The organism is Sphingobacteriales bacterium, assembly GCA_016699615.1.
In the GTDB taxonomy this organism is placed as follows: domain Bacteria; phylum Bacteroidota; class Bacteroidia; order Chitinophagales; family JADIYW01; genus JADJSS01.
The window spans coordinates 2,116,029-2,173,699 of sequence record CP064984.1; the positions used below are offsets into that span (position 1 = coordinate 2,116,029).

The following is a 57,671-nucleotide window of genomic DNA, read 5'->3' on the forward strand; positions in this document are numbered from 1 at the left end:
ACAAGTATTGTATTTGAGAAAGAAATGAATATTTCAAAATTTCATTAATACTACTTTAGGTTATTTTATTAGCTAATTACAGAAAATCAAAATAATATAATATCTGTTTTGATTTAGTTGTTCATAAGTACCTGATTACTATATTGGATTATTTATTATATTTCATTAGTGTCCGATAAAAATACGGAATAATTTTTTTGATATTGATTATCAATATAAATGTGTGATAAAATTACAATAAAACAAAAGCAGGTTATCCTGAAAATAATTGTATTTGATTTTGTGTAGCAACGATGTAGTGTTTTTGTGGATTTTTGAGGAATGATTTTAGGTTGATGTAGTTAAATAAATGTGTTCTGATTAGTGAACAAAGATTTGCAAATGCCCATTTTCGTTTTTCTACTTTTCTTTGAATAACGGTGATAAGTAAATTGTAAATAAGCGTACACCAAATCTGTATAATAATTGCATTTTCATTATCACCTAAAAAATAATTAAGTGGAAAATTTTGTTTGAGTTGTTTGTGCAATAACTCAATTTGCCATCGTTGCTTGTATATTGTAGCAATTTGTTCTGGTTTTAAATCGTAGATATTGGTAATAAATTCGTAGCATTTGTTATGCTGTTCGCTCCAATAGGCAATTCTACGAAGTGGCAATTGCCTTGTTATTGTGCCATTTTCTCTAATACCCAATTCTATTTGCTCATCTTTCAAAATAGCATCATCTTTGCAGTTATCCAAACTAAATTCTTCTTTAGAACTAAACTTTGCATTGTCTTTAATACGGGTTACAAATGGTATTTGTGTTTGATTAAATCTCTCAAAGAGTAGATAATCAACATAACCTCTGTCAAAGCAATAGATGGTGTTGGAGTCAAAAGAAATATGCTGGATAAAGTTACTATCATGAACAGTAGCATCTGTAAATTTTACTAAAGTAGGCAAATTATAATCTGCTCTAATTTGCAGATGCACTTTAATACCACCTTTATTTTTGCCATTTATCGGTTTACGCCCAACACATTTTAAGATGTCTTTAAACAAGAAAATAGTAGTAGAATCGATAATGGACAGCTCTTTACCATAACTTTCTCTAAATCGGCTGTCCGATAAAGTTGATTTATAAAAAGCCAACAAGTCATAATAGATTTGTTCAAACACAACAGCATTTCTACGTTTGTTAGCATCACCAAGCGTACTCTTTTTAGGTGGTTGTTTGAGTTTAATATGTTTGAGTTTGCCTTCTAAACCTAATAAATTAGTACAAACCTCACGAAGCGAAGTACTGTTGGAGCCAACACAAAACAACATCGTTACTAAATGTTCTAGTGTTGTAAATCGTTTGATATATCTATCACTGTTATGCTTGTTAACAGCTGTATCAATAATAGAATTAGGAATTAAAGAAATCAGCTGTCCGAGAACCGAATTACCAAAATTATGCGTACTTTTATTCATATAGTAAGTTGTGCAAAAACAAACTATATATTTTGAGCCATAATCCCAAAATTATGGCTCTCTTTTTTTATCTTTATCGGACACTAATGATTATTTATGCAAATTAAAAAAGGTATCATACAAAGATGATACCTTTTGATTATAATATTTAATGAGTTTTTTAAGCTATAGCAGCCTCGTATCTTGCAGAAACTTCTACCCAATTGATTACATTAAAAAAAGCATTTATGTAATCTGGTCTTCTGTTTTGATAATTTAAGTAATAAGCATGCTCCCAAACATCTATTCCTAAAACTGGTGTTCCAGGACATTCAGCAATATCCATAGTTGGATTGTCTTGGTTTGGTGTAGAACAAACACATAATGATTTGTCTGCTTTTACACATAACCATGCCCAACCAGAACCAAATCTTGTAGTTGCTGCTTTTGCAAACTCATCTTTAAATGCTTCAAAAGAGCTGAATGTACTTTGTATAGCCTCAGCTAGTTTTCCACTTGGTTCGCCACCACCATTTGGCGACATGATTGTCCAAAATAAACTGTGGTTAAAATGTCCACCACCATTATTTCTAATAGCTGGAGATAATTTTGAAATGTTACGCATTAATTCATCTAAAGTTTTTCCATCATTTTCTGTGCCTTGCACAGCAGTATTTAAATTATTTACATACGCTGCATGGTGTTTTCCATGATGAATTTCCATGGTTTTAGTGTCAATGTGTGGCTCTAATGCATTTGTAGCATAAGGCAATTGTGGGAGTTCGAAAGCCATATTTTTATTTTTTTTTTGATTAATAATGATATATTCTTTTGCTAAAATAGCAAAATGAAATAAATAATGCAATTCATTAACCTATTTTATGAATGGATATGATATAAAATAGACTTTTGTATTATATAGTTGCTTTTTAATTTAGATAGAATAATTAAGATTAACAAATCATACATCATCTTGATATTAATAATGTTATATACAAGTAGTAACAAATCTTTAATTAACAAAAAATTAACCTTATTATTGGGTCATAAATTAATGGGTGTGCATTTTTTATATATATTTGTAGAATAAAAATTATTGATTATGAATAGATTTTACATGTTTCTTACTCTTTTTATTGTATTTAATCTTAACACTGCTACAGCTCAGAACGAGTTTTTTATAAATGAGGCTGATGTGTTTATTAATGATAAACTAAGTACAATAATACCAACACTGAGAGTTAATGGCGAAATTATTAATAATGATGGAGCATTTAATAACTCGGCAGGCTTAATTGAACTAACTGGAAATTGGACAAATACCGTTCCGACAAAACAGTATACTTAAACAGGAATTAAAAGATTTTTGAGTACAGATGGACATCTTATTTCAGGAACATGGAATGGGACAACATCTAACCAAAACCAATTTTATGATTTAGAAATTTTAAAAACTGTAGCAACTGGTCAATATGTGTCTATTGCAAATAATGTAAATGTAAACGCCTTAGGTAGTTTATCTTTTACAAGCAATTTCGGAATTATTAGAACTGATGCAAGTAGCCATGCGGATGATGGTAGTGCTTATGCAAACGAATTGTATTTACAGAATCCTACAAACGCAAAGTTTAGTGGTTATAGTACAGGCAATGGTGCCATCACAAAATATATAGAAGGCAAATTAAGAAGACAAATTAACAATACCGGTGCACATTTTTTTCCAATAGGCGTAGCACCAGCATCTTTAGATGGCATGGAAGCATTTGATTTGAATTTTACTGCAAATCCAAATAATAATTTTTTAGGATTAATAAAACCAGCCACCACTGCACCATTGCACAGAAATATAGTTTGCGATGTTGGTCAAGACCCAACTAGTGCAGTAGCAAATCCATTTACAGATTGTATTGGCGGACCAGATGGAATTTTGGATTTATATATATTGGAATCATCTAACGATTTGTCGCACGAGTGGGTAGTAACTCCAACAGGAAGCACCACAGGATATGCCTATGGAATTACAATGTACCCTGGCAGTGTATTAGATCCAGATACATATTATACTATTCCAAATGCATGTAGCACACCATATCAAACGCAGAGACTAAGAATATTAGCTAAAAATGGAAAGCCAGGTGGCGATGTTTCATCAGGACCATTTTCACCATTTCCATTTGCACATTTAACATGTTATGGCTATTGTGCTTTTGATAATGCAGATTTGAATATTAGCTTAAATAACCAAACATCATTTTCTTCATTTAGAATACATGGAACAATAAACCAAAATAGCACTGCACTTCCTGTAGAATTATTGAGTTTTACAGCCAAAGCAATCAAAAACCAATACATACAATTAGATTGGATAACAGCATCTGAGACTAATAATTATGGATTTGAAATATATAGAAGTACTGATGCAGTAAATTTTAATAAAATTGGATTTGTTGCAGGCAATGGAAATAGTAGCATAGATATAGCCTACCAATTTGATGATAAAGATGTAGTTGTAGATATTGTATATTATTATAAATTAAAACAAATAGATTTTGACCAAAAATACCAATTTTCTAGAATAGAGAAAGCACAATTAAAAGGGAATAATTTATTTTCAATATCTGAAATATATCCAAATCCAAGTAATTCAGATGCCTATATAGACATTTATTCACCTACAGAAAGTGAAATTAAATTAGATATCTACAATCCATTAGGACAAAATATGAAAATATATAAACAAGCATTAAAAGAAGGAGTAAATAAAATTAAGATAGAATCTAACGACTTAGCCACAGGTAGTTATATTGTAAGACTAAATCACAACACAGAAAACTTTACTAAAAAACTAATCAAAAAATAATAAATAAATTAATCACTAAGTTAAATTAAACACAACAATATGAAAAAAAATTACATTATATTATGCTTATTACTATGTATTGTACAAGGCATAAGAGCACAAGGCAACGTAGGTATAGGTACCAACACACCAGATGCTTCAGCTAAGTTAGATATTAGCTCAACAAACATGGGTTTGCTAATTCCAAGAGTAAGTTTGACGAATACTGGAACATGGGGTCTAGCAGCTGGTACTGGCACAGTAGGTATGATAGTTTATAATACCAATGCTGCGATAGCTGGCACAGGAGCAGGAGGTGCTGGCTTTTATATTTGGAATGGATCTTGGGGAAAAGTAGTAACAGGAACAATTGCCACACTTACAGATGGTAAAGTTTGGATTGGTAACGCTTCCAATGTACCAACAGAACAAACTATGAGTGGTGATGCTACAATAAGCAATACAGGTGTGTTAGATTTGAATAATTTAGCTGTAGAAACAGCAGAAATAAACGATGCTGCTGTAACTACTATAAAAATTGCTGATGCTAATGTAATCACTGCAAAAATTGCAGATAATGCTGTAACAGGTGCCAAGATAGACATCAGTGGAAATACAAACGGCTCATTGATGTATTATAATGGCACAGATTGGGTAAATGTAGCACCAGGAACAAGCGGACAAATATTAAGAACTAATGGTGCAGCCGCACCTACTTGGGTAACACCTGGTAGTTTAACAACCAACACCTTAACTAATACAACCAACACCATAACTAGTACAGTAAATGGTGTAGCAGCCACAGCACCAGCAGTAAATACAGTATCAAATACATCAAGTACTAATACTTTATCCACAATTGTAAATGGAGTAGCAGGTACAGGTGTAAATATAATAAATAGCAACGCACTTTCTGCATCAAGTGGCAATCTTACTTCAACTGTAAATGGAGTAGCAAGTAATGATTTAAACTTAAATACTGCTATTGTAAAGAATGATATTACTACTGGGACAACAGGAATAACAGTTACAAATGGTGCTGGACAAGTAGTAGGTGGTTCTAATGTTGCAATAAATGTTGCCACAAATAGTTCATCCTCACCAGGTTTAGTAACATCTGGTTCAGGTCAAAATAAAAAAGTTTGGGGTACAGATGCTTTAGGAAATCCAGCATGGATAAACGCTACTTTAAATACAAAAGCACAAAATGGCGTAAATATTGCAACCACTGCACCCAATGCTACTGCAACTGATCCTTATATAGAATTAGGTGGAGACTTGGTAAGAAATACTACAATTACTCAAGATGGATCAGAATTTTTAACTTTTACTAATGCTGGAACTGCAAATACAACTATAAATTTAACTTCCACTGGAGATTTTAACGTGCAAGATAATGGAAGTGATAAATTGTCTGTTTTAGATAATGGAGATGTAATTATTAACGACGCTAATGGTGCTTCAATTTTTAGAGTAGAAGGAGATAACGATGCAAATTTAATTAAAACTGTTAATGGTGCAAGTGCAGCGGCTGATGTAGTGGGCATTGGTGTAACAGGTACTCCAATAAATAAACTAGATATTGAAGGAAAATTAAGAGTAGGTGGTGGTGTAATACAGAACGGAACAACAGCAGTTAGTACTACAACAGACTTAGGTTTATATTCATTAACTAGTGGTAACTGGATACGAATAGTCTCAAATGCCGCACCAATTAAATTTTTTACAGACCAAGGCGGTACTACAGGTTCTGGTACAAATGCTACTATGGCTGTAGATAATGCCAATGGCGGTGGTGTAATGATTGCTGCAGAAACAGGCGGAACAGGTAATGCAGGCTCACCAAATAGTAGAGCTGCATTAGAAATTTCTTCTACCACTAAAGGTATGTTAACACCACGTTTAACTACTACACAACGTGATGCCATGGGTACTACACTTACAGAAGGTTTATTAATATATAATACAACGAATGATTGCTTTGAATTTTGGGATACAAAATCAACACCTGCAGGTGGTAATGGCTTTTGGAATAGTTTGTGTCAATGGTGTAAAAATGTAGTGGTTATTAGTGGCAACCAAACTGGTTATAATTTAAATTCAGCATTAGGTGGTGCAAGAGCAGAAAACTATTGCCTATATATAAATAGTGGAGTTACATTACAAGCCTCTGGAAATGGTGGTGGATCTAGTGCAGCAGGTAACCCTGGTTTTGATGCTTCTACTATGCCAAGTGGTTCGTATGTTTATTTATACAACTATGGAACCATATTAGCAGGTGGTGGTAACGGTGGACGAGGTGGTCAGGAGTCTGATGGAATATGTAAAGGTGATGATAATGGTGGCGGTGGTGGAACTGGAGGCCATGCAATTGTAGCAGGCAGTAATGCACCTGTTGTAGTCTTTAATTATGGTTTAATCCGTGCTGGCGGTGGCGGCGGCGGTGGCGGCGGTAGAGGTTGCTGTTCATCTTCTGGAGGTGGCGGAGGAGGAGCTGGAACACCTGTAGGTAGTGGTGGAGCTAATAATAATTCTAATTGTGTATCTGGTTTCGTTTGTAGTTGTGGTAGAACGTCGACTAGCACAGCTGGTACTGCAGGCGGTGCAACAACTGGAGGTCCTGGTGGTGGTGGTTCTAATTCAGGATCAACAGGTTGCCCTGGTACTTGTAATGGTTCTGGATCTACTACTGGTGGTACAGGTGGTACACCTGGTGTTGCTGGTGGTACACCTGGTGGTACAAACCCTGGTGCTGGAGGTGGTGCTGGCTTAGCTATGAAAACAAATGGTAGTGGTTCTTCTATTACTACAATGACTGGTGGTACAACAACAGGTAGTACTGCGCCATAATCTTATATGTTTTAAACAAATTTACAACACCTTACACTTATATGATAAGGTGTTGTTTTTTTTTACAATCTTAAATTCATCAGTGCTTGAAAAATACATTTAAAATATTAATTCTTTCTTTAATGATTATTAGTATTGATAGCTTGGCACAAGTAATTCCAGTTGGTAATATATCAAGTAGCAATACTACAACCTTTCAGCAACTTACACAAATGGAAATTGAAAATATATTATCACCTTCTGAAGGGTTTATAGCTTTTAATAAAACGACTAATTGTGTCAATTATTATTTAAATAATCAATGGAATGAATTGTGCGGTTCTTGTATTCCTAAACCACCGGTAGCACCCGATATAGATAGTATAGTAATTGATGACTTAGATATTATTATTTATTTTAAAAAAAATGAGACAAGCAATATTAACCAAGAGTTAAATGCTCTATTATTGCCTGATAGTATACTAACGTATACAACAACCAATCAGATAATTTTTAAGAATGTGGTTGCTGGAAATCATTTTGTAAAATATTATAATAAAAATAAATGTGGAAATGGAATTAGTAGAACATCTCCAAATATAGAAATACAACCCAAAGATGTTTGTGGTAATTTTGAACTGGAATTTAATCAGCAACAGATTCCTATTAATACATTCATAAATAAATGCTGGTTTACTTCAGATATCACAAGTGTACCAAACGTAAATACTAAAGATATTTTTATTTCAAAAGAAGGAAATTATTACTATAATGCTAAAATACTCATTAACAAAAATGTTTGCCCTGTTGGATGGCATATTCCTAGTTTAAAAGATGCAGAAGAATTAAGTAAATATTTATTAGACAATGAAGCAAGAATAGCAAAATTTAGTCCGTCATTAAATGGTTCCTATTCACCTAAAGAAAAGCTAGTAAATTATGGAACTGGTTCTGCTTATTGGATTAAAGATGGAAATACTGAAAAAGTATTTGTTGTAAATAAATTAGGCACAATGATTGTTGATGTTACCAAACAAAATGTATATACAACCATACGATGTGTAAAAGACTAAAAATATTAATAGTATTATTTATAAATATACTAAATATTAATTTATTTGCTCAAAATAATGGGCTTTTATTTTTTACTCAAAAATGTGCTTCGTGCCACAATCCTAATGGATCTGCTCCTTTTAATTTATTAACCTATGAAGATATTGCATCTAAGCGTGCTATGATACAATATGTAATAAATGAAAATATAATGCCTCAATGGCGTCCAGATACTAGCTTTTCTAAATTTAAAAATTGCAGAGCACTTAATAAAAATGAAAAACTGGAAATATTAAATTGGGTCAAAACTCTTAAAAAAGGAGACGGATTACCAAAAATAAACACAAATGAATTGTTATCAGCAAATAAAGATATTATACAATTAGAATATCCTATAAAAATAAAATTGCCATCAAATCCAAAAGATACTACAATAGTTTTTGAATATCCCTATTCCATTGAAGATTCTATTGGAATCTCTCAAATCATATTTTATTGTTCAGATATGAAATTATTACATCATGTTAATTTTTTTATTTCAGATTCATTAAAATTAAGAACAATGAACTTAGAAGAAGCAATGTTGCTGAAAGAAAATTACATGAAATTCTTTGATATTGCATTTGGCTATGCTCCAGGCAACAAACAACAACCATTTGATAATGGTTTTGGTTATATGCTTCCAAAAGCGGGATTGATAAAAGGAGACTTACACCTATCGCCTAATTTTAAAGAAAGAGAAATTGTTTTTGGCGTTAAATTGGTTAAATCTAAAATACCAATTATACATAAATTATTTTTACACAGTCCAGCAAAATTAGATAATGCTGAACCATTAGTATTAGAACCCAATAAAGAAAAATATTTTAAACAATATTATACAACAACTGCAGATGTTTATGTAAAATATTGCCATCCTCATATGCATGTTTTTGGTAAATGCTTTTTAAGCTATGCCATCACTCCTTCTAATGATACCATAAACTTAGTGAAGATAGATAAGTGGAATTTCTATCAACAAGAATTTTATGAATTTGAACAAGCAGTATATATTCCTAAATACAGTAAAATATATTATGAAGCATGGTATGATAATACTGCTAAAAATCCCTACAATCCTTTTTCACCTCCTATATTTATAACTGAAGGCAACTCAACTAACCAAGAAATGTTATTAAATTATTTAATATGCTTTAATAAATGAAACATCTTATACCTATATTTTTTTTACTTTAATATTATCATATAATTCAATTGGGAAAATTAAAATTGAAAAACTTCCTAAAAGTTTATACAATTTGGAAACAAAGAAAGAAAGTAGGTTAAAGAAATGGAACCATAATAAAAATGGTGCTATTTTAGTTTTTTTTTCGACAACCTGCCCTATATGTTTAAATCATATAATAGAGTTAGATTCAATTTACAATATTTGTAAGAGAAAAAATATTGGGATGTATCTTATCTTGCCACACTCTCTTTATCTTCGTTCAAATGAGATAAAAATTTTTAAAGATAGTTTAAATATAAATATACCTATTGTAATAGACAAAAAAAATAAGATTACAGAATATAATAAAGCTACTGTAATGCCTCAGGCAATGCTATTAGATTCTAATCGTGTATTAAAGTATAAGGGACAAATAACAAATAAGTTTGTAACATTAGGAGTTAGAAAAAATCACACAATAACTAATTATCTTAACAATGCATTAGATAGTTATTTGAAAAAGCAACCTATTGATATTGAATATACAGAACCAATGGGTTGTGTTATTGAAAAATATAAATAATTTCATTATCATGTTTGCAAGAATATTATTTATACTTACTTTAATTGTTTTACCTTATTTTAGTTTCAGTATTTGCAAAAAAAATACCATTAAAAAATCAATGAATTATTTCCTTTCTTTAATAAAGAATGACACTCTAAATGGTAATTATTTTGCATATCCTAACAGAATAATATATACCTTAATAAAACAAAAAACATAAGCATACTAAGTATTTCAAAAAAGATACTTTTAATTTGTTTGATAATTATAAACCAATTTTTGACGACGACATTTCAATATTTCCAATGTATAATCGTTTAGTTGAAAATGAGTTTAAATACAATAAAGACACAATACTTAAGTATTTAGACACACATTATGATATTGATATGGCAATGATGTGGTCAATTTACGCAGATATAGGTATCTTTGATTATAAAGTAAATGATGTTAATAAAGTATTAAAATCTTATACTTATGATAGTACACAAATAAGAGGTATTACACATTGCGCCTTAGTAATTAATTGGGCTACTCAACTAAATATGCAACATAAATTTGTGGATTTAAAAAAGATAGAAGATATATATGTAAAATATACATTAGAATATTTAAACAACAATTTTGTATGGACTGATACTGGTATGGAAGCGATTTTGACTCTTATCTTATTAAACAAGCATGAGTTAATTATAAAGAAATGGATAAAAGAAATTATTATACATCAAAAGAAAGATGGAGGGTGGTTTTATGACGAACATGCTTCAGAAACGCATCAACATCCTAGTTTATTAGCAATATGGATTTTAACTTACCAATTAAATTCTGGTTTGAATAAATTAGAGACACTATCCCATTAAGTGTGTAAGTTGAAGAAATTAGATTTTAATTCTGTGTTCAAATATAATCATAAATTGGTTTAAAATAATACCCCAGTTTTGTATTGGCATAGACCATTTTTTTGTAGCTTCTCTTAAAGCTAAAAAAACTGATTTTAATACGGCATCGTCATTGGGGAAAGACATCTTATTTTTAGTGTATTTTCTTATTTTCCCGTTCAGATTTTCTATCAAATTGGTGGTATAAATAATTTTTCTAATTTCTAATGGAAATTCAAAAAACACGGTTAATTCTTCCCAATTTTCTCTCCACGATTTGATGGCATAAAGGTATTTTGACTCCCATTTTTTTGCAAAATCGTTTAATGCTTGTTCGGCTGCCTGTTTGTTTGGAGCAGTATAGATGTGTTTCATATCTGCTGTAAATTCTTTTCTATCTTTCCAAACCACATATTTGAAAGCATTACGAATTTGATGTACCACACAAATTTGTGTTTGAGATTGAGGAAAAATAGAGCGAATAGTCTGTGTAAATCCGTTTAAATTATCTGTGGCTGTAATCAAAATATCTTCTACACCACGAGCTTTAAAGTCCGTTAAAACACTCATCCAAAAACTACTACTTTCGTTCTTTCCAAGCCACATTCCGAGTACTTCTTTTTTGCCTTCCATGTTCAAACCTACTGCAAGATAAATGGTTTTGCTGATTACCTTAGCGTTTTCTCTAACTTTAAAAACAATACCATCCATCCAAACAATGAGATATAAATTATCTAGTGGTCTATTTTGCCATGCTGTTACCTCATCTGCTACTGCACTAGTGATGCGTGAAATAGTTGAAGAAGAAACGTCAAAATCATACATCTCTCTAATTTGTTGTTCAATATCACTTACGCTCATACCTTTGGCATAAAAAGAGATTATGATATTTTCCAAACCTTCAATGATATTGTGCCGCTTAGGCACTAAAATAGGCTCGAAACTACCAGCTCTGTCTCTTGGCACATTTATCTCATCTTCTCCATAAGATGTTTTTATGGTCTTTTTCCCATGACCATTCCTATAGTTACCAGTTATAGTTTTTTGATGCTTTTCATTTTCTAAATGTGCATCAAGTTCGGCTTCGAGCATATGTTCTACTGCTCGTTTGTGCATTTGTTTGAAAAATGTAGATAGGTCTTCTCCATTTTTGAAAGATTTATAAAAATCTTTGTCGTTTAATAATTTTTCTTTGTCGATCATAACTATGTAAATTTAGAGGTTTGAAAAAGTTATTTCCAATTTTTTTTTCTGAGCTCTGGCGGCTCTAAAAAATTTAGAATAACTTTTCAACTTACATAGTTTGTGGGATACTACCAAATTAGACTTTTCATTTGACAATTTGTCTTCTGGTACTTATATTATAAATTATATTGATGCAGCTGGTAAGAAACATTATCATAAATTTGTAAAAGAATAAGTTTGCTTAAACCAAACGATGATAAAAAAAGGCTGAACATTTGTTCAGCCTTTTTTTATGCCATTTATTGATGGATAAATTTTTTATGAAAAATCGATGTTATTAAAAATTTGTGCAACTGCTGGGCAAATTTTATAATTTTCTTTGCTTAGGTTTAAGATGTTTTTTTGGTTTTTCGATGCGTATGTGGATAGTCTTTGCAAGCAAATGGTCTTATTTCATAAATTTTGCATGTGTTATCGTTTGCTAAAAATACACATGGTGATGTTTTAAAAACGGTATCTTGGTCGTCGTCTAATTTGGTGTATTGTTGTAGAAATGATTTTTTATCTAATTTTAAGTGTTTGCTTATTCTGTGAATATCTTCTTGGTTGAGTAGTGCTGGCGTAGTTTTGCAGCAATTGGCACAATCTAAGCAATTGATTTCGGAGAATGCTATTTGGTGTTGTGTATTAATGAGTTCATCTACATCGTAGTTGGGTAGTTTTTTTAGTTGTTGTATGGTTTTTTCTAGGTTCATGTTTTGTGTGTGTGATTTGCGTGCCAGATAGAAGCGAAAATACTTTTTTTAGTTTGGCTTTTGCGTAGGAAAAAAGATTGAAGCGTATAGCTGGAATACACGCCCAAATAATATTAGTGCAATTTGGTTTTGTAGTTTTCTTTTTCTAGAATTTCTTTTATTTTTTGTTTAAAATCTCCTTGTATCATAATTTCATTGTCTTTTGCGGTGCCACCCACGCCACATTTTGTTTTTAGCATTTTTGTAAGCGTTTGTAAGTCCTCATCGGTGCCAATAAAGTTGGATATTAGTGTTACGGTTTTGCCTTTTCTTTGTTTATTATCTGTTTTTATATATAATATTTGTTTATTATTTTCAAGCGTTTGTTGCTCGGTTTCTTCGTTGTAATTGTAATTAAAGTTTTGGTCTGTGGAGTACACGGTGCCTAATCTTTCTTTCCAGTTTTGTTGTTTGCTCATTTTTTATAATTTAAAATTTGGGGCTACTAAAAAATTTAGTGCACCTTTTTGGCACGTAACCTCAATATGATTGGTTTTGCCTTTGTAGTCGCCATCCATTTGTATACTTTCTATCGAACTTGCTTTTATCTTTAGATGTTTTTTTACTTTATATGATTCTAAAAAATCTTGTTGTGCAATATCGCCATTAAAACATTCATAAATATAAAAAGGAACTTTGCTTCTGTTGATGTCTTTTACGATAGTAATTTCAAATTCACCATCATTTATCACACTATCATGATTAAATTCTACATTAAAGCCCAATTGTCCAGTAGATGTAATTAATACTGTAAATGCCTCAATTTCTATGGTTTGTTCGTGATCTATTTCAATAGCATATGTTGCTAGTTTATAGGTAAATGCTGTTGACATAACACCAGTTACATATGCGCCCATGCCACGAAATGGAATTCTATTAAATTGTTCCACTACTTTTGCATCGTAGCCAATTCCTGCAGTCATAAAAAAAGGTTGTCCATTCAATATACAAGCATCTATTTTAAATGGTATACCATAATTAAGTAATTGAATAGATTTTGCTACATCAATAGGAACACCCATTTTTCTTGCATTGGCATTTCCAGATCCAGTAGGTATGCTTGCCATTATTGTTTTTTTACCCAATAGCATTTGGCCGACTTCATTTTGCGTGCCATCGCCACCAACCACTGCAATAATATCTATATCTTCAATTAGTGATTGTTGTGTGATTTTTATGGCATGACCAGCGAATTTTGTGTAGAAAATGTCATAATCAAATTTATTAAGATCTAAATTTTTTTTTACTAATGCATCACTAAATCTTGCACCAAAAGTGCCACCAGATTTTGGATTGACAATAAACCTTATCTTGCGTTTTGCTTTCATTGGTACAAATATAGTAAGTAAGCATCAAATAGATAAAATTAAAACATTATAAAAAAATACTATATGATTGTTTTTTACAAAATATGCAATATGAAATTGTAAATCAGATAAATTTATTTATTTTTTGATTAAAATTTATTAATACACACTTTTTTAGAATAAATTATTATTGTTGTAATATTGTCACAATTAAAAATAATAGTTATGGCAATGAGAAAAAAATATTTATTACCGTTTATCCTTTTAATGATAGTAGTGGTAGCAGGAGCATTTAATCCTGGGCAATCGATGATAGGCAGTTCTGCTGGAAATATTGATACAGGCGATACAGCATGGATGCTAATGTCTTGCGCATTGGTAATGATAATGACACCAGCATTAGGTTTTTTCTATGGTGGCTTGGCAAATAGTAAAAATATCATTTCAACAGTATTTCAAAGTTTTATTTCATTGGGTGTTATTAGTATTATTTGGGTGGTATTTGGTTTTAGCTTATGCTTTGGTGAAGATGTAGGTGGATTAGGAATAATTGGCAATCCATGGACTTTTCGTATGTTTAAAGATGTTGGATTGAGTCCAAACGAAACATTTTCAGCTTCTATTCCATTTATTGTGTATGCTATATTTCAACTAAAATTTGCTGTTATTGCACCAGCATTAATAACAGGTTCATTTGCACAACGCGTAAGATTTTCAGCATATTTAATTTTTATAGTATTGTTCTTTATATTTATTTACGCACCACTTTGTCATATGACGTGGCATCCTGATGGCATATTATTCAAATATGGCGTATTGGATTTTGCTGGTGGAACAGTAGTGCATATGAGCGCTGGTTTGGCAGCATTGGCAGGTGCAATGTTCATGGGACAAAGAACAGAAAGTGAGCGTACACATGAGTATTCTAATATTCCATATGTAATTATTGGTGCAGGATTGCTTTGGTTTGGATGGTTTGGATTTAATGCTGGTTCAGGATTAGGATGTAATGCAAAATCAGCAAATGCATTAGCTACAACTAATACTGCTGCTGCAGCTGCAATGTTGGCATGGTTATTTTTAGATGCATTACGTGGAAATAAAATTTCTTCTATTGGCGCATGTATTGGTGCAGTTGTAGGATTAGTTGCAATTACACCAGCTTGTGGTTTTGTAAATACAGGCGAAAGTATTGCAATTGGTGCTATTTCTGCAATAGTAAGTAATTTTGCAGTACATTATAAAAACAAATCTACATTGGATGATACTTTAGATGTATTTCCATGTCATGGAGTAGGTGGAATAATGGGTATGATATTTACTGCAATATTCGCAGCTGACTATGGAACAGGACTTGCTGTTGATGATTGGGGTTTGGTGTATGGAAAATATAAAACATTTACTGTGCACATGATAGCACTAGTTGCGGTTGCTGCATTTGCATTTATTGGCTCTTATATATTATACTATATAACTAATAAAATAGAACCAATGCGTGTAAGTAAAGAAGAAGAAGAGTTAGGATTAGATATCACTCAACATGGTGAAAGCTATCTAACATTAAAAATAGACTTGTAATATATAATAAAATTAAAGAACTTGGGGTAAATTCAAAAAGGCTATAACTTACGTTATAGCCTTTTGGGTTTTTATGAATATACAAGATATTGATTATGGTTGTCCATCATCTGTATCTATGATGATAATTCTTGCAGCTGTTGTACTTGTTGAGTTTTCGTCAACTCTTGTTGTTGTTGTATTATTTCCATTGATTAATCCCAATAAAAGTAATATTAAGTATAGTATGTATTCCATTTTTTCTATTTTTATTGATGTAAAGTTATGTATATCATATCAATATGTGTGTATCAAAAAATGACATAAAATAACATGATTATTGTGTGAATTTTTGTGCTAACTGTTTGTAATTACTTGTTTTTCATTGCATTTTAATAAATTTATTATTAAATTTGTTACATGCAAGAGTTGAAAGACCTAATCTTTATAGTTAATAAACGTAGATTATCTAAAATAGAAAATTTAGATAAAACTCTAATTAGTAGTAAAGATACATTGTTTTCTAAATTTTATCAAGGGCTTTATGATGGTAAATATGAAAATGATGATGTAGCAGCAAATGATTTGTATGGATGTGATAAAACTGATTATAGATATAGGCAACTAAAACATAGATTTAGAAAACGTTTATTAAATACATTATATTTTCTAAACATCAACTCTGATGAGAAACTTTCTGAATATGATAAAGAATATTATGAGTGTTTAAGTAGAATGCATATTTGTAATATAGTACAAAAATATGGCGGCTTACGCTCCACTACGGCAAGTTTAATAAAAGACATGTATCAGGTAGCTGAAAAAAATACATTTTTGGATGCTTTGGTTGAGTATTCTTATAAGTTGTCTATTCATTATTCATTAATTGGAAACGAGAAAAAATTTAATGAAGAAATTCAAAGATATTATAAGTACAATGATCAATTAAATATTATAAGGAGAAGTACAATTGTATATTATGAAGTGGCATTACTTTTAAATAGGAATACATATATCAAAAAAGAACACGAAAAGATTATCTTGGCAAAAATAGATACTTTAAATGAGTTATATATTTCGTACAAATCATTGACCACATATTTTAATTTAACTTGGCTAAAACTTATATATTTTGATTATACAGGTAGCAATAAAGAATTATTGGAGACAAGTAAAACATATTTGCAAAATTACAAAGACCATATTCCAACTGGAAAGGTATCTACTTATGTTTTAGGTGTACAAATATATCAAACAAAGGCACTGTTGTTGAATAGACAATATAACGAAGCTAGAAAATATGCAAGAGAAATTAGAGATACTATTACTGGCGCAAATTGGTTTTTAATTTGTGAGTATAAATTTAAAGCATTGTTGAACAATCAAAAAATAGCAGAAGCCAAACAAGTTATTACTACAGTAAAAAAACATCCACAATATAGAGCAACAAATATTTTGACTAAAGAAAGATGGATGATTTACGAAGCCTATGTCGAATTGTATGAAGCATATATAAACAAGTACGCACCGAAATATAGAATTGCAAAATTAAACAATGAGTTAAAAGAAACCATAAAAGATAAAGCAGGATTTAATTTGTCATTGAGAGTATTGGAATGCATAGATTTGTTGTATAAAAATAAATGGGCAAAATTTATTGCTCAAACAGAAGCATTAAATACATACTATAAAAGACACTTAAATGCAAAGCCTTTTCTTAGAGCAAAATTATTTTTAAAACTTGTTTTTAGTATTGAAAAATATAATTTCGACTATAAAAGGTTGGAAAAGTGTGAAGAATATATTGAGTTGAAAACAAATTACCACAAACACGTTTTGCATGAAAGTGAAATTGTAAATTACGATACCTTGTGGAAGATTATTCTATATTTCATCAAACAACAACAGCAATCAGAAATTTAAATTAAGAAACTAAGTTTATGTTTTAAACAAACTAATTTCATAGGAGCATAGCCAATAAATTCTCCATCCATATCAATTGTCAGCTCATCATTATTTATTGGCGATTCTATATTTATTTCTTTGGTAGAAATATATTTTACTTTTTCATGTATTATCTTTTTGCCTTTTTTTACATCACCCAAATTCTTAAAATAATCTGTCAAGCTAATATCGCCGATAATTACAATAGAAAATTCACCATCAGTAATATTGGCATCTGGTGCAATGCACAAACCATTGCCAAAATATTTGCCATTTGCCACTACATAATTTATAATTTTCCCTTCCCAATTGTGTTCACTATTATATGCTCTTACATGTACTGGCTTGTATGTTGCAACAGTACTTGTAATAGACCAAAAATAGCTAATATCAGCACCTAACCATTTTGGTACTTTCTCTTTGCGCTGCACAGTATTGCCACCCATGCCTACGTCAGTTATATTGATAAAAAACCGAATGCTATTATTTCTATTTCTGTCTTTAAAAAACACTTGTCCAACATCAACTAATGTAGTATGTTCTTTTTCAATGATATTTTTTAATTGTTGTAAATTAATTTCTTTGTATAATGTTTTTATAAAATCATTGCCACTTCCAGCTGGATATACTGCAATTTTTATTTTTGCAATAGCTTCCCAATTGTAATTATTGTCTATTTTATGATAATCTATTAATGCATTAATTCCTTCATTCAAAGAACCATCACCACCAACAAATACAAGCGTGTCAATATTTTTTGCTAATGATTCTTTGGTCAAAATATCAATATGTCCAGCATAGTTAGATACCAAAGTTTGTATCTCAAAACGGTTAAACGTAGAATTAATTTCTTTAATTACAGTATCAATTTTTCTTATATTTCCATTTATAATAAATGCAATATTCATTTCTACAGATTTTGATAAATATAAATATAGTTATTATTCATGAAGTTTTATGTTTTTTGATTTATTGATGTATATTTATCAAAAAAAAGCATGATTACAATATTCCATGGTACAAGAAGAAAAATAGCAATTCAAAAAAATTGCAGATATATATAATAAAATATTAGGCGAAAAAAATGTACAACATTTTTATTTCACGCTTGAAAATGTAGAGCAGGATGTTTTTAATGCAACATTTTACACACAGCCTAAAAATGCACAATTAGTAGAAATTGAAAATGGAATTTTAGCACCAACAGATAAATATATTTTCGTAATTCCAGAATACCATGGTAGTTTTCCAGGTATGTTTAAAGGTTTTATAGATGCCTGTGATGTAAAAAAATGCTTCCATAATAAAAAAGCATGCTTGGTAGGTGTGTCTGATGGTCGTGCAGGAAATTTGCGTGGAATGGAACATCTAACCAATATTTTCAATCATCTTAGAATGAATGTCATGCATTTGAAATTGCCATTATCACAAATATCAAGTCACTTAGATGCAGAAGGAAATCTTGCACCAAATGATGAATATCTAAAAATGATTAATGATCAAATAGAAATGTTCTTGGAATTTTAAATTACCAAGTGCTTTTTAATAATTTTCCGAAATCTTTTTTCTTACCTAAGTCTTCGTGGAAACCAACTACGCCATTGTTGCTGTAAGCTTCATTACCATTGATGAATACGTGTTTTACAACTTTTCCACTTCGTTTTACTAATCTATAAGTGCCTTCAAACATTGGATGATAGTCTTCAATAGGTTCTGAGTTTACATCACTTTGAAGTTTGCTTGGATCAATGATAACTAAATCTGCGCGTTTGCCAACAGAAATATCGCCAGCATCAATACCAAAGAAATTAGCTGGTTCTTTGGTTAGTCTATATATTGCCTTTTCAATGCTCATCATTTCTGGATGTTTCTGTGCCGTTTTTAGCATTTGTAAACTACCATCATGAAATGCCATATTTACATTGTGCGCACCACTGTCATTAAAGCCAGGCATACAATGTTTGCTATTTAATAAATCTAATCTTACTTCTTCTCTGTGGTTTGATGTTTCGCATTTCCAACGTAGGTGCGTATCGTATTTTGCCAATAAATCCATAAAATGAATAACTGGATCTACGCCTGCTTCTTTTGCTATTTGGTCAAAGTTTTTTCCAATTAATGATTTATCTGGTGCATTTACCACCCACATTTCTTTTAGTGCTTTTGGAAATACAGATGTTGCTTTATGGTTCCATTCTTTTACAAATACTTTTCTAAAATTCTCATCTTTAAACATAGCTTTTCTTTCTTCTTCAGTGCCACTAATAGCTTGTATCATAGATGGAAATTCTTCGAATAAAGGAGTTACAGGACCATCGCCATAATTTAAAAATGGTTCTGCAAGTGTTTGGAATTTCATATTGGCACGCAATACATCATTGCCTAATGTGCCAAAAAGTTTTAATAGTTTATATATATTTTCGTTAGATTTTAAATCTAATGCAGCAACAATAGATGTTTTTAAGCTGTCTTTAAATAATCCACCGTGTGATAATCTAAGTATTGTGAAAATAGATTTTTTGTCTACAGCATTCGGTGTTATTTGTAATACTCTGTTGTGTTTTCTAAGTACATGTGCCAATTTTCTATATTCAGATTTTGCTGCACGTTGTGATGGTACAGAAATACCCAAATATTTTTTATCATAAATGCCTGCCCAACGATGGAATGGCAACATATCTATTGACACGCCTAAATATCCTGCTTGCATTGCTTCGTTTACTACGCCTTCCATTTTGCTCAGTTCTTGTGCTGAAGCATTTGGTTGCATAAATGCTCTATCCAATCCCATTGCATCAATTCTGATATTAGAATGACCAATAAAACTTGCAACATTTGGACCCAATGTAAGTGTGTCTAAATGTTCGTAATATTCTCTAACATTTGTCCATTTTATATTTCCAATTATCCAGTGTGATAATACTTTTGCAGGAATATTTTCTACTCTACAAAATAGATCTACTATTTCTTTGTCTTTGCCCAACGCAGCAGAAAGCGAGCAATTGCCTATTACTACAGTGGTTACGCCATGTTGCACTGATTCGTCTAATGCAGGCAATACTTCTATTTCTGCATCGTAGTGTGCGTGAATATCAATAAAACCTGGGCAAACCCAATGATCTGTTGCGTCTATTTCTTTTGCACCTTCTATAGCTTCTGCCGTATCTACTACTGCATCTACTTTATTGTTTTTTATGATAATATCTTTTTTTACACCTTTTGCGCCTGTGCCATCAAAGTATATTCCGTTGCGTATGATTGTAGTTTGCATAAACAAAATTTATACTATAAAAATACAAAAAAAATGAAAATTAACAGAATATATAAAATTATTTGCTAATGTAAATTGTATCTGCTAAGGTTTTGCTTTTAATATTTTTCTCTTTGTTGATTAAAAATAATGTATTGCTTGCTGTATTAGCATCAATATTGGTATTCTTGTTCTTTGTTGAATCGATTTTACTTTCAAAAGTATATTTTGTAGTGTAAGTAGCATCATTAAAAAGCTGATTTATGTCTAAATATGCTTTGCTCTCACCTAAATTTTCATCAATATTTTGCATAATATTATTGTGCTCATATCTAATAATTTGTCCATCTTGTTCTGCAAAATAAGTTGTGCTATCTGTTTTGAATATTATTTGTAATGCTTGATTTAGTACATTGATGTTGTCAAAATTAAACTGTAACCCAAATTGATAATCTTCATTATTGACGATGTATTCAAAATTTCTAATGCCAGAGATATTATTTACGTTTTTTATTTCGTTTATAGTATTAGCCATTTCATTGTTGGCTTTTTGTTGCAATATGCTTGCATTCTTAAATTGGAAATAAAATTTAAAAGTGCCAGAATTGTTCTTATTGAAATTAACTTCTTCCATGATATCAAAACATGATGTGAATAGTAAAAAACTAATAGCAATAACAAAATAGGTAGATATTCTTCTCATAAAATATTCTTTTAGTATAAAAGTAAAAAAATAATCAACCTAAAATAACTAAAAAAACTTAAACAAGATTATATTTGTCATATGTCAGTATATTTATTTACTTATGGTACACTAAGATTAGAGCAAAGTCATCCAATGGCTGATTATTTAGCTAAGAATAGTGCACTTGTTGGATTAGGAGAAATTTCTGGTGCCAAGTTATATAAAATAGATTGGTATCCAGCATTGATAAAAACAGCTAATGAAAGTGATAAAGTGTATGGTGATGTTTTTAACATAAATGGTATTGAAGTATTAGAAAAAATTGATGAATACGAAGGAATTGGTGTGGGCAAACCACCTTATGAATATAGAAGAGAAAAAATAAAAACTAAGACTGAATTGAATGATATTGAAGCTTGGGTTTATTTTTATAATATTGATTTGCCTGATTATGCAACGCCAATAGAATCTGGCGATTTTTTAAATCCTTAATGTATGAAAATACTTTGTTTAGGTGTGTTTTTTATTGTTGTAAATTTTGTGCTTGCAAATGAAAAAGATTCTGTGCAACAAAATGCATTGCCTGAAAATATATATAGTATAAGATATGATTTAAATGACATGAAAACAAAAGATACCGTGTTGTTTAAAATGCCAAAATATATTCAAGGTAAGTTTTGCGATTTTGAAGATAAAATTCAAAAAAAGAAAATTCCTTTAGATTTTAGTTTAGGAAAAACTAAGTATTAATCAATGACACCAGAACCTATAAGTTCATCGCCATCGTACCATGCACAGAACTGACCAGGCGTGATGCCTTTTTGTAAGTTTTTAAACACAACATACAAGTTATCTTCAGTCATATACAAACAACATTCTTCAAGATTTTGTCTATATCTAATTCTTGCTTTATAGTTGCGTTGCTCGCCAATTTGCATTTGCAAATCTTCTCTAATCCAATGTATGTCTTTGTTTTTTATGGCAAGCGCAGCTCTGTTTAGTGCTTTGTGTTCTTCGCCTTCGCCCAAATAAATAATGTTTGCTTTGGTATCTGTGCCAATTACAAATAGTGCTTGCTTAAAGCCACCAATGCCTATGCCTTTTCGCTGACCAATAGTATAAAAATGTGCGCCATTGTGTTCGCCAATTTCATTACCTACAATTGTATTAAAATTTATTTTTTCAGATAATTTTTCTAAAGTATCATTGTTGCAATTATCAAATTGGTAAGACATTATTTCATCAATGCTATTGTTGTCTATTAAAATAACTTTTCCTTTTTTAGGTAATAATTGTTGTTGTAAAAAATCAGGTAATCTTACTTTTCCTATAAAACACAAACCTTGTGAGTCTTTTTTTTCTGCTGTAATTAGGTCTAAATCTTTTGCAATTTTCCTAACTTCTGGTTTTGTCAATTCGCCAATTGGAAATAATGCTTTACTCAATTGTTCTTGATTAAGTTGACAAAGAAAGTAACTTTGGTCTTTGTTGTTATCTTTTCCAGCAAGTAGTTGGTAAATTTCTTTTTCATCTTTGGTTAATGTAGCTTTTCTACAATAATGTCCAGTAGCAACATAATCTGCGCCCAATGCCAAAGCATGTTTTAGAAAAATATCAAATTTTATCTCACGATTGCACAATACATCAGGATTTGGTGTTCTGCCAACTTCATATTCAGCAAACATATAATCAACTATTCTTTTTTTATAATCTGCGCTTAAATCTAAAGTTTGAAAAGGAATATTTAATTTTTGTGCCACAAGTAGAGCATCGTTGCTGTCTTCCACCCAAGGACAATCACCTTCAATCGTTACATTGCCATCATGCCAATTTTTCATGAATAAACCAATTACTTCGTAGCCTTGCTTCAATAATAAATAAGCTGCAACACTTGAGTCTACACCACCAGATAGTCCAACAATCACACGTTTTTTCACGATGCAAAGATAAAACTATTTGTATTTCTTTTGCGAATCTTCATACTAATTAAGAATTTCAAAAATGTTAAGAAATTAGATGTATTTTTATATTTCATAAGTACACATGGGAAATTTTGAATACAAGTTTCAGAAGATAATATCTGTTTTTCTAATTTTTATTGGAGCAATGCTATGTGTTATTACGCTTATTCCGTTGATGCAATTTAATTTTTCGTATGCTTATTTGTTGATACTAACACTCTTTTTTGCTGGATTGTTGGTTGCATTTGGTGGATACGTAAATTATAAGAAAAACACAGAGCAAAAAAATAAAGAAATAGAATTAGTGCATGAAAGCAATAACGCAACAAGAATACAAATAACAACTGCTACACCAATTTTATTCAGATGGGATGTTTCAAATACGTTGTGGCGAAATTTTTCAAACTTAGAGAAAATAAATAGAAATGCAGAATCTGTAAGTATGTTAATTGGAATTTGTGTGCTTGGTACAGCTTTTTTATTGTCTGGTAAAACTACCAATTGGAAAATTGCACTCACCATTTCTTTTGTTGTTGGATTGATATTTGTGATACTTAGAAAAGTATTGACGAATCAATATTTAAAAACTAAGCAACAACAAAAAGATATAGTAATTAGTTTTTTTGAAAATGGTGTTGTTGTAAATGAAAATTATTATGCATTTTGGCATGAAACAAGATGGCTTGAATCTGTGTCTTTGAAGATTGAAAATGAGATACAATTCTTAGAATTTATTGTAAAATGGAAAACAAGAGATAGCATAGCATCTGATGAAATCAGAATTCCATATTCAAAAAATGAACATCAAATTGTTGATGATGTAACTCATTACTACAATGATAAAATCAATCAATATCTATTGAATAATGACAATAAATAATTTTTGAATAAATTTGATTGGTTTTACTTCAAAGTAAAGCTTTTGAATTTGATTTTGTGTCAGTTTTCTCTAAATTAGTATGTGTATTGCTTGTCGCAGAGTCCTCTGCGAGAGACTCTGCTGGGAAGAGAATATATCTGAAAAGGTCGTTTTTATTATTTTTGTATTTTAGTATATTAATATATTTTATAGATATTAATATTTATTTATTTGCTTTTTCATTACCGCGTTTAAAGTTCTTAGTTATCTTTGCCAAGAATAATTGAAGCTCATAATTATCATTATCATTGATTTTTGCTATCAGTTTTAGGTAGTCATTACCATGTACTATTTTTATTATTTTATTTTCGAAAAACACACGTGCTTTATTATCTTTTAACAACTTATATTTAAATGGTTGCTCATCTTTTAATATATTCCTTTTGTCTTCCATTTATTTTTGTTATTTAATACTTCCCAGCAGAGTCTTCTGTGATAGACTCTGCTGGGAAGGCTGTTTTATTATTGTAATTTATAAGATATCGGTAAAGTATAAAATGCCTTTACAAATTTATTCTTTTGTAATGCGGGTGTCCATCTTGGCATTAATTTACATACACGGATGCTCTCCTCAGCGCACCCACCACCTACACCGTCATTTAATATTTTTAAGTCTGTTAGAAGACCATTTGTATCAACAATAAAATGTACAATTACTTTCCCTTCTAATTCTTTTTTCCTTGCTTCTTCAGGGTATTTAATATTAGTAGAGAGAAATTTCATTAGTTCTGCTCCTCCTCCTGGGAATGAAGGCATAACTTCCGTACGGTCATATATTATACCAGATGTATCTCGTTCATAAGACGCTAAATATAGCGAATCGCAATCAAGTTTATTTCCTAGACTATCATAACAACTAGTCTTTATAATCTTTTCATATGAATTATAAGTATATACTTTCTTAGGATTGCCATTTGGAAAGAAACTTATGCTCTTGCCAAATTTCACACCATCTAAATATTCTTCTTCTTTCTCTTTGTATCTCCCATTACCAGCATATGTTATCCATGCTCCATTCATTTTATTATTCAAATAGTGTCCTTGCATATAAATTTCACCACTGCTTGTATAATAAATAGCTTCTCCTTCACGAATGCTATGATTCAACAAATTAAAATGTTCTGAAGAAATTGGTGTTGAGTTGATATTATAAAATTCTATTTTCAATAAATCCTTTTTCTTTGATATTATTTTATAAAAATTAGCGTCGCTTTTATTTACTGGTATCGTATCAGAATAGTTTTTTAGATAAATAGGGTTTTGAGCATTAATCTGAATAATTGAAAAAAGGATTAATCCAAACGTTAATAGCACTCTCATTCTTATAAATATTACACTAACTCCACAATTGTTGCAATGCCCATTCCACCACCAACACATAGTGTTGCCAAACCTGTAGATTTTTGGGTGCGTTCTAATTCATCTACTAAAGTGCCTAATATCATTGCGCCAGTTGCACCAAGTGGATGACCTAATGCAATAGCACCACCATTTACATTTAGTTTTTCATCAGGCACATTGATATCTCTTTGTAAGCGCAAAACAGCAGATGCAAATGCCTCATTCATTTCTACTAAATCAATGTCATTTATTTTCATACCTATTCTGTCCATTGCAATCTTAGATGCTGGTCCAGGTCCAGTTAGCATAATTGTTGGTTCTGTTGAAGTTAGACCTATGCTTGTAATTTTTGCTCTTGGTTTTAAGCCTAATTTTTCGCCTATTTCTTTGCTGCCAATTAGTACTAATGCTGCACCATCTACAATTCCAGAAGAATTGCCTGGTGTATGTATATGGTTTATTTTTTCTAAGTGTGTATATTTTTGTAAAGCTACAGCATCAAATCCCATTTCGCCCATCATTTGGAATGATGGTGCTAAGCTATTTAACCCTTCAAGTGTTGTATCTACACGGTTGTATTCGTCTTCTGCTAAAATGGTTAAACCATTGATGTCTACAATAGGAACTATAGATTTGCTGAATCTACCTTCTGCTTTTGCTTTTGCTGCCAACTTTTGTGAACGTAATGCATAGTTATCGCAATCTGTTCTTGAAAATCCTTCAACAGTTGCAATTAAATCTGCACTTACACCTTGTGGTACAAAATCAGTTTGTGCATTTACTTTCATGTCTAAAACCCAAGCGCCACCATCAAAACCCATTGGTACTCTACTCATAGATTCTACACCACCAGCAATTACTAAATCTTGCCATCCAGAACGTACTTTCATTGCTGCAAGATTTACAGCTTCTAAACCTGAAGCGCAAAATCTGTTGAGTTGAAAGCCTGAAACATCATTGGAGTATCCTGCCATCATAACAGCTGTTTTTGCAATATTTCCACCTTGGTCGCCTATTGGCGTTACGCAACCTATAACTACATCATCTACTAATGTTGTGTCTAAATTATTTCTTTCTTTTATTGCTACTAGCATTTGTGCTAAAAGTTCTACTGGAGTTACCTCATATAATGCACCGCTTTTTTTGCCTTTTCCTCTCGGTGTGCGAACACAATCGTAAATGTATGCTTCTGTTGCCATTCTTTATTTTTTTATAGATAAATATAGTTATTTAATTTTAATTAAGATTCTATTTCTTTTTATTTTTTATGATTGTAATATTTTATATTTGTATTTAATTTAATTTTTAATTGACTCAATTAATTAATTAGATTTTTTTCTGTATATTTGTTCTAGAGTAAGTCCATGCTATCTAAGAAAACAAAATATGCCATTAACGCACTTGTGTACCTTGCTAAAATGCCTGCAAAGCAGCCAATATTAATAAGTGACATAGCTGAACATGAAAATATTCCTAAGAAATTTTTAGAGACAATATTATTAGATATGCGAAATGCAGGTTACCTAAATTCTAAAAAAGGAAAAGGTGGTGGTTACTATTTGATAAAAGATCCAAAAGATGTAAACTTAGCAGAAGTAATTAGATATTTTGATGGAGCAATAGGTATGTTACCATGTGTGACACACAAATATTATGAAAAATGTGATGAATGTACAGATGAAAATACATGTGGCATTAGACATACATTTTTAGCAATTAGAAATGAAACGGTAGAGTTGTTGAAAAAAAGTACATTGCAACAAATTATTGAAATGGAAAATGATTTAAAAAAAACCAAAAATGATAAGTAAAAATACATTTAGTTTTTTAGCTGACTTAAGTAAAAATAATAACAAAGAATGGTTTGAAGCAAACAAACCAAGATACCAAAAAGCACAACATGAAATTAAAAATTTACTTAGTGTTTGGATAAATGAATTTGGTAAGATTGATGAAAATATAGCACATTTAGAACCCAGTAAATGTATTTTTAGAATTCACCGTGATGTGCGCTTTTCCAAAGATAAATCACCATATAAATTGAATTTGGGCGCTTTTATTGTTTGTGGTGGTAAAAACTCAAATCTAGCAGGATATTATTTGCATATAGAACCAAATAAGTGCTTTTTTGGCGCAGGAAATTATGCACCAACGCCAGAACAAATCAATAAAATTAGACAAGAAATTGACTATAATTTCAGAGATTTCCAAAGTATTGTAAGTGATAAAAAATTTGCAACTACATTTGGAAAATTAGATGATGAGCAAAAGCTGAAAAGAGCACCAAAAGGTTATGAAGAAGATAATGAAGCAATTGAATATTTGAAATTAAAATCATTTACAGTTTTTGCAAAAGTAAAAGATACAGAAATACTAAAGCCAGATTTTATGCATCGTTTAGTAGAACTGAGCACAATGTCAAAGCCATTAATCGATTTCTTAAATACTGCTGTAGATTAATTTTCTAAAGAAATAAATATGTTTCAAGATAAGAAAGTGATGTAGTTTATTATTCTAAAAAGGATATCCAATAGCAATATTTAATCCAGGTAGTCTGCCATATATATTTTTTCGCATATACTTTTTGTTGATAGCTGGGTTGTCTGATTTATATTGATTGTATGTCGATCTTCTTTCTTTTATAATATCTGGAAGCCATTTTATATTTTCATTTACTGCAGCATATCCTGGATCATAAATTGGCAGTGCAACATCAAATCTTATAACAAAAAATGATAAATCTAATCGAATTCCTACGCCTGCATCCCAAGCAATTTCTTTTCCAAATCTTTTAAAATTAAATTCTGCATTTGGTCTGTCAGTATTCTTTTTGTACATCCAAATATTCCCAGCATCAGTAAATACAGCACCTTTAAATAATTTAAAAATATTAAATCTAAACTCAGCATTCCATTCTAATTTTAAATCTCCAGTTTGGTCAAGTAGTCTAGAATTTAGGTATCTATTTCCAGTGCCACCAGGACCAACTTGTCTAAACAACCAAGCACGCAAAGAGTTTGGCCCACCAGCTGAGAATTGACGAATATACGGCATGATTGCAGTGCCATCATAAGATGAATTTCCATAAGGAATGCCTAGTCCAACAAACATTCTAAATCCTAAAGATTGTTGTTTTTTAAAATTAAAGAAATATTTAGGTTCTAATTCTATTTTTGCAAATTGTGCAAAAGGAATACCTGAAAGTGTGTAAGGTTTCTCTTTATTTTTTGATAAAGATGAAAATCCAAAAATTATGTTTCCTGCCAAATTCAAACTTCCTCTAAATGAAAAATGATTTTTATATTTTCCTAAATTGATATTTTGATTTGTATAAAAGAATGTATATTCTTGACCAAGTATAAATTGATCATCAAAACTACGTGCTAATAGACTATTGGTGTCTAATTTATCTTGAAAAGCTTCGGAAATATTATTTGGTCTAACAAAAGTGAAGCTTAATGGAGAAAACATATGCCTGAATTTATCATTATACCATTCGTATCCATAATTAATGTTGATGGCGTGTAGTGAGTATAATAATAATCTTCTTTGGAAATTATAGTTTAATGCAATGTTTGTCTTTGGCTTATATTTTTCGTATGTATTGCAATTGTTTTTCTTAAACGATGGCGCAATTCTTGCTAATGAGATTCTTACTTCTGAAGAAACATTCACATTATTGATGGCATTTAATCTTAAACTATCTTCAGCTCTTTTTTGAATTTGAAAATCAACACCACCTCTGATGCTAAAATATAATTTTGCAGCAGTTTTAAATACATTTTTATTAATGTAAGATGCAGAAATAGAGAATCCAAGTGTGCTTTGTGCATTTGTATTAAGTTCTAATTTATTGCTAATAGAATGTCTTTTATTAGGTACACAGTCAATCGTAGTAATCAGTCCCATTTCTTCTGGAGAAAATGAAAATGGCTCATGTTTAATATTTACATATTTAAAAACACCAAGTCCATATAAATTACTTCTTGTTGCTAATTGTTCTCTTACTGTGTAAATGTCATTTGGTTTTAATCTTAAAGATTTTGCTAAAATTCTTGGATAAATGCTATTTCTTACAACATTAAAGTTCACATTACAAATTGTATCCTTTAATCTATCATATAGATTAATTTTTTTATTTTCAACTTTATTGTCATAATTGATATTGAGATTTACATCGAGATAAACATATTTCTTGTGCAAAGAAGAGTCAATTTCATTTTTTACAGTTAGATAAGCATCAATCTGATGATTGCCAATTGTACTATCGATTTTTAGAATAATAAAATCTGCACTGAATGTAAAATATCCTTCGTTTTGAATATCAACAGCAATTCTATCTCTTTCTTCTTTTATATTTTCTATATCAAATATTTCCCCAGGTTTTAATAATGAGTTCTTTTTATTTTTTATAACTATCGCTCCTAAAACAGAATCTTCTGCTATGTAATATATATTTCTATATCTATGGTCATCTTTAGGCGTTACTTCATATATTGCATTAGTCTTTTTGTTTTTTGTCTTGTATGATGATTTTATTTCATTGTCAAAATATCCTTTGTAGAATAAATAGTTTTTCATTTTTTCTTCAGAAGATTTTAGAGCCAATGAGTCAAAAAGCACTGGTGGTTCACCAGAAAATTCTTCCATGTACATGGAATTTTTATCTTTTTTTCTTTTGAGCTTAGGATATTTCTTATAAAACGCATCAGGATTGTTTTTTAGTAAATCACCATCTTCTGCTAATATTTTATTGGTTTTTCTGTAAGACATTGCATATAAACCAAGTTTTAATCTGAAAAAACTAAGAAATTTCTTATTTGGTTGTTGATTGTAGACTACTTGTTTTGCCAAATTAGATTGTAATTCTGCTTTGTCTGCACCACTATTTTTATCTATTTTTAATATAATTTGATTACTAACAAGTAATGATTCATCATCTTTGAGTACATGTTTAGTTGCACTACACGCCTGAAGTAAAAAAATAATTAAAATAAAACCTACCTTTGCGTAAGAATATTTATATCGTATATGTTGAGTATAAATGAAGTTAAACATATTAATTCGCTCAAAATTAAGAAATACCGCAATAAATATTCCGAATTTATTGCGGAAGGTAGAAAAGTTATAACAGAATTAATACAAAATGGATTTTTTTGTAAAAAAATATACATTGCAAACGATGAAATTTTAGATATCCCAAATCATATTTCAGTTCAAAATATTACATTAAATGAGTTGAAAAAAATTTCTAACCAAACTCATCCATCATCAGCATTAGCAATTTTTGAAATTCCAATACCAAAAATCATTGAAGAATATAATAATTGGGTTATTGCATTAGACAATATTCAAGATCCAGGGAATTTAGGAACAATTATAAGAATTGCAGATTGGTTTGGAATTAAACATATTGTTTGCTCTCAAGATTGTGTAGATGCATATAATCCAAAGACAGTGCAAGCAAGCATGGCTTCGATTGCAAATGTAAATGTATTAGAAACAGATTTAAAGCAGTTTTTTGATGAACATAAAACATTTGAAGTGCATGCAGCAATGTTGGCTGGTACAAATATTCAAGAATATAAGTTTCCGAAAAAAGGAATATTGTTAATTGGAAATGAAGGAAAAGGCATCAATGATGGCTTGTTGTCATATGTACAAAAGCAAATTACAATACCAAAATTTGGCAAAGCAGAGTCTTTAAACGCTGCAATTGCAACATCAATTATTGTTGCACAAATAAAATTGAGTTAATAAATCAATACGTTAGGTTATTATTTTAGTAATATTGATTGTTTATTTTTGAAAAATTTTTAAACAATGGAATTAAAAATACCTTATTCAAGCAACAAAAGAGTTGTTATTATTGGCGGCGGATTTGGCGGAATTGAAGTTGCAAAGCAACTTAGAAACCATGACTTTCAAGTTATTTTGTTAGATAAACACAATTATCATACATTTCAGCCATTACTTTATCAAGTAGCAACAGGTGGTTTGGAACCAGGTAGTATTGCATATCCATTAAGAAAATTTATGCAAGAAATTCCGAATGGAATATATAGATATGCCGAAGTTCAACAAATAGATGTAGCAAAAAAACAATTGAAAACAGATATTGGAGAATTATCATACGATTATCTAATTATTGCAACTGGAAGCACAACAAACTTCTTTAATTTGCCAGCAGATACTACTTCAAGAATGATGCAAATGAAAGATATTCCACAAGCATTAAATATTAGAAGTTTTATATTAGAAAATTACGAAGAAGCATTACTTGTAGATGATTTGGAAAGCAAACAAGCATTGCTCAATATTGCAATTGTAGGTGGTGGACCAACAGGCGTAGAATTGGCTGGTGCAATAGGAGAGATGCGAAGAAAAATTTTGCCAAAAGATTATCCTGAGTTAGATTTTAGAAATATGCAAGTTCATATTTTCGATGCAACAGACAGATTGTTGAATGCATTTAGTCCAGAAAATTCAGAAAAAGCATTAAAATATCTTAAAGATTTTGATGTACATGTGTGGCTCAATACTTTGGTAACTGGATATGATGGTAAGAATGTAATACTAAATAATGGGAAATCTGTTTTAGCAAATACTTTAATTTGGGCAGCTGGCGTAAAAGGTTTGCCAATTGAAGGATTACCAAAAGAAACAATAATTGGTGGTGGCAGAATTGCAGTAGATGAATATTGCAAAGTAAAAGATTGTGAAAATATATTTGCCATTGGCGATGTTGCATGTATGTCTCAAGAACAATATCCAAAAGGACATCCAATGGTTGCGCCAGTAGCCATACAACAAGGTGACTTGGTTGCAAATAATTTAATAAGAACTTTAAAAAATAAAGAACCAAAAGCTTTTAAATATTTAGACAAAGGCTCAATGGCTACTGTTGGTAGAAATAGAGCAGTGATGGAAAGCAATGGTATAAAAATGGGTGGATTTATTGCATGGTTAGCATGGCTTGTAGTGCATGTAATGACACTCATTGGCTTTAGAAATAAATTGACTGTTTTATTGGGTTGGTTATACAACTATTTTACGTATGATAGAACTTTAAGACTAATCATAAGACCATTTAAAAAGAAAGAATAAATTAGTTAGAAAAATCTGACTTAATGAGTTGTGCATAGATATTTGATGTTGCCATCAATTCTTTGTGTGTGCCTTTCTCTACAATTCTACCATTATTCAATACTAAAATTTCATCACAATGCTGAATGGTAGAAAATCTATGTGAAATGATGATAATAGTATTGTCTGCTGATAGTTGATGAATAATGTCTTTTATTTTTTGCTCATTATGTGTATCAAGGTGCGCAGTTGCTTCATCTAAGATTAATATAGATGCATTTTTATATAAAGCACGTGCAATACAAATTCTTTGTTTTTCACCACCACTAAGTTTTGTGCCACCATGTCCAATTGTAGTTTTGTATTGATGAGGCAGTGCAAGCACAAAATCATCTACTTGAGCTTGTGTACATGCATTTTTAAAAAGTCTATCATCTTTTACTTTGCCTAACAAAATATTATTTTCTATACTATCATCAAAAAGTAAGGCTTGCTGAGACACCCAAGCAATTTGTTTTCGCAAATCAGCTAAACGAATATTTTTAATATTTATATTATCTATGAGAATTTCGCCTTCATTCACATCATACAATCGCATCAATAATTTTGTTAATGTTGTTTTTCCAGCACCAGAATTTCCAACAATAGCTATTTTTTTGCCTTTTTTTATATCTAAGTTGATGCCTTGCAATATATTTTGTTCAGCATAATTAAAAGATACATTTCTATATTCAATATTTCCTTGTATTTCTTGTAATGATAAACTATTTGCAGTGTCATTTATTTTATTTTCTACAGCAAGAAGCTCTTCTACTCTTTCTAATGATGCCATTCCTTTTTGTATGAAATAGAATGCATTTGAAAATACTTTTGCTGGCTGAATAATTTGTGAGAAAATCACAATATAGGTTATAAATAATTCAGGTTTTAAGTCAGATTGTTGTTTGAGTATCATACTGCCACCAAAAAACAATACAACTAATACGACTACAATGCCTAGAAATTCAGCCAAAGGCGACGATAAATCTCTTCTTCTCAGCATAAATGTATTAAGCTTTAAATACTCAAGATTTAATTTATTAAATAAATTTATAAAATAATTTTCTGATTGGTATAGTTGAATTGCTTCGTGGTTGTTGATGCTTTCGTCAATAATAGTTTGTAGGTTGCCTTGTATTTGTTGAGCTCTTTTTGATGTTTGTTTTAGTTTCTTTCCAATCCACGCAATAATATAGCCAGAAAGTGGCAAAACAATCAATACAAATAGTGTGAGTTTTACACTAATTACAAGCATTGCAATAAATGTTATTAAGATGGTAATTGGCTCACGCAGTACAACTTCTAAGAAAAATAAAATGCCATATTCTATTTCTTGGATATCAGTAGTAAGTCTTGTGGTAATGTCGCCTTTATTTTGATTGTTAAGATGAAATGTATCGAAATGCACCACCTTTTCATATAATTTTTGCCTAAGTGATGATGATAAGCCAGTTTTGATTGGAGCCAACACAAACAAAGCAAGATATCTACTCAAGTTTTTTAAAAAGAATATGCAAGCAGTACAAATGCAAATAAAAGCTAACGCCATTAGTTTTCCTTTTTGATTAATGAGTTCAGCAATCAAATACGATAAATAATCTGTGATATAAGTTTGTATGGATGTATAATTCTTCCAAATTGGTTGCGCAATAGCTGATATTTCTTCTGCTTTGAAAATTAATTGAAGAAAAGGAATTAGCATAATGAATGAAAAAATTGAAAAAAACGCAGTACATGCATTTAAAATCAGATTGACAAATAAGCGAAACTTATAGTCTTGTATGTAGCTTTTTAATTTATACAGTTTCTTCATTTGAATTACACAAAGATATTATTTACATTTGTTTTATGGAATCTAAAAGACAAAATCAAGTAAGTAAGTTAATTCAGATTAATTTAAGTGAAATTTTCCAAAGAGATTTGTCGCATTTCTTAGAAAATGCTTTAGTAAGTATATCAAATGTTTTTATTACACCAGATTTATATATATGTCGTGTGTATTTAAGTATCTTCAATCATCCAAAGCCAGAAGATGTATTGAAAAAAATACAAGAACATAAAAAACAAATAAGAGGAATTTTAGGTAATAAAATTAGAAACAAAATGCGTACTATTCCTGAAATTGAATTCTACTTAGATGATACAATTGATGAAATATTTAAAATTGAATCAATACTAAAAGAAGTGAAAGAAAAGGACGAAAGTATTGCCAAAAACAGAACTGATGATGATACAGCAATATGAATTTGACGTACAACATTGCCAAACGATATTTATTTAGTAAAAAACAAACCAATGCAGTAAATATTATTGCTGGCGTAAGTGCTACATCTATTGGTGTTGGTGCAATGGCATTGGTTATGGTACTTTCAGTTTTCAATGGATTAGAAAGTTTGGTAAAATCTATGTACACTGTTTTCTATCCAGAAATAGTTGTTACTAGTAATGCATCTAAAACATTTGAGATTAATACAGAATTAGAGCAAATGTTAAAACAAGAAAATAATATACTACATTATAGTTTTATATTAGAAGATAATGCTTTGTTGGAATATGGCGGACAACAACAAATAGCAACAATCAAAGGTATTGATAGAAATTATTTTAAAGTCATTCCAGAGTTCGATTCTTTTGTAGTAAAAGGCACTAAAGATGTTTTTTACAACAATGGAGAATTTATGTTGTTAGGTGCTGGAATTGCTTATGGATTAAATTTGAATACCACAGAATCTATAGAGCCAGTTGGAATATATATGCCAAAGAAAACAGCAGCATCTTTGTCTAATGTCGAGAATTCATTCCAGAAACAATACATCTATTCTTGTGGTTCGTTTGCTATCTCAGATGAGTTTGACACCAAATATGTGTTGGTACCTTTGTCTTTTTTTCAGCAATTGAGCATGCAATATAATCAAATATCAAAAGTAGAAATTAAACTAAAAGATAAGAATAATGATGCAGCTACAATTGCATCACTGCAACAAAAACTTGGAGCAGATTTTCAGGTAAAAAATAGATACCAACAAAATGAAATACTATATAAAGTATTAAGAACAGAAAAATGGATTGTTTTTGCCATCCTTGCAGCCATTTTGTGCATAGCATCATTTAATATCACTGGAGCATTATCTATGTTGGTGTTAGATAAAAAGAAAGATTTGGCAGTGCTTACAGCATTAGGCTTAGAAAGAAATGATGTTGTAAAATTATTTTTATTAGAAGGTGTGTTGTTGTCTTTATTAGGTGCAGTTGTTGGTATTGTATTGGCAGTAATTTTTCTTATTATCCAAGATAAAATAGGTATAGTGCCAATGCCAGGAAGCACATTTGTTATACAACATTATCCAGTGAAAATCCAATTGTTAGACATTATTGTAGTGTTTATTTTGGTGATATTAATTGGAATTGTGGCATCGTGGTTGCCATCAAAATATGCAGCAAAAAATATAGAAAAAGAATACTTAAGTTATTTGAGCTAATTGATAAATTACCTTATTTTATTAAATTATAAATAGATTGTATTATCTTTTCATACATATTTGTATTAAGTGTGCCAACCTTTTCTAATATAATGTCCTTATGTGCAGTAAATATTCTATTTGGTTTTACATAAGAAGTCATAGGTAAGTTTCCTTCAGCAAAATCTTCATCTGCTATACATATCGAATATTCGCTATATGGTTTTGATGTAATTTGACAAAGTATCACGTCATTCTCAATGAAATCTGACAGTACTAAAGCTGGTCTTCTTTTTGAAGATGATAAATCTGAAAAGGAAAGCTTACTACTACAATATTACCTTTTATAAATTTTTCCATGCAATTTCTTCATCATCATTTAACCAATCTTTTGCTAAAATCTCTTGACTTGCAAAATGTGTTAATACATTTTCTTGAAGGTTTAATTTTGTTGCTTCTTCTGTTGTGAATGCAATAATTTCTACATGCTTTCCAATGAATTCTTCAGGCAGATTTAATAAGATTTTATTCTCTCTTAATATAGTTGTTGTTTTAATCATATAATAAAAATAAGTTGATAAAACTTTATTTATAAAGTTATACAAAAAAAATAATGAATCAAAATTATTATTAAATATTTAGATTTAAACTCATGCTATCAATGAAATGCAAATTGCATAATCATATGTTGCATTTCTTGTTTAAACGAACTGGTTTCTTTTGGTATTAAATCAAAAATATCACAATTAGATTCTACACTTAAGTTTCTGAGTTTTAAATGTTGGTTGATGAATTGCATTTCCAAGTCAGGATAAATTTCTTTCATTGTCATGGCAATATCCATGATGCTCATATTGAAATCTGTAAGATTGCAAATATTATTTGGCGCATCTTCTTTTATCAATAATTGTGTAATTATTTTTGCAGCTTTATCAATATTTATAAAAGAACGTTCTTGCATACCATCACCATGAATAGATATTTTTTTTGTAAAGTTTGCATCAAAAGCAAATCTATTGATAACTGCATCAAATCGCATACTCTGATTAAAACCATAAAGATTTCCAAGTCTTACAATATGTGTAGGTATTTTGTCAAACAATCTTTCTGCAAAACTTTCGCCACGCATTTTTGATATGCTGTAGTATGTTTTTGGGTTTAGCTTAGACTGTTCATTCATCATTTGGTTTTTTACTGATGAACCATAAACAGACACACTACTAATATGTATAAATTTTTTGATATTACATTCTTCAATAGCATAAGATAGCTCGGCTGTTCCCCAATGGTTGATTTGCTCATACATGTGTGGGTCATGGTCAGTGTATGGTGTAGCTACTTTTGCTGCGGCATGTATTACAGCATCAACTTTTGCAAGTTCTTTTTTTAATTTTCTAGTGTCAAGAATATCACCTTCTACAAAACGAATATTATCACCACCTATGCATGTACATAGAAAGAAGTTGTAGTTTCCTTTACTCAAATTGTCATACACTACAATTTCTTCAATTTCTTTTATCTGAACTAATTTTTTTACTAATTCTGTACCTAAGTACCCAGCTCCACCAGTTATTAAAACTTTCATTATTTTTATTAATATATTATTTTATTAATTCTGTATGTAGTCCACATTCAGTTTTATTCAATCCAAACCATCTTGCCATACGCTCATCTTGCATCATATTTGGGTCTATTTTTCTAGTACATGGTTCGCAACCTATACTTGTATAGCCATCATTTTCTAATGGATGTTGCGGTATTTTATTTTCTTTTATGTACTGCCAAATCATTTGTTTTGTCCATTGCAACATTGGATGGTATCTCATAGCACGTTGTGGTGTTGCTTGCTCAATTTTCATATTTGCTCTGTTGGCATTTTGGTCAGCACGCACACCATTTATCCAAATATCATACTGATGCAAAAATGGCTCCATTGGCTGTACTTTATTCAAATGACAACAAAAGTCTGGATCAGATGCAAATAATAATCTTCCGTTGTAGTCTTTTTGCATATTACGTGGTGTTGCAGATTTTACATCTATCACATTCAAATTATAAAGATTTGCAATTTGGTCTTTGTATGCAATTGTTTTTGGGAAAAGATAGCCAGTGTTTAAAAACAATACTGGAATGGTATTGTCTATTTTAGATAGAATATGCAACATTGGAATAGAATGTGTTTGAAAACTTGATGATACAAACAGCTTTTTATCTGCGCTTTTGTATTCATTAATTTTTTCTTCTATCGATTTTATTGCTACCTCAAATGACATTATATAAAAGTATTAATTATACAGTGAAAAATGTGGCAAATATTATTAATAAATCATTAGTTATAGTTTAAAATATCTTATTCAATTTTTAGCGCACGGCTATAACTTTCATGCAATGAAATAAATGTCTCTGTTCTTGTAATTTCCTCAATGGTTTGTATTTTGTCCATCAGTACACTTCTAAGATGTTCTGTGTCTTTGCAAATTATTCTAATAAACATAGAGTATAATCCAGTTGTGTAGTGTATATCCACAACTTCTGGTATTTTTTTAAGCTGCACTGCAACCATTTCATAAGATGAGCTTTTTTGTAAATAAATGCCCAAAAATGCAGTAATATCGTAATTGAGTTTTTTGTAATCTATCTCAGTTCTGTAACCTAGAATAATGCCCATTTCTTCCAATTTCTTTATTCTGATATGCACAGTACCAGCTGAAACATTTATTTGTTTTCCAATTTCAGCATAGGTAGTTTTTGAGTTGTTTTTAATAATATTAATGATGCTGATATCAATATCATCTATGTTTTCTGTTTTCATATATCTAATATATTGAAGTATTTTGGATATTGTTTGATTTTATCCAACCAAGGTCTGAAAATGATGGTAGTGTCTCTTAATCTTTTTTTATAATGTCTTGCTGGATGCAATATTGTACGCCAAAGCCATTCTAATTTTATGCTGCGTATAAGTTTGGGTGCTCTAGTATAAAAACCACTTAAAAAATCAAAATAACCACCAACGGTAATTACGAATAGATTTTTTGTTTGTATTGTTTCAAAATGTTTGTTTACCCATTCTTCTTGCAGTGGTGTTCCCATGCCAATAAATAATGCAGAATTATCTGGTATGTGTTCCCAATTTAATGCTGTATAACCATCTTGAAAATAGTGTAAGACTTGAGTTTTGTATTGCTCGTTTAGTTTTTCATTGCATCCTTGAATTTGCTCTTTTGTAGTGCCATAAAATGTGATAGGAATATTTTGCTTGTGTAATAATTCTATCATAATTGGTGACAAATCTGTGCCATTCAGATTGCTCATTTGCTTGTTGTTTGCAAGTTTAAAATACATTTGCATACCTATACCATCAACCAATATTATGTTAGATTTTTTTAATGCTTCAGCATATTTTATGTCACTTCTAATTAATTCTAAACTTGCATAATACATAAAGTGTACAATGTAAAAGTTATTTTTCTTCCATTCTTTTAAAATATAATTACAAGTATCTGCAATATTAGCTGCATTCAGAAATTGTAGTGTAGATATGTTATTTTGAAATGACATGCTTTTATTTTAGTCTTCTTTTTAGAGTTTCTACAATGTTTTTCATTCTATCTAAATTCATAGCAAAAGCTAATATTAATTTGATTGGGAAAGAACATAAATAGTAAAAAACCATAAGATAATTTGGTTGAGTATTCGATAATTCAAAATTGAATTGTTGCATATTTTTATTACTTATCTTTTCGCAAAACCAAATTTCAGTATTATTTAATCCACCTTTTTTCCAATTTGCAGCACGTTCTTTTTTAAAACCTTTATCTTTACTATCAGGTTCTATTGATGAACTTTCTTGTGTTATTTCCAACATATTTGGATTAAAGTTAATGTCAATATGCTGACAGATTTTTTTTATTTCAGCTTCAGGGTTTTCTATAAGTTGTTCAAAAACTACTGTGTGTACACGTTTGTCTTTTTTGTGTTTGCTTGATGCTTGTATGGCAGCATTCCAAAGTTTACTTAAAGTAATTGGATGGTAATTTATTCTTAATCGAATGCTTTCTTTTCTAGTAATATACCATGCACCTAATTTTCTTCTATTCCATTTGTTTTTTTGCGAAAGCATGATAGCGCGTGGGTCACGTACCATATTTATGATTTTTGCATTCGGGAAAATCTCAAAAATCTCTTGGATGTAAAATACATTTTGTGGCGTTTTTTCGCAAATTACTTTTTTATGATTTAGGCTAATTTCATTTTTTGCAAAATGAAAAAAAACACTTTCTGCCGTTAACTCTTCTGAAATATTATGAATTAAAGTTGTTGCCTCATCTTCAAAAATACTATAATCATCAAATCCAGTGTTGTAACCTTTTCTTTGAATGAGTATTAGCTTTTGAGCTAATTTAATAGCATTACTTTTGTCTATTGTTTTTCCTTTATCTTCTGGCGACCAAAGTTGTTCAAAAAAGTGCAATTCATTCAGTACCATCAAATCAGGATGATTGTTAAAGACACGCAACATCATCGTTGTGCCACTTCTTGAGTTACCAACTATAAATATAATTTTATCTAAATACATATTTTGCCTAAAAAATACATTATTTTTAATCAATGATTTGTAGCTTTAAAAATACATTCTTTTTCTTTTGTTTCTATATATATTTTTCAAATGCTTTTGCAAAAGACATCTTGCATCAACCAATCATTGGTTCTGTAACAGAAACAAGTGCAAAAATATTCTTCTTTTCGGATACAATATTAGATTTTTCTATTGTTTTAAAATCAGAAATGTCTGAAAGTAAATATGCTTATCGTTCTACAGATTCTTTTTTCTTTACAAATATGTTTGTATTCAAAGATTTATTACCAAATAAATACTATGAATATTTTATAACTGATACATTAAATCAAGAATTAGCAAAAGGTAGTTTTACTACATTCAATTCAAAAAATTCAACTGATAAATTTGTATTTACATTTGGTTCGTGCACACACCAACGTTTTGATGATGTAATATTTCAGAATATGGCATTGCACCAGCCAAAGTTTTTTTTACATCTTGGTGATTGGTTGTACAATAATTATAATTCTAATACATTACAACAATCATTGTCACTCCAAAATCTTAAAGCCAAGTTTATTGAGCGTTACAATATGCCACATTTGTCAAAATTGTTGCAACACACACCGATTGATTATATTTTTGATGATGAAGATGGAATTATAGATGATTTTTCTTCAAATACATTTAGTGTAATAAAAACAAAAAATAAAGAAGTTGCACTTTCAGAAAGTAAATATCCAAATGAGTTGAAAGAAAACCTAATACAAAGTTTAAGTCAATTTTTTCCTTCGTACAATCAGAATAAAAATTCAGCATACCACCAATTTTCTTTTGGCAATGCAGATTTTTTCTTTATAGATAATCGTTCAACACGAGCGTCAAATTTTGAAATATTTGAGCAAAAGAAAAATGGCAAATGGACATATAAAGCAAACAAGGAACATCAAATTTTAGATAGTGTTCAATTACAATTTTTATTAGATGGATTAAAAAACTCTACAGCAACATGGAAGTTTATAGTTTCAGGCGTTACATTCAATCAATCATACAAAAAAGTTTTTGATGTATGCATGCGATTGCAAAATAGAATATTGCCCAATCAAAAAACAGGAATGTACTTAGCTGCATCATTGTCATCAATGTGGTTTGCATTTCCTGCAACTCAATCAAAGTTGATTGATTTTTGTAATGATAATAATATTGAAAATGTAATAATTTTAAGTGGTGATGCACATTCTGCTGCAATTGATGATGGCAAAAACGCAGGATTTCCTGAAATAATGGCTGGCGCATTGGCACAAGAAAATTCGGAGATTGCAAGCATCATATATAAATATTTTAAAATGAATCTGTGGAACAAAGGTGGACAAGGAATTGGGAATAATAATTTTAATTCAGCATTTGGAAAAGTTACTGTAAATGGCAACGAAAGTGTTCAGCTTTCAATTATCGATGATAAGAATAATGAAATTATAGCATATGATGTAAAACCCAATTTTATTCCTAAAAAAATCAATGAAAAGCGAAAATCAAAGATTACATTTAGTAATAAGATTAGCGTGTTTTTTAAAAAAATTAGAATAGGTTTTCATTATTTGTTTAATAAAAAATAATACATCAAAAAAATATGAGTGTAACGCACAAACAAGTAAAAGTAAATGATGTTTTTCTACATGTAGCACAACAAGGCAATGGTACAAAGTTAGTTGTGTTGCTACATGGCTGGCCAGAATTTTGGTACACATGGCGTTATCAGATTCCAGCATTAGCAAAAGAATATACAGTGTTTGCGCCAGACTTACGAGGATTTAATAAAAGTGATAAGCCAACTGGAATTTCGCATTATAAAGCAGATGTTGTCGCATCAGATATTGCAGAACTAATCAAACAATCAGGATATGATAAAGCATATATAGTTGGACATGATTGGGGCGGAGCAATTGCATGGACATTTTCTTCATTGTATCCAGAATTGACTGAAAAATTAGCAATACTAAATTGTCCACATCCAAAAGAAATGTTGAGGCAAATAAAGAAAAATCCATCACAACTTGTGAAAAGTTGGTACATGTTCTTACATCAAATTCCTTTGTTGCCAGAATTAATATTGGAACTAACATTACCACAGTTTTTTAAAACATTTATTAGAGGTTGGATGCGTAATCCACAAAACTTTACAGATGAAGATTTAAAAGCATTTGTTACAGCATACAAAGAAGAAGGCGCGCTAACTGGCTCAATAAATTATTATAGAGCAATGATGCAAACAAAGCCAAATTTGTCAGTATTTAAACAAAAAACAAAAGCACCAACTTTATTAATTTGGGGCGAAGATGATAAAGCATTAGGAAAAGAATTAACATACAATACCAAAGATTATGTAGATGCTGATTTGGATATAAAGTATATTAAAAATTGCTCGCATTGGATACAAAACGATTGTCCTGATTTGGTTAATCAATATTTATTAGAATTTTTTAAATAATATTTTATGTTTTGGGTACGTACACCATGGTTAGTTCAAAAAATATTTCCAAAAGTAATTTGGCATTTTAAAAACGTTGATGAAAGTACAATAGAAATGCCATCTTGTACAATCTTAGGAAAGAAAATATATCTAACATTTGATGATGGTCCACATCCTGAAATTACTCCTTGGGTATTGGACCAATTAGAAAAACATCAAGTCAAAGCAACATTTTTTTGTTTAGGTGAGCATGTAGAAAAGTATCCAGATATATTTCAACAAATAATTGCACATGGACATACTATTGGCAATCATGGTTACAAGCATTACAATGGTTGGAAGATAACCAAACAACAATATTTAGAAAATTTTGAAAAAGGAAAACAAGCAACTCAAAGTAATTTGTTTAGACCACCATATGCAAAAATTAGAGCTATGCATAAGTTTAAACAAGGTGAAATAATAATTTGTACAGTTTTGCCTCATGATTATCATCCAAAAGTAACACCAGAAACTTGCTTAGATAATATTAAAAATAATCTACAAGATGGAGATATTTTAGTACTACATGATAATGAAAAAGCATGGAAGAAATTAGAGTATGTATTGCCAAAAATTCTAGGTAATATTTGAGTTATTCTTTAAGATGTTTTTGTAGCGTTCTTGCTCTTTGGTCTTCGCCATTATGCGACCAACCTGGCGCATTAAAAATATAATTTAATTTCGATTTTAAATCTGGTGCTTGTTGCACATCTTTTATAATAGAACCTAATTCATGAAATGCAATCTTGAATAAATTATATGTGTGTATGTTTTTTGTAATGCCATAAACACAAGGAATCTTATCATCTTCAGATTTGAAAGTACCAAACAATCTATCCCAAATAATAAAAACACCACCATAGTTTTTATCTAAATATTGAATGTTTGATGAATGATGCACTCGATGATGTGATGGTGTATTAAAAATATATTCAAACCATTTTGGCATTCTTCGCACAGCTTCAGTATGCGGCAAAAATTGATAAATTAAATTGAGTTGATGCAATGTAAGTATCATTAATGGATGTATACCAATTATTGCCAAAGGAATATACCACATATCTTTGTATAATAACTCTAACCAACTTTGACGAAGCGCCACAGCAAAATTTATATTTACAGATGAATGATGGTTGATATGTGCAGCCCAAAGCAATCTGATTTCATGACTCAATCTATGATGCCAATAAAACATAAAATCTTGTAGAATAAAAGCAAATGCCCAAACCCAAACATGTGCTTTTTGCCATTGCCATGTAGCAAATTCTTCCACAGTTGCTGGACCCAAGTTATCGAAAATTCTAAATTGATAAAACCAAAATAAGTAACCTAATGCTATTGCTTTAATTCCAATATCAATAATTGTAGAACCCAAACCCATGCCAATACTTGCACCAGCATCTTTCATATATTCAGTATTAAGTTTGTTTCTTTTTCTTAGGTAGAAATAAAATTCTACAAAAATTAACAACAAAAAATCCAGGAATTGCATATGTAACTGGATCATTAAAATCAAATGGGTTAAATAATGTGAAAGACATAAGTATCAAATTGTACACAAATATAGCAACAATCATAACATAGACACTACACAATATTACTATATGATTAGCAATGTTATTTTTTTCAACAATGTTATAATAATCAAAATATTACGCCTATCTTCGTATTCTAATTTTTTTTAAATGAATATTTACATCGCAAATTTGAATTTCAGTACAAAAACTGAAAGTCTACAACAGTTATTTGAAAGTTACGGAGAAGTAACTTCAGCAAAAATTATCACAGACAGAGATACAGGCAGATCTAGAGGATTTGGTTTTGTTGAAATGAGCAACGAAGAGGAAGCTCAAAAAGCTATGGATGAATTGAACAACACAGAATTTGAAGGAAAAACTATCGTAGTTAATGAAGCAAAACCTAAAGAAAGCAATGGCGGAGGTCGTTCTTTTGGTGGTGGCGGAAGATCAGGCGGCTACGGTGGCGGAAAATCTTCTTCAAACGGAGGTGGTTACAAGAAAAAAAGCTGGTAATCAAAATTATTTCAAATAATATCAATGCCTCGATAATTTTTCGAGGCATTTTTATTTTATTCTCACTATTTTTATACATATTTTATGAAGTCACAATACATTATAGGTAGAAATGCGGTATTAGAAGCACTAATAACAGATGCACAATTTGAAAAAATATTGATAAGCAAAACAGCAAACGGAGATATAATTAAAGAAATATCACAAACTGCAAAACAAAGAAATATTTATGTGCAGTTTGTGCCAGAAATTAAATTAGATTCACTAATCAGACAATCACATCAAGGTGTTGTTGGCGTTATTCAGTTAGTACAATATTACGATTTTCAAGATATTGTTAATCAATCTTTCGATGAAGGAAAAATGCCATTGGTTATTGTTTTAGATGGAATTACAGATGTGCGTAATTTTGGTGCAATTGCTCGTACTGCATTGGGCTTAAATGCAGATTTAATTATTATTCCAAAAAAAGAAAGTGTAAGTATCAGTGCAGATGCTATTAAAACATCAGCTGGTGCATTGATGAAAATTCCTGTCTGTAAATCAGATAATCTAATTACTACCATAAAAGATTTAAAAAATAATGGATTGCAAGTTGTTGGTTTATCATCAGGCAATGCAAATAAGAATATTTCTGAAATAGATTTGAATATACCTTTGGTATTAGTATTAGGTGCAGAAGATAAAGGAATTTCTACGCCAGTACAAAAACTTTTAGACCATTCTGCTCAGTTACCTATGAATGAAAATCTTGAATCGTATAATGTTTCTGTTGCCAATGCAATTGCATTATATGAAATATTTAAACAACGAAACAAAAAATAATATGCAAAAGTTAATTTTTTGCAAATAAAAATGTAAATTAGTGTTAAAAATATACTTCTGTACAAAAAATATTGTTTGTCACTATTAATCCTATGCTCATTACTGCAAATAACTACTTCTTGCAATAAAGATGAAAACAATAACAACAAAAGAACATTAAAGTCACATCCATTTATGGATATCGAAAATAATGTTGGTTCTGTAAATTGGTTTGATATTGATGGAATGATGTGTAGAGATGGCTCAAACACAGGAATTGGATTTAGAGTTGGCTCTAAAAAGAAATTAGCAATATATATAAATGGTGGTGGTGCATGTTTTAATGATGCTACATGTGCAAGTAATCCAAAATCTTTTAGTGAAGAAGAATGGGATTATTTACATCAAGAATACAAACACAGAGGCATATTTGATGCTTCGAATCCTAAAAATCCAATCAAAGATTTTTCTATGGTATTTATTCCATATTGTACTGGCGATGTACATAGTGGAACAAAAACTGTCGGTTTTGCATTAGATGTTGCAGACACGCAAAGATATGTTGGTGCATTAAATTTTAAAAAAGTAATAGACTTTATTGAACCATATTATCAATATAATGAAGTAGAAGAAATATTGCTTTTTGGTATGAGTGCAGGTGGATATGGTGTATATGTAAATTTCTTAGAAGTTGTGAATCGTTTTCCAAATGCCAAGATTACTGTAATTAATGATTCTGGACCATTGTTTAGTGATGCAGATGCATTTCCAATTTGTTTGCAAATAGGTTTCTTGTATATTTTTGGCTTGCCAGTACCTGATGATTTGTATGATTGTTGCGGAAAACCAGCACAAATGCTAGCCAATGTTTATCCATATTCAAGTAAAAAATATCCAAATGCAAATTTTGGTTTTATTTCTTCATTAGAAGATGAAGTATCAAGATTTTTCTTGAGCTTTGGATATAATAACTGTTCTGGCGCACCAGGCAATCAATTGCCAGCAGATTTATTTAGAAGTTCTTTAATTACATTAAGAGATGATGTATTGAAGCCTAAAAGTACGTGGTCTACCTATTATATTGATGATAATACACATACTATGCTTGGAAACAATGAATTGATGTATAATAGAAATAAATCTGGCATGTACCTATACGAATGGATAGGTAAGGTAATGAATGGTCAGAAGATGCACATTACTGAAAGTGAATAACAACTTAAGCGTAAGATTTATCTTTGAAGAAATTTTCAGCTAAATAATAGTCATTCATATCTGATGGATGGAAATCCTTCTTAAAGAATTTTAAAAATTCTTTGTACATATCACCATGTAAATCTGAAAACAAACCAGTTGCAAATTCATAAAATTGTTTTGGTAGTTGTGTAAGTTTTAGGTATTTTCTATCTTGATAAATAAGCATCAAAGTACCAATAGATAAATAAAAGTACAGCAATGCAGTTACTATTGGCATTAGTGCAGCACGCTTCACGTATTCATCTTTATCTACTGTTTGGTAGACATCAAAAGCTACATTTTTATGTTCTATTTCTTCGGCTGCATGCCATTGAAATAATTCTGCAATGTCTTCTGGTACTGTACCTTTGTTGGTGTCTACATGCATAAAAATGGCATGACCAAAAAGTGCTGTAAAATGTTCGAGACATACTGTTGCAACCAAATCAATATTATTAATTTTAGTTCCTTCAATCTCTATTTTCGCAATGATTTTATGCAACAAATTATCAATGTGTTTTTCATAACCTTTTATTTCATAGCCGTTTTCTTTTAAGATATTCCAAAAACGCTCATGCATAGATGAGTGTATGCCTTCTTGTCCGCAAAAGTTTTTTACTTGTTTCTTTAGTTTCTCATCTTCAATTTTATTTTTGTGTTTTAAGGTTGCGTTGACAAAAAACCTTTCGCCAGTAGGAAAAACAATATGCAATGCGTTGATAAAATGTGTACTAAAAGGATTGTTTTTATAATAAAATCTTGGATTCTTTTTTTCAAAATTAAAATTTACTCTTCTAACTTTAATATCTTCATGGTTATAAGTTGATGTTGTAGTTTTGTTTTTTTCTATTGTTGCCATAACTTAATTTTTTAAATGATTGAATAATGAATAAATTATTTATGCGTAAGTTTTTCCAGCCAATAATTCTTCAGCTAAATGATAGTTGTCAATTTGGTCTGGATGGAAATCTTTTCTAAAATATTGACCAAATTGCTTGGAAATAGTGCCACCAAATGATTTTCTGAAATTGTACAGAAATTCAAAAGTATATTTAGGTATGTCTTTTGTTTTAATGTCTTTGTCATTCGCAGTCAGCATTACTGTACCTAAACCAAGATAGAACCACAATCCCCAAGATGCAATCGCCATACCACCAACTCTTAATGCATAACTATCATCAACTGCTTTGAGTACATCAAAAGGAATGGCTTTGTGTTCAATTTCTTCGGCTGCATGCCACATAAATAAATCTTTCATTTCTGCTGGCATTCTCTCCGTAATTTCTTTGTTTAAAATGCCACTTTCTGCCAACATTGCTGTGTAATGTTCTAAACCAACAGTTATGCTCAAACACAGTTTATCTGCAAATCTATTTTTGTTTAAATTTTTTCTTGCAGATTTTTCCAAACCATTCCAAGCTGTTTTTCTAAAAACATCAACAAACTTCATAGGTTCTATATCTTGAGATTCCATGATGTCCCAAAATTTCTGATGTTCTGCGTAATGTGTGCCTTCTTGCCCAATAAAATTATTTACTCTTCTTTTTAGTTCTGGATTGTTTTTGTAGATATCTGCAAATGCTTTTACACTTCTAATGAAAAATTTTTCTCCATCTGGAAATGCCAAATGTTGCGCATTCATAAAGTGTGTAGCGATAGGATTGTTGTTGTACCAATGCTTTGGAAAAGGTTTTTCAAATTGAAAATTTACTTTTCTAATTTTTGCATCTGGTTTTTTAGAGCTACTTATTTCCATAAAAAATTATCTTTGGTTAATATAAATTTAGATAAGATTATTATCTTAATCTATTTACATTAGATAATTATGAAGTCTAAAAATAAAACTTAACCTTTCTATTTTTTTATTTTTTGTTGATGTTTATATTCGGAAATATTAGATAAATTAATACTACAATCAATAGAAAATTGTATTCTACACCATTTCTGCCACCACCAACTACAAACCAACCTTCTTTGCCATGTACTAAAATAATGCCCATTATCAAAATAAATATAGTAATAACTGCTGCTGGTTTTATAAACTTATTTGTAAGTAAGCATATTGCTGCTAAAATGTGCGAAATTTTTATTGCCCATGCCAATGGTACACCAACTGGTGCAAATCCAATTTGATTTAAAAATAAATTTCCAAAATCATTAATGCCACCATTAAACATTCCACCTAATGCATGTGTTAATAGAATAATAGCCAATGCTACTCTAAGTATAAATGTGTTGTTTTGTTGCATGTTGCTGCTAATTTGAAATTTTATAACCTCTTAAAAATTCATCTATTTTGATTCTTTTTTTACCTTCTAATTGTAATTCTAAAACATCTAAATAAGTGTCGTTGCACTTAAATGATAGATAAGTTTTGTTGTCTGAAATAATTGCTTGATCGCCTATTCTATCACTAATTTTTGATTGATATATTTTAAGTATTTTATTGTCTAAAAATGTATAAGCAGCAGGATATGGCGATAATCCACGAATTAAATTGTGAACTTCATTTGCTGGCTTATTCCAATCTATTAAACATGTTTCTTTAAATAATTTTGGCGCATGTTTTAAATTTTGTAATTCAGAATTTATGATTTGTGGTTTTTGTGTTACATTATTTTCCGCAATTATTTTTACGGTTTTTAATACAAGATTTGAACCTAGTATCATTAATTTGTCATGCACAGCACCAGCATTATCATCATCTTTTATTTCTATTTTATCTTGAAGAATTATATTTCCAGTATCAATTTCATGTTGTAAAAAAAATGTGGTAGCACCAGTTTCTGTGTCACCATTAATAACTGCCCAATTTATTGGTGCTGCACCACGATATTGTGGTAGCAATGATGCATGTAAATTAAAAGTACCTAATGATGGCATTTGCCAAACAACTTCTGGCAGCATTCTAAAAGCAACAACTATAAAAAGATTAGCATCTAAAGATTTGAGTTCATTAATAAATTCTGCAGATTTTAATTTTTCAGGTTGTAGAATATGTAAATTGTTTTCTAATGCATATTTTTTTACTGCTGATTGTTGTATATTATTTCCTCTTCCTGCTGGTTTGTCTGTTGCTGTTACAACACCAACAACATTATATTTGTTTTTTATTAAAATATCTAATGATGGAACAGCAAATTCTGGTGTTCCCATAAATACAATTCTTAGGTCGTTAGTATGCATCTTTAACTATTTTTTTTACTTCAACTATGATTAAATGCTTATATTTAGCCTATAAAAATAATTCTTAATTTTATATAATTGATGAGAACTTTCATTGTTATTGTGTTTTGTTTTATTGCTTGTAAATATTCTTACTCAAAGATTGAGGTAAATGTAGGTGGAAAAGCAGGAATGAACATGTCGCACATTAGAAAAATACAGAATCCTGAAGGATTTAAGAAAAAACAAAATCTAGGCTCAAATATAGGTGCATTGGTTCGTGTAAATATTAATTCATTTATTGGCGTGCAAACAGAAATTCTTTTTACACAAAAAGGACAACGTTGGATGAGCAAAACCGATAGTACAAAAAGCTATAGTAGGTTTGTAAATAATTACATAGAAGTACCTTTGATGGCTGTTGCAAGATTTGGCTCAGAGAAAACTAAGGCAGTTGTGTACTTAGGTACTTATTTTGGATATTGGGCAGGTGCATACACACAAAATAGTACACAACAAGACAAGCAAACAATATCTAAGTCTAATGTAGATTATAAACTCACATCTTATGATAATAGATTTGATTTAGGAATGGCTAGTGGTGTTGGTGTAGATTTTAAATTAGGTAATGGTTATTTAGAATTGGCAGCAAGACATAATTTAGGTTTGATGAATAGAACAACAAACAAGAGCAATAAACAATATAATTGCAATTTCAATTTTTCGATTTCTTACTTATTTAAAGCAACAAAATAATATGTTTGTCTACACACTAATAAAATTTGATATTACTCAAAAGGAAATAATATTGGCATTAATTTCTGATATAGAAATGATAGAAGGCATTGAAGAAAAGGATATAGAAATTGAAGCCTATGCTGATGATACTACAGATTTTGAATCGCAATTGAAGGAAATACAGAATGTAATTCCATTTGAATACACAAAAGTAGAACTACAGCAAAAGAATTGGAATGAGATATGGGAAAGTAATTTTGAGCCAGTAATTATAAATGAAAAAATTGGAATAAGAGCAGTGTTTCATCCAACAATTAATAATGTAATACAAGAAATTATAATACAACCTAAGATGTCTTTTGGTACAGGACATCATGCAACTACAGCACAAGTGATAAAATCAATGCAGTTGTATAATTTTAAAAATAAAAAAGTTTTAGACTTAGGTTCAGGTACAGCAATTCTTGCCATATATGCTGAAATGCTTGGTGCTAACGAAGTATTAGCAATAGATAATGATGAATGGTGTTTTGAAAATGCACAAGAAAACATTGCACTCAATCATACAAAGCATGTTGAACCAAAATTAGGAAATTTAGAAGATATTTTAGAGGAACAGTACGATGTTGTTTTGGCTAATATTCATAAAAATTACCATTTAGAACATATTGCGCATTATGATGAAATTTTAAAAAATGGTGCATATATTTTATTGAGTGGTTTCTACGAAAATGATGCACAAGAAATACTAAATAAAGCATTGGAATATAATTTGATAGCAAATTATTATACAGCTCAAGATAATTGGGTGTGTATGGTATTGCAAAAAAATAATTAAGAAATGAAAAAGATAATAATACTATTAGTTTGTTTTTGGTCTATGAATTTTTATATAGATGCGCAGTCTATAAAAGAATTTCCAGAAGATGATGCAGCATTTATAAGTACATATAGTACCATGCTGAAAACATGTACAAGAGAAGATTGTAAGAAAATTACATTGTGGTTTGATCAATCATTTTCAAACAGTAAATCAAAAACATATTTGCCAATAATAAAAACATTATCAAAGGCAATGCTGCAAAAAAAAGCAACAACATATCCAGTGTTCTACAATTTTACAATAATGTTGCAAAGCATAGATAGTGCAAAAATTAGTGCTGCGAATATCGAAGCTAATTTAAAAGCATTGCAAACAATATTAGACCAATGCAATCCAGGAAATATTAAAATATTTACTCAGTATATTGAATATTTAACGGATCTGTTTTTGTATAATCAAATCTACTATTCAAAATCAAAAAGATGGAATATATCTTCAGATTTCACGACGCAAATAGAAAATAATGCACCAGTTTTTATTTATCAAAATGCAGACATTATTGGAACAACAGAGCAAGATACTTTAGTAATAAAAAATGTCTCAGGTAAATGTTATCCATTAGAAAATTTGTGGAAAGGTGATAAAGGAAGAATGACGCTTTCAAGAGCAGGATTTGATGCAAGTAATAATTATGTAGACTTTAAACAACATATAGTAGATTTTAATAAAGCAGATATTGTTATCGATGATGCAAATTTCACATTCAAACCATATGTTGATGAAGTATTAGTTGGAAAGTATACAGATAAACTTTTGCAAACAAAATCACAAGCAAAGTTGTATCCAAAATTTATCTCAAACAGAGATGATGTGTCATTTAATACAAATTCAAAAGATGTTAAAATTTTAGGTGCATTTATGTTGGAAGGTACCAATACTTATTGTGTTGGCTCTGATGCTAACAATGCTGTATTGAAATTATTTGATAAAAATAACAAAGAAAAAATTATTGTAGAAGCTGATAGAATTAATATTAGAAATTTTGAATTAGTAAATATTGAAGATGCAATTATGCGAATTGTATTAGATAGTAATGAAATTATGCATCCATATATAAATTTTACTTATGATTCTAAAACAAAAAATATAAAAGCATTTAGAGATATAACAAAACCACTTGCAAAACAACCTTTCTCAAGTGATTATCATAAAATGTATATTTATGCAGATGAATTCAAATGGAATCTAGATAGTTTAAACATTTTATTTGGAATGATTGGTATCTCAGATAATAAGCCAGCAGTTTTTGAATCATACAATTACTACTACGAAGGTTTAGAAAATAAATATAAAGGTACCAATGAAGCAGGACCATTATTGAAAATTTATAGATATTATGAGAGTACGCAAGATAGAAATATTGATGCAATTTCTATGGCAGGAGAGATAAATGCCAATTCTCCATTTCAACAAACAGAACAAATATTTTATAAACTCACAGAAGATGGATACATAGGTTATAACTCATCAACAAAAACTATAACTGTAAAAGATAAACTAATTAATCAAGTGCTTTCTTCAAAACAAAAACAAGACTATGATAATATAAAATTCGCATCTTTTAAAAGATATAATAACGCAAAACTAAATTCTAAAACTAATATCTTGGAAATATATGGTGTTGATGAAATTAAAATAAGTGGAAAATCGCAAGTAAAATTTATACCCAAATCAGATACAGTAAGAATACAAAAAAATAGAAATCTACAATTAGGTGGAACAATCATTGCTGGGAAAGTGGATTTTGTAGCACCAGTGTTCGATTTTGATTATGATTCTTACACTTTTAGAATGAAACAAATTGACTCATTAATATTGTATGTACCAGAAGGCGATGGAAGACCTAATGAACAAGGAATTGTAAAATTAGTAAAGTCAGAAACTGCTATTCAGAATTTATCAGGCATACTTTATATTTCTGAACCAGATAATAAGTCAGGAAGTAGAAATAATCTTAAGTACCCATATTTCTCAAGTGTAGATACAGCAAATACTTACTACGATAACGGAAAAAATGGTGATAAATATAGCAGAAACGATTTTAGATTTAATGTTACACCATTTGAAATAGATTCACTAACAGTTACAGCAACAGAAAATATTGACTTGCAAGGTGAATTAATAACTGGTGGAATTTTTGAGCCAATAAAAACAAACCTTACATTACAAGAAGATAATTCATTAGGCACAACAATCAATACAACAAATAAAGGATTGAAATTATACGGAAAAGAAAGTAAATATTTTTCTTCATTAAAATTATCTAAAGAAGGTTTAAGTGGAAAAGGAAATTTTGAGTTTGGTTCTGCCAAATTGTTTGCAGATACAGCATTCTTTTTTATGGATTCAGTTTATGCAGAAATTGATAGTTTAAGAATTTTAGAAAATTCAAAATTCAAATTTCCAGATGCAAAAGTAGATGCACTAAGTATGGTATGGAATGTGCCAACAGACTCTATTGTGCTTACACCAAAAGACAATCAAAAAATTAGTATGTTTAAAAACTCAGTAACTTTAGATGGAAGTCTGATTTTAAAAAATGATGACCTGAAAGGTGTTGGTACTTTAGAGTGGAATAAAACAAAACTTGTTTCGCAAGATATAGATTTTACAGATAAAAGTTTTGATGCAAAAAATGGACAATTAAACCTTACAAATGATGAAGGAAACTCGCTGCTGAAATCTGATGATGTAAATGCATTCTTTGACCTAACAAAGAAAATTGCTGACATTGAGTTAAATAAAAATGATACTATACCATTAGAATCATTCAAATATATTGCAAATCCAAAGTATTTAAGATTTGATTTAGTTGCAAATACATTGCAATTAAAATCAGCATCACCAAGTAGTTTGTTTTTCTTACAATCAACTGATCCAACAAAAGAACTTTTGACCTTCGAAACAAGCTCAGCAGACTTAAACTTGAATGACAATACAATACATTTTGGCGGAATTAAAGATTTGAAATTAGCAGACTCAAAAGTACAACCAAATAAAGATGAAATTTATATAGAAGCTGATGGTAGTGTGCGTACATTAAACAAGGCAATATTGATTTTTAATGCAGATAGTAATTTTCATAAAGTAAAAAACTCAACAATAAATATTATTTCTAGAAATAATTTTACAGCAAATGGAGAATATGAATACAAATCTATTGATGGTTTAGTTGAAGTAATTAAAATTCCAGAAATAGCAGTGAATACTTCATTTACAAAAGAAATTACAATTCAAGAAGGCAAAAAGAAAATAAAACAAACTGTAACTGATGAAGATAAAATATATACTTACGCAAAAACTGAAATATTAGAGGAAGATAAATTTAAACTCAATAAGAAAGTATTTTATAAAGGCGCATTTGAGTTTGATTCAAAAAATAAAGACATAAATATTGATGGTTATGCAAAAATTGTGCTTTCTGTTGTTGAAACTGATTGGATACCAATCAAACAAAAATTAGATCCAAACAAACCAGAAGTAAGTATTGATAGTTTATTAGCAAAAGCTACAAACCTAGTCACAGGATTATTTTATGATAAATTGTCATATGAGTTTTATACAAACATATTGCAAGAAAAAAGAAGTGTTGAAGATGCAGACATTTTTTCTATCAGAGGCAATATGTCATTTAATAATGAACCAAACGTAATAATATTTGGTAATGACGCAGCCTTTGCTAAACCAATGACCAATGCATCAGCATTAAAATACAACGAAGTAACCAAGAAAATGACTGCAACAGGAAAAATAAATCTTGGACTGAGGTTAGGCGAAAATAGCGCAGTTGGCGTGGGCGATTTCGAATATAATAATGATAAGAATATTGTCTTAAATATGGATTTGGCAGTAAATACATTAATAAATCCAGACGTAGCAAATTATGTCATCTCATCATTTATTACAGCAGATTCAAATTTTATATATACAAACTATAGAAGAAATAATTTAATTCAGCGCACATTATCGCTGTTGTGCAACGATACATTAGATTCAAAATATATTGTAGGATCAATGTATATGAAAGATTCTTTATATAAACCAGAAAGTTTAAATTATGATTTGGTATTTAGTGGCACAAAATTTTTCTGGGATGAGATTGACGGAAGTTTCAAATCAATTGGAGACATAAACTTACCATATTTCGGAAATAGTATTGTAAAAAGACCATACAAAGCATACATAGAATTTGGTTACGGCGATGGAGGAGATTACATCAATATTGTTTTAGAAAATAAAATGAAAGAATGGTTGTACATCAAGGTTAAAAAAGGACAGATGGGCATTGTCTCATCCGTTCCAGACATATATGCATATTTAGTAGGTTTGCCAGATGCTAGTAGAAATGTAAGAAACGGCAGATTGTTGATATTTGAATTAATGCCAGCTAGTAGCACCATGAAAGATGATTATATGCTTAGAATGGATGATTTCTACGAAAGATTCAAATCAAAATTACAAACTAAGTAAATGAATGAATTTCCAGTTTGGAAAAAAGCATTGAGTTATTTTTGGGAGTTTAATCTTGAAAAAATAAATTCAGAGTTTAGTGGCGAGTTGCAAGTTACCTATCACAAAAACAACTTAAAACTAATTACAGAAAATGCTATTTATTCATTTGGTAATCATTATACATCATTCAAAGAAGCATTTCAATACATTCAAATCAAAGACCAAAAAGTAGAATCAGTTTTGGTACTTGGATTAGGCTTAGGTAGCGTAATACAACAGTTAGAAGCACATCAAACAATAAAGAATATTACTACAGTAGAAATTGATAAAGACATTATTTATCTATGTAAAAAGTACCTCAATACAAAGTATAATATTGAATATATAAATAATGATGCACTAAAATTTGTAAATGAAAACAAAAAAAAATACGATTTAATTATTGTCGATTTGTATATAGATGATGTTACACCATCAAACTTTCAGACAAAATATTTTCTAGAACAATTACATAATTTAGTATCAATAAAAGGTATGTTGTTGTTTAGTAAATTAGAAATCTCCATTCAAAACAAAGTTGAAAATGATAATTTTTCTAAACTATTTCTGTCAATATTTCCGCAGTCATTTTCAATCAATACAAACGGAAATAAAATATTTATTTATCAAGACAAAAACTAAACATTGCTTTTGTGCAATAAATATGCTTTGAAAAAACCATTCAAGTTGCCATCCAATACATCATCAGGATTTGTAGATTTGTAACCACTGCGCAAATCTTTTACCCATCTATCATCAAGCACATAACTACGAATTTGTGAGCCCCATTCATTCTTCATTTTTTGAGCTTCTAATGCATCTCTTGCTTCCAATTTTTTCTGCAATTCTATTTCATACAATTTAGATTTCAACATTTTTAATGCAGTTTCTCTATTTTGTATCTGAGAACGTT

General features: G+C 30.0%; 56 protein-coding genes and 3 pseudogenes (2 of these 59 cut by a window edge). 30 read left to right on the top strand and 29 right to left on the bottom strand.

Going from position 1 to position 57,671, the window contains the following annotated elements; all coding sequences use genetic code 11:
- Window positions 1-48, top strand: the 3' end of a protein-coding gene (locus IPK18_10095; GenBank protein QQR97222.1) for a leucine-rich repeat domain-containing protein. It extends 774 nt beyond the left edge of the window; the window shows 48 of its 822 coding nt (coding positions 775-822); the start codon falls outside the window, past its left edge; the stop codon is at window positions 46-48.
- A 205-nt stretch (window positions 49-253) separates the two neighbouring features.
- On the opposite strand, the gene IPK18_10100 is transcribed toward IPK18_10095, so the two are convergent.
- Window positions 254-1,459 carry an IS4 family transposase gene (locus IPK18_10100; protein QQR97223.1) on the bottom strand — a complete coding sequence of 402 codons (1,206 nt, stop codon included), beginning with the start codon at window positions 1,457-1,459 and terminating at the stop codon, window positions 254-256.
- 160 nt (window positions 1,460-1,619) lie between these two features.
- The gene (locus tag IPK18_10105) at window positions 1,620-2,231 is read right to left on the bottom strand and encodes a superoxide dismutase (GenBank protein QQR97224.1); all 612 of its coding nucleotides are present in this window, start codon (window positions 2,229-2,231) and stop codon (window positions 1,620-1,622) included.
- A 309-nt stretch (window positions 2,232-2,540) separates the two neighbouring features.
- Between IPK18_10105 and IPK18_10110 the strand changes: the two genes are divergently transcribed.
- The 7 genes from IPK18_10110 to IPK18_10140 all read left to right on the top strand — a co-directional run bounded on the left by IPK18_10110 (window position 2,541) and on the right by IPK18_10140 (window position 10,791).
- Entirely contained in the window at window positions 2,541-2,786 is a 246-nt protein-coding gene (locus IPK18_10110; GenBank protein ID QQR97225.1) for a hypothetical protein, read from the top strand.
- Between the two features lie 18 nt (window positions 2,787-2,804).
- Entirely contained in the window at window positions 2,805-4,298 is a 1,494-nt protein-coding gene (locus IPK18_10115; protein ID QQR97226.1) for a T9SS type A sorting domain-containing protein, read from the top strand.
- 39 nt (window positions 4,299-4,337) lie between these two features.
- On the top strand, window positions 4,338-7,127 hold the full coding sequence (locus tag IPK18_10120) for a hypothetical protein (GenBank protein QQR97227.1): 2,790 nt from the start codon (window positions 4,338-4,340) through the stop codon (window positions 7,125-7,127).
- 86 nt (window positions 7,128-7,213) lie between these two features.
- Window positions 7,214-8,179: a hypothetical protein gene (locus tag IPK18_10125; protein QQR97228.1), complete on the top strand. Its 966-nt coding sequence runs from the start codon at window positions 7,214-7,216 to the stop codon at window positions 8,177-8,179.
- Window positions 8,164-9,363, top strand: a complete 1,200-nt coding sequence (locus tag IPK18_10130) for a hypothetical protein (GenBank protein ID QQR97229.1) — start codon at window positions 8,164-8,166, stop codon at window positions 9,361-9,363. Before IPK18_10125 ends, IPK18_10130 begins: the two co-directional genes overlap by 16 nt.
- Window positions 9,364-9,457: 94 nt before the next feature.
- Window positions 9,458-9,949: a redoxin domain-containing protein gene (locus tag IPK18_10135; GenBank protein QQR97230.1), complete on the top strand. Its 492-nt coding sequence runs from the start codon at window positions 9,458-9,460 to the stop codon at window positions 9,947-9,949.
- A gap of 236 nt (window positions 9,950-10,185) precedes the next feature.
- Entirely contained in the window at window positions 10,186-10,791 is a 606-nt protein-coding gene (locus IPK18_10140; GenBank protein ID QQR97231.1) for a hypothetical protein, read from the top strand.
- An 18-nt stretch (window positions 10,792-10,809) separates the two neighbouring features.
- Here IPK18_10140 and IPK18_10145 read toward each other — a convergent pair whose 3' ends face one another.
- The 4 genes and pseudogenes from IPK18_10145 to IPK18_10160 all read right to left on the bottom strand — a co-directional run bounded on the left by IPK18_10145 (window position 10,810) and on the right by IPK18_10160 (window position 14,116).
- Window positions 10,810-12,012: an IS256 family transposase gene (locus IPK18_10145; GenBank protein QQR97232.1), complete on the bottom strand. Its 1,203-nt coding sequence runs from the start codon at window positions 12,010-12,012 to the stop codon at window positions 10,810-10,812.
- Between the two features lie 300 nt (window positions 12,013-12,312).
- A pseudogene (locus tag IPK18_10150) lies at window positions 12,313-12,749 on the bottom strand (YkgJ family cysteine cluster protein).
- Window positions 12,750-12,862: 113 nt separating this feature from the next.
- Window positions 12,863-13,207, bottom strand: a complete 345-nt coding sequence (locus tag IPK18_10155; GenBank protein QQR97233.1) for a translation initiation factor — start codon at window positions 13,205-13,207, stop codon at window positions 12,863-12,865.
- A gap of 3 nt (window positions 13,208-13,210) precedes the next feature.
- Window positions 13,211-14,116, bottom strand: a complete 906-nt coding sequence (locus IPK18_10160) for a hypothetical protein (protein ID QQR97234.1) — start codon at window positions 14,114-14,116, stop codon at window positions 13,211-13,213.
- A 210-nt stretch (window positions 14,117-14,326) separates the two neighbouring features.
- Between IPK18_10160 and IPK18_10165 the strand changes: the two genes are divergently transcribed.
- Complete coding sequence (locus IPK18_10165; GenBank protein ID QQR99334.1) at window positions 14,327-15,673, top strand: ammonium transporter; 1,347 nt, start codon at window positions 14,327-14,329, stop codon at window positions 15,671-15,673.
- 93 nt (window positions 15,674-15,766) lie between these two features.
- Here the strand turns inward: IPK18_10165 and IPK18_10170 are convergent, their stop codons facing one another.
- Window positions 15,767-15,910 carry a hypothetical protein gene (locus tag IPK18_10170; GenBank protein ID QQR97235.1) on the bottom strand — a complete coding sequence of 48 codons (144 nt, stop codon included), beginning with the start codon at window positions 15,908-15,910 and terminating at the stop codon, window positions 15,767-15,769.
- Between the two features lie 171 nt (window positions 15,911-16,081).
- Between IPK18_10170 and IPK18_10175 the strand changes: the two genes are divergently transcribed.
- Window positions 16,082-17,575 (top strand): hypothetical protein, encoded by a 1,494-nt coding sequence (locus IPK18_10175; protein ID QQR97236.1) that lies wholly within the window; start codon window positions 16,082-16,084, stop codon window positions 17,573-17,575.
- Here IPK18_10175 and IPK18_10180 read toward each other — a convergent pair.
- Window positions 17,572-18,504, bottom strand: coding sequence for a YegS/Rv2252/BmrU family lipid kinase (locus tag IPK18_10180; GenBank protein ID QQR97237.1), 933 nt, complete (start codon window positions 18,502-18,504; stop codon window positions 17,572-17,574). The genes IPK18_10175 and IPK18_10180 overlap by 4 nt on opposite strands.
- Before the next feature lie 139 nt (window positions 18,505-18,643).
- Between IPK18_10180 and IPK18_10185 the strand changes: the two genes are divergently transcribed.
- Complete coding sequence (locus IPK18_10185) at window positions 18,644-19,123, top strand: NAD(P)H-dependent oxidoreductase (GenBank protein ID QQR99335.1); 480 nt, start codon at window positions 18,644-18,646, stop codon at window positions 19,121-19,123.
- Window position 19,124: 1 nt separating this feature from the next.
- Here the strand turns inward: IPK18_10185 and IPK18_10190 are convergent, their stop codons facing one another.
- Together IPK18_10190 and IPK18_10195 are read right to left on the bottom strand one after the other, a co-directional pair.
- The gene (locus IPK18_10190; protein QQR97238.1) at window positions 19,125-20,867 is read right to left on the bottom strand and encodes an amidohydrolase family protein; all 1,743 of its coding nucleotides are present in this window, start codon (window positions 20,865-20,867) and stop codon (window positions 19,125-19,127) included.
- A gap of 58 nt (window positions 20,868-20,925) precedes the next feature.
- Window positions 20,926-21,549: a hypothetical protein gene (locus tag IPK18_10195; protein QQR97239.1), complete on the bottom strand. Its 624-nt coding sequence runs from the start codon at window positions 21,547-21,549 to the stop codon at window positions 20,926-20,928.
- A gap of 81 nt (window positions 21,550-21,630) precedes the next feature.
- Between IPK18_10195 and IPK18_10200 the strand changes: the two genes are divergently transcribed.
- Both IPK18_10200 and IPK18_10205 read left to right on the top strand, forming a co-directional pair.
- On the top strand, window positions 21,631-22,023 hold the full coding sequence (locus tag IPK18_10200) for a gamma-glutamylcyclotransferase (GenBank protein QQR97240.1): 393 nt from the start codon (window positions 21,631-21,633) through the stop codon (window positions 22,021-22,023).
- A gap of 3 nt (window positions 22,024-22,026) precedes the next feature.
- Window positions 22,027-22,281: a hypothetical protein gene (locus tag IPK18_10205; GenBank protein ID QQR97241.1), complete on the top strand. Its 255-nt coding sequence runs from the start codon at window positions 22,027-22,029 to the stop codon at window positions 22,279-22,281.
- Here the strand turns inward: IPK18_10205 and mnmA are convergent.
- Window positions 22,278-23,468: a tRNA 2-thiouridine(34) synthase MnmA gene (gene mnmA / locus IPK18_10210; GenBank protein QQR97242.1), complete on the bottom strand. Its 1,191-nt coding sequence runs from the start codon at window positions 23,466-23,468 to the stop codon at window positions 22,278-22,280. The two genes, IPK18_10205 and mnmA, sit on opposite strands and share 4 nt — an antisense overlap.
- A 106-nt stretch (window positions 23,469-23,574) precedes the next feature.
- On the opposite strand from mnmA, the gene IPK18_10215 reads away from it, so the two are divergent.
- Window positions 23,575-24,372, top strand: coding sequence for a hypothetical protein (locus IPK18_10215; GenBank protein ID QQR97243.1), 798 nt, complete (start codon window positions 23,575-23,577; stop codon window positions 24,370-24,372).
- 202 nt (window positions 24,373-24,574) lie between these two features.
- Here the strand turns inward: IPK18_10215 and IPK18_10220 are convergent, their stop codons facing one another.
- The 3 genes from IPK18_10220 to IPK18_10230 form a co-directional block, all read right to left on the bottom strand.
- Window positions 24,575-24,805 carry a hypothetical protein gene (locus tag IPK18_10220; GenBank protein ID QQR97244.1) on the bottom strand — a complete coding sequence of 77 codons (231 nt, stop codon included), beginning with the start codon at window positions 24,803-24,805 and terminating at the stop codon, window positions 24,575-24,577.
- Window positions 24,806-24,873: 68 nt separating this feature from the next.
- Window positions 24,874-25,731 (bottom strand): TonB family protein, encoded by an 858-nt coding sequence (locus IPK18_10225; protein ID QQR97245.1) that lies wholly within the window; start codon window positions 25,729-25,731, stop codon window positions 24,874-24,876.
- Between the two features lie 11 nt (window positions 25,732-25,742).
- Entirely contained in the window at window positions 25,743-26,951 is a 1,209-nt protein-coding gene (locus IPK18_10230) for an acetyl-CoA C-acetyltransferase (protein QQR97246.1), read from the bottom strand.
- A gap of 165 nt (window positions 26,952-27,116) precedes the next feature.
- On the opposite strand from IPK18_10230, the gene IPK18_10235 reads away from it, so the two are divergent.
- Both IPK18_10235 and IPK18_10240 read left to right on the top strand, forming a co-directional pair.
- On the top strand, window positions 27,117-27,563 hold the full coding sequence (locus IPK18_10235; protein ID QQR97247.1) for an Rrf2 family transcriptional regulator: 447 nt from the start codon (window positions 27,117-27,119) through the stop codon (window positions 27,561-27,563).
- Window positions 27,553-28,212 carry a DUF2461 domain-containing protein gene (locus IPK18_10240; protein ID QQR97248.1) on the top strand — a complete coding sequence of 220 codons (660 nt, stop codon included), beginning with the start codon at window positions 27,553-27,555 and terminating at the stop codon, window positions 28,210-28,212. Before IPK18_10235 ends, IPK18_10240 begins: the two co-directional genes overlap by 11 nt.
- Before the next feature lie 54 nt (window positions 28,213-28,266).
- Here IPK18_10240 and IPK18_10245 read toward each other — a convergent pair whose 3' ends face one another.
- The gene (locus IPK18_10245; protein ID QQR97249.1) at window positions 28,267-30,810 is read right to left on the bottom strand and encodes a BamA/TamA family outer membrane protein; all 2,544 of its coding nucleotides are present in this window, start codon (window positions 30,808-30,810) and stop codon (window positions 28,267-28,269) included.
- Here IPK18_10245 and IPK18_10250 point away from each other — a divergent pair.
- Window positions 30,784-31,509, top strand: coding sequence for an RNA methyltransferase (locus IPK18_10250; protein ID QQR97250.1), 726 nt, complete (start codon window positions 30,784-30,786; stop codon window positions 31,507-31,509). The two genes, IPK18_10245 and IPK18_10250, sit on opposite strands and share 27 nt — an antisense overlap.
- Before the next feature lie 66 nt (window positions 31,510-31,575).
- A complete protein-coding gene (locus IPK18_10255; GenBank protein QQR97251.1) occupies window positions 31,576-32,859 on the top strand; it encodes an NAD(P)/FAD-dependent oxidoreductase in 1,284 nt (427 codons plus the stop codon).
- A 1-nt stretch (window position 32,860) separates the two neighbouring features.
- Here the strand turns inward: IPK18_10255 and IPK18_10260 are convergent, their stop codons facing one another.
- Complete coding sequence (locus IPK18_10260) at window positions 32,861-34,579, bottom strand: ABC transporter ATP-binding protein (GenBank protein ID QQR97252.1); 1,719 nt, start codon at window positions 34,577-34,579, stop codon at window positions 32,861-32,863.
- A gap of 146 nt (window positions 34,580-34,725) precedes the next feature.
- Between IPK18_10260 and rbfA the strand changes: the two genes are divergently transcribed.
- The gene (gene rbfA, locus IPK18_10265; protein QQR97253.1) at window positions 34,726-35,121 is read left to right on the top strand and encodes a 30S ribosome-binding factor RbfA; all 396 of its coding nucleotides are present in this window, start codon (window positions 34,726-34,728) and stop codon (window positions 35,119-35,121) included.
- Window positions 35,118-36,356: an ABC transporter permease gene (locus IPK18_10270; protein ID QQR97254.1), complete on the top strand. Its 1,239-nt coding sequence runs from the start codon at window positions 35,118-35,120 to the stop codon at window positions 36,354-36,356. Before rbfA ends, IPK18_10270 begins: the two co-directional genes overlap by 4 nt.
- A gap of 13 nt (window positions 36,357-36,369) precedes the next feature.
- Here the strand turns inward: IPK18_10270 and IPK18_10275 are convergent.
- The 7 genes and pseudogenes from IPK18_10275 to IPK18_10305 all read right to left on the bottom strand — a co-directional run bounded on the left by IPK18_10275 (window position 36,370) and on the right by IPK18_10305 (window position 40,914).
- Window positions 36,370-36,695: pseudogene (locus IPK18_10275) on the bottom strand (type II toxin-antitoxin system PemK/MazF family toxin).
- Complete coding sequence (locus IPK18_10280) at window positions 36,680-36,895, bottom strand: hypothetical protein (GenBank protein QQR97255.1); 216 nt, start codon at window positions 36,893-36,895, stop codon at window positions 36,680-36,682. The pseudogene IPK18_10275 and the gene IPK18_10280 overlap by 16 nt, the downstream one beginning before the upstream one ends.
- Window positions 36,896-36,993: 98 nt before the next feature.
- Window positions 36,994-37,920 carry an SDR family oxidoreductase gene (locus IPK18_10285; protein ID QQR97256.1) on the bottom strand — a complete coding sequence of 309 codons (927 nt, stop codon included), beginning with the start codon at window positions 37,918-37,920 and terminating at the stop codon, window positions 36,994-36,996.
- Window positions 37,921-37,936: 16 nt separating this feature from the next.
- Window positions 37,937-38,608, bottom strand: a complete 672-nt coding sequence (locus IPK18_10290; protein ID QQR97257.1) for a phosphoadenylyl-sulfate reductase — start codon at window positions 38,606-38,608, stop codon at window positions 37,937-37,939.
- A gap of 77 nt (window positions 38,609-38,685) precedes the next feature.
- A complete protein-coding gene (locus tag IPK18_10295) occupies window positions 38,686-39,147 on the bottom strand; it encodes an Lrp/AsnC ligand binding domain-containing protein (GenBank protein QQR97258.1) in 462 nt (153 codons plus the stop codon).
- Window positions 39,144-39,896 (bottom strand): WecB/TagA/CpsF family glycosyltransferase, encoded by a 753-nt coding sequence (locus tag IPK18_10300; GenBank protein QQR97259.1) that lies wholly within the window; start codon window positions 39,894-39,896, stop codon window positions 39,144-39,146. The genes IPK18_10295 and IPK18_10300 overlap by 4 nt, the downstream gene beginning before the upstream one ends.
- Before the next feature lie 4 nt (window positions 39,897-39,900).
- A complete protein-coding gene (locus IPK18_10305; GenBank protein ID QQR97260.1) occupies window positions 39,901-40,914 on the bottom strand; it encodes a sulfotransferase in 1,014 nt (337 codons plus the stop codon).
- Between the two features lie 110 nt (window positions 40,915-41,024).
- Here IPK18_10305 and IPK18_10310 point away from each other — a divergent pair, with 110 nt between their 5' ends.
- Genes IPK18_10310 through IPK18_10320 form a run of 3 tightly spaced genes read left to right on the top strand, consistent with a single transcriptional unit; the run spans window position 41,025 to window position 43,999 of the window.
- Complete coding sequence (locus IPK18_10310) at window positions 41,025-42,512, top strand: alkaline phosphatase D family protein (protein QQR97261.1); 1,488 nt, start codon at window positions 41,025-41,027, stop codon at window positions 42,510-42,512.
- A 14-nt stretch (window positions 42,513-42,526) separates the two neighbouring features.
- Complete coding sequence (locus tag IPK18_10315) at window positions 42,527-43,384, top strand: alpha/beta hydrolase (protein ID QQR97262.1); 858 nt, start codon at window positions 42,527-42,529, stop codon at window positions 43,382-43,384.
- 6 nt (window positions 43,385-43,390) lie between these two features.
- A complete protein-coding gene (locus tag IPK18_10320) occupies window positions 43,391-43,999 on the top strand; it encodes a polysaccharide deacetylase family protein (GenBank protein QQR97263.1) in 609 nt (202 codons plus the stop codon).
- Between the two features lies 1 nt (window position 44,000).
- Here the strand turns inward: IPK18_10320 and IPK18_10325 are convergent, their stop codons facing one another.
- Window positions 44,001-44,816 (bottom strand): sterol desaturase family protein, encoded by an 816-nt coding sequence (locus IPK18_10325; GenBank protein ID QQR97264.1) that lies wholly within the window; start codon window positions 44,814-44,816, stop codon window positions 44,001-44,003.
- 277 nt (window positions 44,817-45,093) lie between these two features.
- Here IPK18_10325 and IPK18_10330 point away from each other — a divergent pair, with 277 nt between their 5' ends.
- The 3 genes from IPK18_10330 (at window position 45,094) to IPK18_10340 (ending at window position 47,460) form a co-directional block, all read left to right on the top strand.
- On the top strand, window positions 45,094-45,441 hold the full coding sequence (locus tag IPK18_10330; protein QQR97265.1) for an RNA-binding protein: 348 nt from the start codon (window positions 45,094-45,096) through the stop codon (window positions 45,439-45,441).
- 84 nt (window positions 45,442-45,525) lie between these two features.
- Window positions 45,526-46,266, top strand: a complete 741-nt coding sequence (gene rlmB, locus IPK18_10335; GenBank protein ID QQR97266.1) for a 23S rRNA (guanosine(2251)-2'-O)-methyltransferase RlmB — start codon at window positions 45,526-45,528, stop codon at window positions 46,264-46,266.
- Window positions 46,267-46,341: 75 nt separating this feature from the next.
- Window positions 46,342-47,460, top strand: coding sequence for a hypothetical protein (locus IPK18_10340; GenBank protein ID QQR97267.1), 1,119 nt, complete (start codon window positions 46,342-46,344; stop codon window positions 47,458-47,460).
- Window positions 47,461-47,464: 4 nt separating this feature from the next.
- On the opposite strand, the gene IPK18_10345 is transcribed toward IPK18_10340, so the two are convergent.
- From IPK18_10345 to IPK18_10360, 4 genes are all read right to left on the bottom strand, one after another.
- Window positions 47,465-48,340 (bottom strand): metal-dependent hydrolase, encoded by an 876-nt coding sequence (locus tag IPK18_10345; GenBank protein QQR97268.1) that lies wholly within the window; start codon window positions 48,338-48,340, stop codon window positions 47,465-47,467.
- A gap of 39 nt (window positions 48,341-48,379) precedes the next feature.
- Window positions 48,380-49,237: a metal-dependent hydrolase gene (locus IPK18_10350; GenBank protein ID QQR97269.1), complete on the bottom strand. Its 858-nt coding sequence runs from the start codon at window positions 49,235-49,237 to the stop codon at window positions 48,380-48,382.
- A gap of 106 nt (window positions 49,238-49,343) precedes the next feature.
- The gene (locus tag IPK18_10355) at window positions 49,344-49,730 is read right to left on the bottom strand and encodes a DoxX family protein (protein ID QQR97270.1); all 387 of its coding nucleotides are present in this window, start codon (window positions 49,728-49,730) and stop codon (window positions 49,344-49,346) included.
- Between the two features lie 7 nt (window positions 49,731-49,737).
- On the bottom strand, window positions 49,738-50,667 hold the full coding sequence (locus tag IPK18_10360; protein ID QQR97271.1) for a methionyl-tRNA formyltransferase: 930 nt from the start codon (window positions 50,665-50,667) through the stop codon (window positions 49,738-49,740).
- An 81-nt stretch (window positions 50,668-50,748) separates the two neighbouring features.
- On the opposite strand from IPK18_10360, the gene IPK18_10365 reads away from it, so the two are divergent.
- Genes IPK18_10365 through IPK18_10380 form a run of 4 tightly spaced genes read left to right on the top strand, consistent with a single transcriptional unit; the run spans window position 50,749 to window position 57,400 of the window.
- On the top strand, window positions 50,749-51,402 hold the full coding sequence (locus IPK18_10365) for a PorT family protein (GenBank protein ID QQR97272.1): 654 nt from the start codon (window positions 50,749-50,751) through the stop codon (window positions 51,400-51,402).
- A 1-nt stretch (window position 51,403) separates the two neighbouring features.
- Window positions 51,404-52,222 (top strand): 50S ribosomal protein L11 methyltransferase, encoded by an 819-nt coding sequence (gene prmA, locus IPK18_10370; GenBank protein QQR97273.1) that lies wholly within the window; start codon window positions 51,404-51,406, stop codon window positions 52,220-52,222.
- A gap of 3 nt (window positions 52,223-52,225) precedes the next feature.
- Window positions 52,226-56,737 (top strand): hypothetical protein, encoded by a 4,512-nt coding sequence (locus IPK18_10375; protein ID QQR97274.1) that lies wholly within the window; start codon window positions 52,226-52,228, stop codon window positions 56,735-56,737.
- Window positions 56,738-57,400, top strand: coding sequence for a methyltransferase domain-containing protein (locus IPK18_10380; protein QQR97275.1), 663 nt, complete (start codon window positions 56,738-56,740; stop codon window positions 57,398-57,400).
- On the opposite strand, the pseudogene prfB reads toward IPK18_10380, so the two are convergent.
- Window positions 57,397-57,671 (bottom strand): annotated as a pseudogene (prfB, locus tag IPK18_10385) (peptide chain release factor 2); it runs 807 nt beyond the window's last position. The gene IPK18_10380 and the pseudogene prfB sit on opposite strands and share 4 nt — an antisense overlap.

What these genes read in the sequence shown, in the direction of transcription:
- IPK18_10215 (QQR97243.1), top strand. Translation starts at nt 23,575, where the DNA reads ATGGGAAATTTTGAATACAAGTTTCAGAAGATAATATCTGTTTTTCTA.
- IPK18_10205 (QQR97241.1), top strand. Translation starts at nt 22,027, where the DNA reads ATGAAAATACTTTGTTTAGGTGTGTTTTTTATTGTTGTAAATTTTGTG.
- IPK18_10305 (QQR97260.1), bottom strand. Translation starts at nt 40,914, where the DNA reads ATGTATTTAGATAAAATTATATTTATAGTTGGTAACTCAAGAAGTGGC.
- IPK18_10130 (QQR97229.1), top strand. Translation starts at nt 8,164, where the DNA reads ATGTGTAAAAGACTAAAAATATTAATAGTATTATTTATAAATATACTA.
- IPK18_10190 (QQR97238.1), bottom strand. Translation starts at nt 20,867, where the DNA reads ATGCAAACTACAATCATACGCAACGGAATATACTTTGATGGCACAGGC.
- IPK18_10355 (QQR97270.1), bottom strand. Translation starts at nt 49,730, where the DNA reads ATGCAACAAAACAACACATTTATACTTAGAGTAGCATTGGCTATTATT.
- IPK18_10255 (QQR97251.1), top strand. Translation starts at nt 31,576, where the DNA reads ATGGAATTAAAAATACCTTATTCAAGCAACAAAAGAGTTGTTATTATT.
- IPK18_10380 (QQR97275.1), top strand. Translation starts at nt 56,738, where the DNA reads ATGAATGAATTTCCAGTTTGGAAAAAAGCATTGAGTTATTTTTGGGAG.
- IPK18_10160 (QQR97234.1), bottom strand. Translation starts at nt 14,116, where the DNA reads ATGAAAGCAAAACGCAAGATAAGGTTTATTGTCAATCCAAAATCTGGT.
- IPK18_10245 (QQR97249.1), bottom strand. Translation starts at nt 30,810, where the DNA reads ATGTTTAACTTCATTTATACTCAACATATACGATATAAATATTCTTAC.
- IPK18_10200 (QQR97240.1), top strand. Translation starts at nt 21,631, where the DNA reads ATGTCAGTATATTTATTTACTTATGGTACACTAAGATTAGAGCAAAGT.
- IPK18_10285 (QQR97256.1), bottom strand. Translation starts at nt 37,920, where the DNA reads ATGAAAGTTTTAATAACTGGTGGAGCTGGGTACTTAGGTACAGAATTA.
- IPK18_10195 (QQR97239.1), bottom strand. Translation starts at nt 21,549, where the DNA reads ATGAGAAGAATATCTACCTATTTTGTTATTGCTATTAGTTTTTTACTA.
- IPK18_10295 (QQR97258.1), bottom strand. Translation starts at nt 39,147, where the DNA reads ATGAAAACAGAAAACATAGATGATATTGATATCAGCATCATTAATATT.
- IPK18_10170 (QQR97235.1), bottom strand. Translation starts at nt 15,910, where the DNA reads ATGGAATACATACTATACTTAATATTACTTTTATTGGGATTAATCAAT.
- IPK18_10270 (QQR97254.1), top strand. Translation starts at nt 35,118, where the DNA reads ATGAATTTGACGTACAACATTGCCAAACGATATTTATTTAGTAAAAAA.
- IPK18_10290 (QQR97257.1), bottom strand. Translation starts at nt 38,608, where the DNA reads ATGTCATTTGAGGTAGCAATAAAATCGATAGAAGAAAAAATTAATGAA.
- IPK18_10240 (QQR97248.1), top strand. Translation starts at nt 27,553, where the DNA reads ATGATAAGTAAAAATACATTTAGTTTTTTAGCTGACTTAAGTAAAAAT.
- IPK18_10345 (QQR97268.1), bottom strand. Translation starts at nt 48,340, where the DNA reads ATGGCAACAATAGAAAAAAACAAAACTACAACATCAACTTATAACCAT.
- IPK18_10350 (QQR97269.1), bottom strand. Translation starts at nt 49,237, where the DNA reads ATGGAAATAAGTAGCTCTAAAAAACCAGATGCAAAAATTAGAAAAGTA.
- rlmB (QQR97266.1), top strand. Translation starts at nt 45,526, where the DNA reads ATGAAGTCACAATACATTATAGGTAGAAATGCGGTATTAGAAGCACTA.
- IPK18_10365 (QQR97272.1), top strand. Translation starts at nt 50,749, where the DNA reads ATGAGAACTTTCATTGTTATTGTGTTTTGTTTTATTGCTTGTAAATAT.
- rbfA (QQR97253.1), top strand. Translation starts at nt 34,726, where the DNA reads ATGGAATCTAAAAGACAAAATCAAGTAAGTAAGTTAATTCAGATTAAT.
- IPK18_10260 (QQR97252.1), bottom strand. Translation starts at nt 34,579, where the DNA reads ATGCTAATTCCTTTTCTTCAATTAATTTTCAAAGCAGAAGAAATATCA.
- IPK18_10105 (QQR97224.1), bottom strand. Translation starts at nt 2,231, where the DNA reads ATGGCTTTCGAACTCCCACAATTGCCTTATGCTACAAATGCATTAGAG.
- IPK18_10145 (QQR97232.1), bottom strand. Translation starts at nt 12,012, where the DNA reads ATGATCGACAAAGAAAAATTATTAAACGACAAAGATTTTTATAAATCT.
- IPK18_10360 (QQR97271.1), bottom strand. Translation starts at nt 50,667, where the DNA reads ATGCATACTAACGACCTAAGAATTGTATTTATGGGAACACCAGAATTT.
- IPK18_10300 (QQR97259.1), bottom strand. Translation starts at nt 39,896, where the DNA reads ATGTCATTTCAAAATAACATATCTACACTACAATTTCTGAATGCAGCT.
- IPK18_10320 (QQR97263.1), top strand. Translation starts at nt 43,391, where the DNA reads ATGTTTTGGGTACGTACACCATGGTTAGTTCAAAAAATATTTCCAAAA.
- IPK18_10155 (QQR97233.1), bottom strand. Translation starts at nt 13,207, where the DNA reads ATGAGCAAACAACAAAACTGGAAAGAAAGATTAGGCACCGTGTACTCC.
- IPK18_10325 (QQR97264.1), bottom strand. Translation starts at nt 44,816, where the DNA reads ATGAAAGATGCTGGTGCAAGTATTGGCATGGGTTTGGGTTCTACAATT.
- IPK18_10100 (QQR97223.1), bottom strand. Translation starts at nt 1,459, where the DNA reads ATGAATAAAAGTACGCATAATTTTGGTAATTCGGTTCTCGGACAGCTG.
- IPK18_10230 (QQR97246.1), bottom strand. Translation starts at nt 26,951, where the DNA reads ATGGCAACAGAAGCATACATTTACGATTGTGTTCGCACACCGAGAGGA.
- IPK18_10110 (QQR97225.1), top strand. Translation starts at nt 2,541, where the DNA reads ATGAATAGATTTTACATGTTTCTTACTCTTTTTATTGTATTTAATCTT.
- IPK18_10375 (QQR97274.1), top strand. Translation starts at nt 52,226, where the DNA reads ATGAAAAAGATAATAATACTATTAGTTTGTTTTTGGTCTATGAATTTT.
- IPK18_10235 (QQR97247.1), top strand. Translation starts at nt 27,117, where the DNA reads ATGCTATCTAAGAAAACAAAATATGCCATTAACGCACTTGTGTACCTT.
- IPK18_10280 (QQR97255.1), bottom strand. Translation starts at nt 36,895, where the DNA reads ATGATTAAAACAACAACTATATTAAGAGAGAATAAAATCTTATTAAAT.
- prmA (QQR97273.1), top strand. Translation starts at nt 51,404, where the DNA reads ATGTTTGTCTACACACTAATAAAATTTGATATTACTCAAAAGGAAATA.
- IPK18_10330 (QQR97265.1), top strand. Translation starts at nt 45,094, where the DNA reads ATGAATATTTACATCGCAAATTTGAATTTCAGTACAAAAACTGAAAGT.
- IPK18_10180 (QQR97237.1), bottom strand. Translation starts at nt 18,504, where the DNA reads ATGAATATTGCATTTATTATAAATGGAAATATAAGAAAAATTGATACT.
- IPK18_10250 (QQR97250.1), top strand. Translation starts at nt 30,784, where the DNA reads ATGTTGAGTATAAATGAAGTTAAACATATTAATTCGCTCAAAATTAAG.
- IPK18_10315 (QQR97262.1), top strand. Translation starts at nt 42,527, where the DNA reads ATGAGTGTAACGCACAAACAAGTAAAAGTAAATGATGTTTTTCTACAT.
- IPK18_10225 (QQR97245.1), bottom strand. Translation starts at nt 25,731, where the DNA reads ATGAGAGTGCTATTAACGTTTGGATTAATCCTTTTTTCAATTATTCAG.
- IPK18_10120 (QQR97227.1), top strand. Translation starts at nt 4,338, where the DNA reads ATGAAAAAAAATTACATTATATTATGCTTATTACTATGTATTGTACAA.
- IPK18_10165 (QQR99334.1), top strand. Translation starts at nt 14,327, where the DNA reads ATGAGAAAAAAATATTTATTACCGTTTATCCTTTTAATGATAGTAGTG.
- IPK18_10220 (QQR97244.1), bottom strand. Translation starts at nt 24,805, where the DNA reads ATGGAAGACAAAAGGAATATATTAAAAGATGAGCAACCATTTAAATAT.